Genomic DNA, 57,671 nt, shown 5'->3' on the forward strand with positions numbered 1-57,671 from the left:
AGGGCAGTAATGTCGAAGCCGAGTAGTACTAATAGCCCGAGACTTTCTTTTTCCGGGGAAAGGATTGATATATCAGCAGGTGGTAGGTAGTAATACCTGTCATAAGCTCAAAGAAAATGAGTTACGTTAAAGTAACGTTGTCCAAAGTCAAACATCTTAAAAGGTATTAAGGTGGTTATAGCGTTGGGGATCCACCTCTTCCCATTCCGAACAGAGAAGTTAAGCCCAACCACGTCGATGGTACTGCGTAAAAGTGGGAGAGTAGATAGCCGCCGTTTTAGTAAGCGAGAGCTGAAAGGTAGAAGGAGTTCATTTGAAAGAGTGGACTCCTTTTTTTCATTTATCATGGTTTCACTTTTCTTTTTTGTTTTATATAGTTCTTCCTAATGACTAGCTTTATCCTCTCTACCCTCTCTCCAAAGGGGAAAACTATCCATAAATACATTATTTGTTTTTGATTTATATTAATTTTGTGGACTCAGTAACACTTGTTTGTGGAATAATTCTACAAAAGTATCTTTTAATAAAGAAGTCGTTCTATCTTGTAGTTGGTTTATATGATTAATATTTAGTAGTATAGCGTTTTTTAACAGATTGTATTGAACAATGGTACGATTATTTCATTCTTACAGTAGAGAGATAGAACAATAGAATATTTAAATGTCATTTATAGATATTAGTAATGGTAGGAGAAAGATTAGTAAAAGGAAGTATCGTATTAGTCGCCCTTTTAATGCTGGCAACAGGTTGTCGTAAAAAAGAAGAACTGTTGCGTCCCCTTGTCATTGTAGACAAGCCTCAGAAAGAAGATGTGCAAATATTTGGTGAATACGTAGGTCGTATTCGGGCAGCAAGTTATGTAGAGATACATGCCCGTGTAGAAGGTTATCTGGAAAAGATGCTTTTTGTAGAAGGTAAACAGGTTAAACAAAATGAACCTCTGTTTATTATCAATTCTGCACTTTATAAGGCTCGCGTAGAGAAAGCAAGAGCACAGTTAAAAAAGAATGAAGCTCAGGCGGCAAAAGCCAAAAGAGATGTGGAACGTTTGCAGCCCTTGTATGAACAACATGCAGCGAGCCAGTTGGATCTCGATAATGCATTGGCTTCCCTGGACGATTCGGAAGCCAATATCGCTATGAGTAAGGCTGACCTTGATCAGGCACAACTGGAACTCGGTTATACAACTGTAACTTCCCCAATTGCCGGGTATATCAGTGAGCGTTTTGTCGATGTCGGTGCCTTGGTCGGCCCCGGTGTCAATTCAAAGTTGGCTGCTGTTGTGAAAAGCGATACGGTATTGGTGGATTTTAAAATGACAGCACTGGATTATCTGCGTGCTGAACGTCGTAATATCAAGTTCGGTGAGCAGGACACGACCCGCTCCTGGCAACCGACCGTTACTGTAACCCTTGCTGATAATTCTGAATATCCGGTAAAAGGAATTGTGGATTTTGCAGATCCGATTGTAGACCCTCAAACAGGTACTTTCGGTGTCCGTGCAGAATTGGCTAATCCGAACCAAAAATTGCTTCCCGGACAGTTTACACGTGTAAAACTATTATTAGATGTGCGTGAGCGCGCAATCGTTGTTCCCCGGAAAGCCATTTCTATTGAACAGGGCGGTGTCTTTATTTATATTATCCGTCGTGATAACGTAGCGGAAAAACGTTTTGTTCAGACAGGACCGGAAATAGGGAACAGTATTGTTATTGAACGTGGTCTAGGTGAAAATGAATCGGTCGTTGTTGAAGGCTATCATAAGTTAGTTCCCGGAATGTTGGTTCGTCCGGTCCAGGCAGGTGATGATAAAGCTGTCGCAGCATATAGAGAGGAGGCAGGAGAATGAAACCGGGATTCTTTATAGATCGTCCCGTATTCTCGACTGTACTTTCTTTGTTAATTGTTATTGTCGGGATTATTGGATTAATGTTGTTGCCGGTGGATCAGTATCCGCAGATCACGCCACCGGTTGTGAAGATTAGTGCCTCTTATCCGGGAGCCAGTGCCTTGACGGTGTCGCAAGCTGTTGCTACACCGATCGAGCAGGAGTTGAATGGTACTCCGGGTATGATCTATATGCAGAGTAGCAGCAGTAACTCCGGAGGTTTGACTATTACGGTTACTTTCGATGTGTCGGCGGATGCTGACCTGGCTGCTGTCGAAATACAGAATCGTGTGAAGCTGGCAGAGTCGCGTCTTCCCTCCGATGTCGTGCAGAACGGTATTACGGTAGAGAAACAATCCGCCAGTCAGTTGATGACATTAAGTTTGAGTTCGGATGATCCGCGTTTCGATGAAATCTACCTGAGTAACTTTGCAACGATCAATGTGCTTGATGTCCTTCGTCGTATCCCTGGAGTAGGACGTGTTTCGAATATCGGTAGCCGTTATTATGGTATGCAGATATGGGTATATCCCGATCGTCTTGCCAATATGGGATTGACGGTAAAGGATATCCAGAATGCATTGAAAGAGCAAAACAGTGAATCTGCCGCCGGTGAGTTAGGTAAACAACCGGTCATAGATGTGGATGTCACCATACCTATTACAGCTCGTGGCCGCCTATCGACAGTGAAGGAATTTGAAGATATTGTCGTCCGTGCAAATCAGGACGGTTCTATCGTCCGTTTGCGGGATGTTGCCCGTATTTCATTGGAAGCCTCTTCCTATTCTACTGAAAGTGGGATAAACGGTGAGAATGCTGCAATCCTCGGTATTTATATGCTACCAGGAGCTAACGCTCTGGAAGTGGCAACCAACGTGAAGGAAGCGATGAAAGAGATCAGCCAGAACTTCCCTGAAGGGCTGGAATATAAATTCCCGTTCGATATGACAGAATATATTTCACAGTCCATCCATGAAGTGTACAAGACCTTGTTTGAAGCTTTATTCCTGGTTGTGTTGGTTGTGTTCCTGTCTTTGCAGAATTGGCGTGCCGCTTTGATCCCGACTATTGCCGTGCCTATTTCTCTGATCGGTACATTCGGATTCATGTTAATTATGGGATTCTCATTGAATATGCTGACCTTGTTGGGATTGATTCTGGCAATTGGTATTGTGGTGGATGATGCGATTGTTGTTGTGGAAAATGTGGAGCGTGTAATGCATGAGGAAAAACTGACGCCTCGTGAAGCTACCCATAAAGCAATGCATGAATTGTCGGGAGCATTGATCGCGACTTCGATGGTATTGGCTGCAGTATTCGTTCCTGTAAGTTTCCTGAGCGGGATTACCGGTGCGTTATATCGTCAGTTCTCGATAACTATTGTCGTTTCAGTATTGCTTTCAACAGTAGTCGCATTGACATTGAGTCCTGCTATGTGTGCCTTGATCTTGCGTCCGACAACCGGAAAGAAGAACTTTGTCTTCCGTAAAATCAATATCTGGTTACATAAAGGAAATAATAAATATATCCATTTGTTATCGAAGGCCATCGGAAATCCAAAACGGATTCTGGCAGGTTTCGGTATGGTACTTGTTTTCATCTTTGTACTGAATCGCTTTATACCGACCAGCTTTATTCCGGAGGAAGACCAGGGCTTTTTCACCGTGGAATTAGTGATGCCTGAAGGAGCAACCCTGGAACGTACCCGTAAAGTAACCGACCGTGCTATCGAGTTTTTGCAGAAACAACCGGCTGTGGCCTATGTGCAAAATGTGACTGGTAGCAGTACTCGTGTGGGAACATCACAAAGCCGTTCAACCCTTACCGTTATTCTGAAACCCTGGGAAGAACGTAAGTCTTCCGGCATGGGAGTGGAGGATGTAATGGAAGTTGCCCGCAAAGAGTTCGAGTACTATCCGGAAATATTGGCCTACCTGAACCGTCCGCCTGTTATTCCCGGACTGGGAGAAAGCGGGGGGCTGGAAATGCAACTGGAAGCTCGTGGAGAAGCCAGTTGGGAAAATCTGGTAAGTGCCACCGACACTTTCATGCTGTACGCATCGAAAGCTCCGGAGTTGACCGGTGTCTCTTCTGCTTTGCAACCCCAGATCCCTCAATTATATTTTGATGTAGATCGTGACCGGGCAAAATTTCTGGGTATTCCTCTGACCGACATCTTCTCGACGATGAAGGCTTATTTGGGTTCGGTTTATGTGAATGACTTCAATATGTTCAACCGTATATATAAGGTATATATCCAGGCGGAAGCACCGTATCGTGCCACACAGGAGAATCTGGGATTATTCTTTGTCCGTGCTCAGAACGGTTCGATGGTTCCGTTGACCGCTTTGGGTACGACAAGTTATACAACCGGACCAGGTACGATCAAGAAGTTCAATATGTTCTCTACAGCTGCGATCAGTGCAGTGGCTGCTCCCGGATACAGTTCCGGTGAAGCGATGGCGGCTATGCAACGGATCGCTCGTGAACATCTACCGGATAACATCGGTGTGGAATGGAGTGGATTGTCTTATCAGGAAAAGAAAGCCGGAGGTCAGACCGGCATGGTGCTTGCACTCGTTTTCCTGTTTGTTTTCCTGTTTCTGGCTGCACAGTATGAAAGTTGGATTGTGCCGATCGCTGTACTGCTGTCGTTGCCGGTTGCAGCTTTGGGAGCTTATTTGGGTATTTGGGCTACCGGATTACATAACGATATCTATTTCCAAATCGGACTTGTTACCCTGATCGGTCTGGCTGCAAAGAATGCGATCCTGATCGTAGAGTTTGCTAAAGTACAGGTAGATGCAGGTGTCGATGTTATACAAGCCGCTATTCATGCCGCCCGGATGCGTTTCCGTCCCATTCTGATGACTTCCCTGGCTTTTGTATTGGGTATGCTTCCGATGGTATTGGCTAGCGGGCCGGGTTCAGCTTCCCGTCATAGTCTTGGGACCGGAGTGTTCTTCGGTATGTTGGTTGTTATCACTGTAGGAATTGTGTTGGTACCATTCTTCTTTGTATTTATCTATAAAATGAAGAAAGTCTTAAAATTGGAACGCGTCAGCCAGATCATTCCGAAGGAAAAAATCCTTCGAAAAAGAAAGTTATTCTTTTTTATTGCAGTGGTCGCCGTTGCTTTGGTTTCGCTTTCTTCCTGTAAGTTGGGAGAGAAGTATGCCCGTCCGGATTTGAATCTTCCGGCTCAGTTTGAAGGAGAATCGGATACTCTTTCCGTAGAGAACATTCCCTGGGAAAGCCTGTATGCTGATACAACTTTGCAGCGGTTGATAACAACTGCTCTGGAAAACAACAAAGATATGAAGATCGCAGCTGCCAAGATTAAAGAGATGATGGCTGCTAAACGTATCACTTTTGCCGAACAGTTCCCGGAGATCGGGGCACGTATTTACGGACAGAAGGAGCGTTTGAATTATGGTGGCGATAATCCGAAACCCGATCCTGAATATGGAGCCAAACTGACGCTTTCGTGGGAACTCGATCTATGGGGAAATTTGCGTTGGGCAAATGAGGCGGGTGTAGCAGCTTATCTGCAATCGGTAGAGGCACGTCGTGCTCTTCAATTGACTTTAGTAGCTGAAGTTGCAGCTGCTTATTATGAATTGTGTGCTCTCGACCGGCAGTTAAATATTGTACGGCAGACCTTAGAGGCCCGTCGTGAAGGTGTCCGTTTGGCTAAACTTCGTTTTGAAGGAGGCTTGACATCTGAAACGTCCTACAACCAGGCATTGGTTGAGTTGGCCCGTACGGAAACACTTGTCCCGTCCTTGGAACGTCAGGTCAGGATAAAAGAAAATGATATCTCCCTTCTTTTGGGAGAATATCCGGGATATATTCCCCGGGGATTGCCGCTTGGTGAACAGCGTTTGCCCGATGCTTTGCCGATTGGATTGCCTTCTGCTTTGCTCGAACGTCGTCCCGATATGCGACAGGCAGAGTTGAAACTCCGTGAAGCAAATGCCAAGGTAGGAGTGGCCTATACAGACCTGTTTCCGAAGATCAGCCTGACAGGTAACTTTGGTATTGAAAGTGAAGAATTGGGCGACCTGTTGAAGAGTCCGGCCTGGTTTCTGGCAGGAGATTTGCTTCAACCGCTTTTTGCGATGGGAAAGAATAAAGCGAAGCTGAAAGCATCGAAAGCTCGTTACGAACAAGAGGTTTATACTTATCAAAAGAGTGTGATCAGTGCTTTTAAGGAAGTGAATGATGCTATTATCACGATCCGTAAAGCGAAAGAGATCCGTTTCTCGCAGGAAAGGCTGGAAGCTGCATCTGCTAAATATCTTAAATTGGCTGAACTGCAATATATAAATGGAGTAACTAATTATATAGATGTACTGGATGCCCAGCGTGGTTATCTGGATGCGCAGATCAGTTTGAATAATGCGGTACAGAATGAATTACTGGCAGTGGTTTATCTGTATAAGGCATTAGGTGGCGGATATACCTTAACTTCAGAGAAATAGTCCTTTTTTGCAAGAAGATACAAAATATTAAGTACCTATAGGAAATCTGCTAAAGACAGCCTATAAGTACTTTTTTTATTGGGAAAAACGTTAACTGCTAACTTATTCCTATCTTTGTATTCCTAAAAACAATAAAGAGAGGAATTGCTATGCCATTAAATTTACAAAAGAATTTACCCGCTATTGAACTCCTTAAAAAGGAACACATCTTTGTGATGGATTCCCTTAGGGCTTCGGAACAGGATATTCGTCCGCTTCGTGTGGTGGTACTGAATCTGATGCCCTTGAAAATTACGACGGAGACCGATCTGATCCGTTTGTTAAGTAATACCCCTTTACAGGTAGAGTTGGACTTTATGAAGATAAAAGGACATACTCCGAAGAATACACCGATCGAACATATGCAGGAGTTTTATAAAGACTTCGACGAAATAGAGAAAGATTATTACGACGGAATGATTGTTACCGGTGCACCGGTAGAGCAGATGCCGTTTGAAGAGGTGAGTTACTGGGAGGAAGTGACTACGATTTTCGACTGGGCACGTACGCATGTGACCTCTACATTATATATATGTTGGGCGGCACAAGCAGGATTGTATCATTTCTATGGTGTTCCTAAATATGATTTGCCAGCGAAGATGTTCGGGGTTTTCCGTCATACGTTGCGGGAGCCTTCTTTGCCTATTTTCCGTGGGTTCGATGATGAGTTTTATGTGCCTCACAGCCGTCATACGGAGATACGCCGTGAAGATATCCGGAAGGTACCGGGACTGACGTTGCTCTCAGAAAGTGAAGAGTCGGGTGTTTATATGGCAATGTCGCGCGGAGGACGTGAGTTTTATATCACCGGACATTCGGAATATTCGCCTTATACATTGAGCGATGAATATATCCGTGACTTGAATAAAGGACTTCCTATTTCGGTTCCTCATAACTATTACCGTAATAACGATCCGGCACAAGGTCCGGTTGTTCGTTGGCGAGGTCATGCAAACCTGCTGTTTACCAACTGGCTGAACTATTACGTTTATCAGGAAACCCCGTTCAATATCGAAGATATTAAGAACCTGGGAAGTTTGTAATTTAGAAATAATTGAACTATCCGAGCAAGCGATCAGTCATACATAAAACATGCTTAGTTACAGGTTCATTTGCCGTTGGTTTTAACCAACGGATCAGTAAATGCTCTCTCTCTTTGGACTTTAGTCCCATTTAAGCAGTCTCTCTATTGAAGATAAATGTGGCTGAAGCCAATAAAGAGAAGCAACATGTAAACCGTCAGTTAAAACTGACGGCAAATAAACCTGTAATGGCTAAGTCACTTTGATAAAGGGATAGCTCATTATTGATAATATCTGAAATAAAATATGCCAATCAAACCTCGTTGTATCGAACTCCTGGCTCCGGCAAAGGATTTAACCTGTGGTATCGAAGCGATCAATCATGGTGCCGATGCCGTTTATATCGGTGCGCCAAAATTCGGTGCGCGTGCAGCAGCCGGAAATTCGTTGGAGGATATCCGTACCCTTTGCGATTATGCCCATCTATATAATGCCCGTATCTATGTGGCGTTAAACACGATCCTGCGTGAAGACGAATTGCCGGAAGCGGAGCAGTTGATCTGGCAACTTTATCAGGCCGGTACGGATGCTTTGATCGTGCAGGATATGGGAATTACCCGCCTGAATCTGCCGCCTATCCCTTTGCATGCCAGCACACAGACCGATAACCGGACACCAGAAAAGGTAAAGTTCCTGGAATCTGCCGGATTCACACAGGTGGTTTTGGCACGTGAACTGTCTTTGAACGAGATCAGATGTATCTCGGAGCAGACGACTGTGCCCCTGGAGGTGTTTGTGCACGGCGCTTTATGTGTCAGTTATAGCGGTCAATGTTATTTGAGTGCAGCCCTGAGCGGGCGAAGTGCCAATCGGGGCGAATGTGCACAATACTGTCGCCTGCCCTATTCGATGGTGGATGCAAACGGGACGGAGATCGTACATAACAAGCATTTGTTGTCGCTTAAGGACATGAACCGCTCCGATCAACTGGAAGCGTTGCTCGATGCAGGTGTTTCGTCATTGAAGATAGAAGGACGGTTAAAGGACGTCACCTATGTAAAGAATATAACAGCTTATTACCGGAAAAAGCTGGATGCAATCCTGGCACATCGTCCGGAATATTGCAGGGCTTCGGCAGGAACAAGTACCTATACGTTTGAACCGGTGGCAGAGAAGAGCTTCAACAGGGGATTTACTCCTTTCTTCCTGCATGAACGGTCGAAAGATATTACTGCTTTCGATACACCGAAGTCGTTAGGGGAACCGGTAGGGACCGTGAAGGAATTGAAGGGTACCTCGTTTACAGTGGCTGGTTTGAAACAATTGAATAATGGTGATGGCCTGGTGTTCTTCAATAATCGGGGTGAGTTGGAAGGATTCCGTGTGAATAGGGTGGAGGCGAATCGCGTTTTCCCATTGGATATGCCGGACATAAAGCCTAAAACACCTCTCTATCGTAATTTCGATCAGATGTTTGAGAAGCTGTTGGCGAAGCCTTCGGCCGAACGAAAACTCTCCGTAAAGATAGAGTTTCTCGATAATGCTTTCGGATTTACCTTGGCAATGGAGGATGAAACCGGTGCGCGGGTAATGTTGGCGGAACCGTTTGCCAAAGAACCGGCACGACGTGAGCAAACAGACAATATTCGTACCCAACTGTCAAAATTAGGAAATACACCGTTTGAAGCCTCGGAGGTCATTGTACAGATGGGCGGGAATTGGTTTGTCCCTTCTTCTTTGCTGGCGGATATGCGTCGCAAGGCTGTCGGGAAGTTACAGGCTGACCGGACCATTCGTTATCAACGGGAATTGGCGCGTAAGGTGGAACCGGCGAAAGAGATACCGTTCCCTGAACGTCAATTGACTTATTTGGGGAATGTATCGAACAGCCGGGCAAAAGCTTTCTATAAGATGCATGAGGTGGAGACGGTAGCCGATGCCTTCGAATTGAAGCCGGAGAAGGATGTTCCGTTGATGTTCACAAAACATTGCCTGCGCTATAGTATGGGATGGTGTCCGACATACCAGAAACAGAAATCACCGTATAAAGAACCGTATTACCTTTTATATAAAGACACCCGGCTCCGTCTGCAGTTTGATTGCAAGCAGTGCCAGATGTTGGTATATGAAGCGGAAGAATAGAGAATATTTGAACTATAATACACAATAAACTTATTATGAAACAGCACCTATTAACCTTTTTACTCGTCTTGTTTACCTTCGCTTCCTGTGCGGATAAACCGCTTGACCCCTCTAAGCCGGTTTATGTAACAGTGAAAACAACGATGGGCGACGTTACTGTCCTTCTTTATGATGATACGCCATTGCACCGGGATAACTTTATAAAACTTTGCCAGTCCGGTGAATATGAGGGAATGTTGTTCCATCGCATTATCAAAGACTTCGTTGTACAAGGAGGCGATCCTACCAGTAAAGCCCATGAACCGGGTGTCTTATATGGTGATGGCGACGGCGGCTATACTGTTCCTGCCGAGATACTCCCTAACCATTTCAATAAACGAGGTGCCTTGATCGATGCCAAAGAAAGCGATGACGTAAACCCTGAACGAGCATCAGCCGGAACCCAGTTTTGTTTTGTACAGGGAAAAGTTCTTTCCGATACCGAACTGGACGAAAAAGAAGCACGGATCAACCAGATACGTCGTAACTGGTTGTATTATAAATATCTTGATCAGTTAAAGAAAGAAGATCCTGCGCTGGCAGCCGATTCGATGGAAACTGAATTGACGAACCGTGCTCTGATTATGGTAGAAGATACCCTGGCGGAACTTGGCCCGTATGTTATTCCGGCAGAGCATCGCGAAGTGTATAAGACTGTAGGTGGTGTTCCCCATCTGGACAATTCTGTTACCGTCTTTGGCGAAGTAGTCGACGGGTTTGATATTGTGGAGAAGATGTCGTTGGTAAAGACCGATAAAAATGACCGTCCTGTACATGATGTCATGATCAAATCGACTAAAGTATTTCAGAAATAGAGAGGCTTCCCTAAACAAGATACCTACCTGATGTTGTTCTATAAACAAGTAATCAAATGGATATAGTCATGAAGAAAATTGTTATTATAGGCGCAACCGGTTATGTAGGTTCTGCGATTTTGAAAGAAGCGTTAGGTAGAGGGCATCAGGTAAAGGTCATTGTCAGAAATCCATCCAAGTTGATATTAACCCATCCGAACCTGAAGGTGGTAGGAGGTGATGTGACAGATACCGATTTTTTGTCGCGTGAGTTGGCAAAGTCGGATGCGGTGATCAGTGCTTTCAATCCGGGATGGTCGAATCCAAATATATATGATGAAACATTAGAAGGCTACGGCTCTATTATTTGTGCCGTGCGTAATGCCGGTGTGCATCGTTTTCTGATGGTTGGCGGAGCCGGAAGCCTGCAGGTGGCTCCGGGGCGTCTGCTGATGGACGAACCCGATGTTCCTGAAAAACTGTTACCCGGTATCCGGAGTCTGGCAAAGGTATATACCGATATGCTGTTACCCGAAAAGTCGTTCGACTGGGTGTTCCTGAGTCCGGCAGCCAATATGTTTCCCGGGCAGCGTACAGGTAAATTCCGTCTGGGAAAAGACGAGCTGGTAGCCGATGAAAAGGGGGATAGTAATATTTCCGTAGAGGATTTTGCCGTTGCCATGATCGACGAACTGGAACAGGAAAAGCATCATCAGGAACGTTTTACCCTGGGATATTAAGATTATTCCTATCTTTGTTCGTGTAAAGAGAACATCATATAAAAGAAGAGTGTTATGACAAAGATTAAAAACATTGTATTTGATTTGGGAGGTGTTTTGATAGAACTGGACCATGATTGTGCCGTGCGTCGCTTTGAGGAGATTGGAGTGGATGATGCAAGGCAATTGCTCGATCCCTATGAACAGAAAGGATTCTTTCTGGAAGTCGAGAACGGAACAATCAGCTCCGATGAATTTTGTCAGAAGTTGCGTGAATACGCCGGGAAAGATCTTTCATACGATGCTATAAGACATGCCTGGCTGGGTTTTATCGTCGATACTCCTCAATATAAGCTGGACTACCTGTTGAAACTTCGCAAAGAATATAATGTATATCTTTTGAGCAATACCAATCCGATCATTCAGGAAGGTTGGGCAAGGACCAGCGAGTTCACGCCTGCGGGTCGTCCTATCGGCGCTTATTTCGATAAGATGTACACCTCTTATGAAGTGGGTGTTACCAAACCCGACCCGAAGATTTTCGAATATATGATCCGTGACAGCGGTTTGAATCCCTCGGAAACACTTTTTGTGGATGATGGAAAGAGTAATATCGAGATCGCACGCCAACTTGGTTTCGAAACATACCAGCCGGAAAACGGGGAAGATTGGCGCGAGGCGATTAATCGATATTTATCCAAATGATAAATTTTTAGCTAAACCATTTTGCGATAATCTTGTAAAGACTGATTATCTCTATCGGTTTTGCAATATGTTCGTTCATACCAGCTTTGAGGCTTAACTGTACATCTTCGGCAAAAGCATTGGCAGACATGGCTACGATCGGTAGTTTTTTGATGTCTTGCCTGTCGAGCCGGCGGATGTTCTTTGTTGCCTCCAGGCCATTCATTACGGGCATCTGGATATCCATAATTATAAGATTGTAATAGCCTTCGGGGGAGGCGGAAACTTTGTCTACCGCTTCTTTCCCATCACAGGCTGTTTCTATTTCTGCACCGGTCTCCTTCAGTAGTTCGTAGGCGATCTCACGATTCAGATCGTTGTCTTCCACTACCAGTATCCGTTTATCTGCAAAAGAAGTAATAACAGCCGGACCGACGGCCTGTTCTTCTTCTTTCCTGTCTGTCGCAAATCTTTTCATCAGAAGGAATAACTTCGATTTCATAACAGGCTTACTGATGAAACCATTGGCTCCCGCTTTCAGGGCTTCACTCTCATATCCGGAATAGTCGTAAGCAGAAATGATAATGATAGGGATATTCGGGCCTACTTGTTCCCGTATTTTTTGAGTTGTCTCGATGCCGTTCATACCAGGCATCATCAGGTCTATGATAATGGCGAAATAGTTGTTTCCGTCGGTAACCTTTTGCACGGCTTCCCGGCCGGATAGTACCCATTCCGGTTTCATCCCGAGTTCCTCCAGATTTTCACAGGCTATTTCACACGAGATATCGTCGTCATCTACGACCAGTACCGGTAAGTCTACCAATATACTGCTGTCGTATTCGTCCAGGTTACCCTGTTTGACGTGGAATATCATAGTAAATGTGGAACCTTTCCCGTATTCGCTTTTTACCAGGATATCACCGTTCATCATCTGGGCAATGTTCCGGCTGATGGCCATGCCGAGGCCTGTACCCTGGATGTTACGTACAGCGGTATCGTCCGACCGTTCGAAAGGCTCGAAAACTTTGCTTATAAATTCAGGCTTCATCCCGATGCCGTTGTCTGAAACGGCTATTTCAAACTGGCTGTAACCATTATAAACAGACGGTTTTTCTTCGATTGTGACTTCGATCTGCCCTCCATCCGGAGTATATTTGATCGCATTTGTCAGCATATTCAATAAGGCTTGCTGTATGCGCTGTACATCACCGATCAGGCATTCGTGTTTTACACGGATGACGCGTATATGTAATTGCTGTTTCTTTGCTTCAAAGGCGGATTGTACCATTATGAACAAGCTTTCCAACAGTTCGTCGAGGTTGAAAACTTCATCCGTCAGCATGATACGCCCACTTTCCAGTTTCGACATATCCAGAACTTCGTTGATCAGATTCAGCAGAAGTTTGGATGAAATAGTTATCTTTTTCAGACAATCAGCGATACGTGCCTGGTCATTCATATGTAATCCGGCTATTGCCGTCATGCCGATGATCGCATTGATAGGGGTGCGTACATCATGACTCATTCGCGACAGAAAATCAGATTTAGCCCGGTTGGCTGCTGTTGCGCTTTGTAAAGCATCCCGCAACAGTTGTTTCTGTCTTCTTTCTTCTTTGATTTCTGTTATATCGGTTCGGGTCAATAGCCAGATGTTCTTTTCCTTGTCGAAATAGCTGAATCGTATTTTCTTATCCCGATTCATGCCATTTTCTATCATAGAGTTGTATAGAATATACTCTCCGTGTTGCTTCAATATGGGACTGACATGTGCAATCTTCATGTTCATGGTCATTTCTTCACACAATTCCGGCGACATATATTGCCGGTTGTATTCCGCAACCACAGCCTCATAATCGCTGCTGGCGACAGGAGGGGGGCTGTCGCTTTCCGAACCAGAAGTGTACATGACATAGCTATTTTTTGAAGCTTCGATATAAATCACATAGTCATATTCCGATTGTACGGCTTTTTCTATGATTTGTGATTTTCTGAAATCGTTGACATTGTGGCTGGATAGAATGATCCTGTCCGGCATTCCATCCTCGTTGATTACTATGTCGATAAAGGCTTCATGCCATTCAAAACCGAAGTGTTTATTGCTGAAACGCATATCGAATTTCCTGTGTAAATATCCTTCCTCTATCATTTTATGAAAAGTTTCGAGTGAGATCGTTTCATCCCATAAATTATGATCCGGTGGATAGATATCTCTTTTACGGATATTACTAAGAATTTTGTAGTCGTGTTTTGTATTTTCCAGTTCTGGATTTATACCGTCCTTGATGACTTCGATACTTTCGTTTTCGGGATAAATAACCCAAACGACGTCCATAAGATACAGGTAGTTAGCTAACAATTCTTTTGATTTAAGATACTTTTCCATGTGACTTCGTTTATCTGCATTTATATCAGGCACTATGTTCGGCGATCAATTCACAGATGTGTTTATATTCTATCTTCAAATGGTTGAATAAATCCTGTATACTTTCCGTTTCTCCGTTTCTGAGTTGTTCCGTCATCGGGATCAATATGTTTGAAAGAGTGGTCAGGTCAAGTGTACCGGCTAATCCTTTTAACGTATGAGCATGCTGGAAAGCCTGGCTGATGTTATTCTCTGCAAGACTTTTCTCCATTAGAATAAAGTTTTCATCCATTGGAAATTTAGAAAGTATCCTTTCATATAACTGTTCATTATTCATGAATCGGTTTAATGCACTGTTTAGGTTAACTCCGTGTGCTTGTAACTTTTCTTTGTATTCGCTTGTCATGTTCTTTGTTGCCGGTTTTATGTCACGAACCAATCCTCTGTGACTGAAAAATATTGTACAAAAGTAAATAAAATAATATACAAAAGACAGAAAAAGCTTTATAAATCAATAGAACTGTTCGTTTTTTGCTATTAGGCAAACCCGGCCTTTCTGATGTGGCTGTTTCACTGTTGGATGTCGATCTGGCAGTTTGATTAGATAATGACTGTTTTGAGAACAAAAAAATACCGGAAGAAGTCAATGAAGATTCTTCCGGTGTTTATTAAAAAGATTTATCTTTTATTGGATACCGCGTTCACGCAGTCTTTCCTGCCATTTCCAGGCAGAAGCCAATGTGTCGGCCAATGTTTCTTTTGCAGTCCAGCCCAATACTTTGTTTGCACGTTCCGGATTAGCCCAAACCTTTTCGATATCGCCTTCGCGACGACCAACGATCTTATGAGGTACTTTTACTCCGGTAGCTTTTTCAAATGTATTGATCAGCTCCAGTACGGTTACACCGTTTCCTGTTCCCAGGTTGAAATATTCAACGTTAGCTTCAGTTTTACCACCCAGCATACGATCCATAGCGATTACGTGTGCTTTCGCCAGGTCGACAACATTGATATAATCGCGGATACAAGAACCGTCAGGTGTATCGTAATCGTCACCGAATACACTAAGTTCCTTACGGATACCCATAGCTGTCTGAGTCAGATACGGGATCAAGTTCTGGGGAACACCGTTGGGCAATTCGCCGATTTCTGCACTCGGATGAGCACCGATCGGGTTGAAGTAACGCAGGATGATACTCTTGAACGGAGCGTTTGCGTGAATTGTATCGCGAATGATCTCTTCGTTGATCTGTTTTGTATTACCGTAAGGAGAAGTGGCCGGTTTGATGGGTGCATCTTCTGTTACAGGCAGGTTTTCAGGATCGGGCTGTCCGTAAACGGTACAGGAAGAAGAGAATACGATTCCCTCGATATTAAATTCAGGCATCAACTCCAGCAGATTGACCAATGTAACTACGTTGTTACGGTAGTACATCAGCGGCTTTTGAACTGATTCACCGACAGCTTTGCTGGCAGCGAACAGGATGATACCGTTGATACCCGGATGAGCCTTCAGTGCTTCGCGGGTTCCTTCTTTATCTTTTAAATCCAGCTTGATGAATTCAGGACGGATACCAGTGATCTTTTCGATACCATCCAATACCTCGATATTGGAGTTCGACAGGTCGTCGATGATTACCACATCATAACCTGCATTCTGCAACTCAACTGTAGTGTGAGAGCCAATGTATCCGGTTCCACCTGCTACTAAGATTTTCTTTTTCATGCTAGTCTCTATTTAGATTAAATTATACGATTCCGGAGAATCCCATAAACGCCATAGCCAGTAAGCCGGCAGTTATCAGCGCAATAGGGGTACCTTTCATACCTTCGGGAACACGTGTCAAAGCCAACTGTTCTCTAATCCCTGCAAAGATAACTAAAGCTAGCGCAAATCCAATAGCTGTTGATATTGCATATACAACAGATTCCAATAAATTATACTCTTTTTGTATTACGAGGATGGCGACACCCAAGATACAGCAATTGGTGGTAATCAACGGAAGGAATACCCCAAGTGCCTGGTAAAGAGCCGGAGATACTTTTTTCAGGATGATCTCTACCATCTGAACCAATGCGGCGATAATCAGGATAAAACTGATCGTCTGCATAAAACCTAATCCGAATTTATCCAGGACATATTTTTGTACCAGAAAGGTGACGATGGTTGCAATGGTAAGTACGAATGTTACGGCTGCCCCCATACCGGCTGCAGTTTCCACTTTCTTCGATACACCGAGGAACGGGCATATACCCAGGAACTGTGCCAACACAACGTTGTTGACGAATACGGCTGCGATAAATATTAGTATATATTCCATATTTTTCGTTTTTTAATGTCAGGCTTTACGCAATTTGTTTACAATAGCAATCAGGTAACCCAATGCAATGAAGGCGCCCGGAGCCAATACAAAGATCAGTGAGCCAAATTGTTCAGGCATAAGAGTCAGACCGAATAGTTTGCCTGTACCCAATAATTCACGTATGGCACCCAGTAATGTAAGTGCCAGGGTGAAACCGAGTCCAATACCGAGTCCGTCGAATGCAGAAGAAACGACGCCATTTTTCGCGGCAAAAGCTTCAGCACGACCTAATACGATACAGTTTACAACAATCAACGGAATGAATAATCCCAGACTGGCATATAATGCGGGAACGAAAGCTTCCATACACATTTGTACTACCGTCACGAATGTTGCGATAATAACGATATATCCGGGGATACGTACCATATCCGGAATAAGATTTTTCATTGCTGAGATCGCAATATTTGAACAGATCAATACAAACATGGTTGCCAATCCCATGCTCATACCGTTTAGTGCTGAAGAAGTTGTACCAAGAGTTGGACACATACCCAGCAGTAAAACAAATGTCGGGTTCTCTTTGATGATACCGTTCATCAATATTTTTAGATTACTCATTGTTGTTTCCTCCCTCTTTAGTGTTAGCGGTTGCACCGGTTACTCCGTCAGTACCAGAGAATGCGCTGTAAGCGCGGTTCACTGCGTCCAGGAATGCACGGCTGGTGATGGTTGCTGCTGTGATAGCATCTACGTCGCCACCGTCTTTAGTTACTTTTAGCGGTCCGCTTGTCAAGTCGCGTCCCAGCACACTTTGTTTGTTCTTATCCGCGCTGAACCATTCCTGCATCTTAGCTCCGAGACCCGGAGTTTCCGCATGCTGTAATACGGAATAATTTAGCAGTTTACCTGTTTTGTCGAATCCGACGATCACTCTGATCTCGCCGCTGAATCCTTTCTTTGTATTGCTTTCAACGGCAGCACCTACGAATTCACCGCCTTTGGTGGCCGGATAAATCTTCAGAGAATCACCTTCGGCAGTAACGGCCATATAGGCATCTTCCGACGGTTTGTTGTCGAATTCAGGGGTAACAGCTTTGATAGCTGCTTCCAGTGCAGCCGCTTTGGAGGCGGCAATCGGACCGGTGGTGTACATGTTTACTCCGGCTAATATTGCCCCGGCCGCCACACAAATGATGGTAAGCGACAAGAGCATATTGGGTAATGTTGATTTTAATTTTGCCATGCTTATTTCCCTCCAAAATGTTTAGGTTTGATATAACTGTTGATCAGCGGGGTAAATGCATTCATAATAAGAATAGCAAACGACATACCTTCCGGATAAGAGCCAAACAGACGGATCACTGTGGTCAGGATACCGATACCGACACCGTACACCAACATTCCGTTCTTGCTCATCGGGGAAGTCACATAGTCAGTCGCCATAAAGATAGCTCCCAACATCAGACCTCCGGATAGCAGGTGAACGAACGGACTCGCATATTGAACCGGGTTGACCAGGTGCATGATACCTGTAAATACAAATACCGTCACCAGGATGGATACCGGAATCTGCCAGGTAATAATTTTCTTCCATAACATATAGCCCAGTCCCAGGAGCAATGCCAGCGCACTTACTTCACCGAGGCTACCGCCCATCTTACCGCATAACATATCGACCAATGTCGGCAATTTGTCGAGTGCCCCTTCGTTCATCAGTGAAAGAACGGTTGCACCCGTTGTCGCGTCGGTATAAGCGGTCAGCTGTCCTACTTCCGGCCAGGTTGTCATCTGTGCCGGGAAAGAGATCAACAGGAATACACGTCCGACAAGCGCCGGGTTGAAAATGTTGTTACCCAGTCCGCCGAACGACATTTTTCCGATGCCGATAGCTGCCAGCGCACCGATCAGGATGATCCATACAGGCAGGTTCGACGGCAGGTTGAATGCCAGCAGGACACCGGTCAGGATGGCTGAACCGTCGCATACGGTCGGTTCCTTTTTCATCAGGAACTTTTGGATCAGATATTCAAAGAGGACACAAGCTGCGACCGATGTTGCAGTAACGATCAGTGCACCCAGTCCGAAAAAGTAGAGGGATACCAGGAAAGCCGGAACAAGGGCAATCAGTACACCATACATATTCTTGCTTATGCTGTCACCACCGTGGATATGGGGCGACGGAGATACTATTAAATTATTTTCCATATTGCTCTGTTTTTATGACTTTCGTGCCCGCATGATTCCCATTACTTTTCCTTTACCTGAACGGATATAATCCAGCAACGGACGGTTGGCCGGGCAAGTATAACTACAAGAACCGCATTCGATGCAGTCGGTGATATGATTCTTTTCTGCCAGATCCCATTCTGTAAACTCTGTAGCATTCATCAGCAGGGTAGGGTTGAGGCCCATCGGACAAACATTGACGCATTTGGCACAACGGATACAGTCGCGTACCGGTTTACGTTCAGATTCTTTTTTTGTCATCAACAATACGCCGGAACTACCTTTGGTAACCGGCACTTCCGGACTGATCAGGGCTTTACCCATCATCGGACCTCCGCCGATTATTTTACCGGTATCTTCTGGAATACCGCCTGCAGCTTCGATCAATGCACTGATCGGCGTACCCATGCGAACCAGGAAGTTAGACGGATTGGCAACTGCTTTACCTGTTACGGTAACGACACGTTCGAACAACGGTTTGTTTTTCATCACCGCTTCATATACAGCATAAGCCGTACCTACGTTCTGTACAACGGCTCCGGCAGAGATAGGCAGTGCACCGCTCTTTACCTGGCGACGGATCACAGCGTCGATCAGCTGTTTTTCACCTCCTTGAGGATATTGTACCTTCAGCGGCATGATTTCAATGCCTTTATATCCTGCTGCCAGTTTCTGCATAAGGGCAATGGCATCCGGTTTGTTGTTTTCAATGCCGATCACCGCTTTTGTTACGTTGACGGCTTTCATCAGCAACGTAACGCCGACCAGGATCTGTTCTGTCTTTTCCATCATCAGCGAATGGTCGGAAGTCAGATACGGCTCACATTCTACGGCATTAATAATAATGATCTCCGCTTTGCTTCCGGGAGGAGGCATCAGTTTTACCTGGGTAGGGAAAGTTGCGCCGCCCAGACCTACGATACCGGCAGCCGCGATCTTGTCTACGATTTCCTTGGAAGGAAGCGGGCATTCTTTTACGAGTGTCTCGCTGCGGTCGATGGATTCTTCCCATTCGTCGCCTTCCACATCAATATAGATAGCGGGGCGTTTGTATCCGCTTGCGTCGAGGGCGTTATCTATCTTGTTTACTTTACCGGATACCGACGAATGGATATTCGCCGATACAAAACCTCCGGCTTTGGCGAGAAGTGTACCGACTTTAACCGGATCGCCCTTCTTGACCACAGCCTGGGCCGGAGCCCCGATATGCTGGCTTAGCGGTATAATGACCTGCTTGGGTATAGCCAGTCCGGTGATTTTCTTCCCGGCAGACAATTTATTTTCGGGTGGATGTATACCTCCGATTCGAAATGTCCTTAGCATACTATTAGATTTTTATTTTTGAATTGTTTCTTCTGTTGTTTTTGTTTCAGGCGCTGTGGCTGCTTTTGCAGTCGGTTCAGCTTTAGTTGTAGCTTCTGCTTTCGGAGTTGTTTCGGCAGTTTTCGGAGCCGGTGTTGCTTTCGGGGCAACAGGCTTTACTTTGTCGGCGTCCACGGCAGGGGCAGCTTCTTTACGGGGCGGGAAATTTAGTTCATGGATCGCTCCGGTCGGACATACGGCTACACATTTGCGGCACAAGCGGCATTTGCGGTAGTCGATATAAGCCACATTGTTCTCAAGCGTAATGGCTTCGAACGGACATTCCTTCACACATTTACCGCAACCGATACAAGCATTGGAACAAGCCTTGCGGGCTGCTGCTCCCTTGTCTTTATTCACACAGCTAACGAAGATACGGCGTGATTTCGGTCCCTTCTTACGTAGTTCGATAATGTTTTTCGGACAGGCTTTCACGCAGGCACCGCATGATGTACATTTGTCATCGTTTACCTCGGGTAGTCCTGTTTCCGGATTGATGTGGATGGCATCGAAAGTACAGGCGTTTACGCAATCGCCATAACCGAGACAACCGAATGTACAGTTCGTTTCTCCTCCATATAAAGAGGAAGCGATGGCACAGCTCTGTACACCATCGTAACGGTTTGTACGCGGACGGGCCTGGCAAGTTCCGTTGCAACGCACTACTGCTACCATCGGCTCTGCGCTGGCAGCTTCCATACCGAGGATTGAAGCAACTTTACCCATCGTTTCGGCTCCGCCTACAGGACAAAGCAGTCCTTCCAGTGAATCGGCTTTTACGCAGGCTGCAGCAAAACCACCGCATCCGGGGTATCCGCAACCTCCGCAATTGGCTCCGGGCAATGCTTCCTGAACCTCTGCGATGCGGGGATCTTCGTATACTTCAAACTTCTTGGATGCGGCGTAGAGAAATACTGCACCGATGGCTCCAATGGCTCCTAATGAAATAACGGCAATTAAAATCATGATATTTGATCAATTAAGTTTTTTCAAGGTAAATATGAATTTTCTTTTTAGTTTTTCGCGTAAAAAATATAGTATGCAGTAGTAGGGAACTAATAGTAATAGACCGGTTAACCCGCTGGTTGTTTCGTCCCATTGCAAATAATTTCCTGCTACAATGGCCGCGACTACAATGATTAACGGAAGAACAAAGGCCAGTAACACTGCCTGTAGTCCGAGCGAGCTCTGGCCGCATAGTGTAACCTCCTCGTTTATGTGGAATCTGTCGGAGTTGGGATCGTTCACTTCAATGACCTTCTCTTTCTGGTCGGATGCGCTGCACATACCTTTTGCGTGGCAACCGGAACAGGCCGATTGTTGAATGATCCTGACAAAGATCGTATCGCCTTCGATCTTTTCGATTCTACCGTTGTGATTGATACTTTCGCTCATGTTTGTAATCTCGACATTGCAAAACCAGGGCAAAAGTAAGGATTATTTGGATAATATGTCACGATTAACAAAGTTTATTACAGAAATAATCGTCTTCAACTTACCATTTGTAATTGAAGCCGAAACTCAACACCTCGTTGATCTGCAGATAGCTGTCGAAGTCTTCATTCTTACTTACTGCATCATCATAACGCAAGTTAAGCGATATAGTAGTTGAGAAAAAGCGACTTATAGCCATAGTCAGACGATTTTCAAATTCTCCTAACATACGATCGTAACTGGTGAAATAGTAAAAACGTGAATACCAGCTTACGTTTCGGTTAAACTGAAATGTCATGGTTGCATTAATCGTAGAACCGAACTGACTTAACTTGCGTTCGAATTCACCTGTAGCTTCATCTTTTTTGAAACCGTGACGGCCTAAATCTATGTCTTTGTCCGTACTATACATAAATGTATAAGATAACGGAGCCAAGTTGGCTGACAACGATAATTTTTTATGACGTTTATTAGCAAAAGTTTTATTTAAGTCATATTTCATACCGAGACCGATATTGACATTGAGCGGAGCGAGAAATCCAGCTAGTTTATTATCTGTATTTTCTGCATAGTTGCTAAACATCTGCGTTTGGAATGTCGCATCTAATGTATAGAACCATTTATTGAAAGCCTTATAACCTATGTTGCTGTGAAGACGTAGGACATCATCACCTATTTTATAGTCACGCAAGGTGTCTTTTGGTGCTGTGTAGACATTCGTTTTCCATTCCAGTTCATTTGTGAACTGAACTTTATCTTTATTGTAATTATAAACGAAATATTGACGGTTAGTCAGATTCAGTGCACTGACACCACCTTTGTGCCAGTTCGGGGATATATAATTCTGCGCGAACTGGATCGCGCTTTCAAAGTGTGACGTCCAGAAACGTCTTTCCGGTATGAATTTTACCGGAGCATCCACATCGCTGAAGTCTGCTTCACTTTCCACTTTGATCATTTCCGGCTGGTAAGTCGGTTTTGTGATGACCTTGGCTATCACTTTATCCTGGGGCAGATCTCTCATTGAATACCGGAAATAGTTCGGGTAGTTTGCCTCTACATATTTATATGCTTTATTTTGAATCTGCCGTCTTAGCATTTCTTCCTTGAATATAGTGTCCGGAGTAAAAGGAAGCGGAATATCGACTCTGGTCTTCCAGGCATCTTTATCATAATAAGAAAGATCATCCGGTAGAAGCTTCCCCTTAAATATGATAGGAAGGAACAGCGGGTTTACTAGGATCGTATCCTGAAAAGTTACACTGCTGTCGAATATGGTGGAAGCGTCACGTACCAAGTGTGCCCAATACATCGCTTCATCAGACAGTTCGACCTCGTCTTTCTTTAGAAAACGAAGCAGATTCTCATTGGGAGTAACCGGAGCGGAATACGACCGGTTTTGTTTCTCGAATTGTGCCCGCAGGCTTATAATATTATCCAGGTCCGGATCTTCTATTTCAATCAGTGGGATAGTATCTGTCACATCACTTTGTTCTGCATTGGTAACATCAGTCCCGCTAATGATAGTTCCTTCCTGCGCATTTGCCACGCCTGCCAGTAATGAAAGTATAGAAAACAGAATGAAGTATCTCTTGATAACCATAATACCTTTTAATTTACAATCTTTAGTATCTACGATGCGAAATTAGATAAAAAGTATGAGATGTGCTAATCTTTTACATGATATAACAATCTTAACTTATCTGTTTTTATAACGGGCAGTTAAACAAAATGTTATATAAGTCAGAACTTTATACAGCAGATGCCATTCCACTAAGTTTTTCATGCCGGCCGGTTAACCGGCGTATTACCGGAAACTATTGTCTCTTATATATACAACTAAGCATAAGGTGTACTACTTATCGGGCGTAACCTGTACTACATATATATAATAAGGTGTACATGTTATCATAGATATGTCCTACTACTTATAAATAGTTAGCTGTAATCCTGCTGTTAGTTTTACGGGATGTGAAAAATAGTTTCCGGGCATGCCGTATGTACCGGATGCCTATGCGGTTGTTTGTATTAAATTAAGGTTGAAAAAACTTCCATACCCTTGTCGTCTGAATGAAAATAACTAACTTTGCAGTTTTGAAATGCGAGTGAGCAATTAAAAGACAATTAAAATATTACTATCGTGGCAGATACAAAGTACATCTTCGTTACGGGCGGCGTAGTCTCTTCTTTAGGTAAGGGAATTATTGCTGCATCATTGGGTAAACTCCTTCAGGCGAGAGGCTACAAGGTTACTATCCAAAAGTTTGACCCCTACATTAATATCGATCCGGGAACATTGAACCCTTATGAGCACGGTGAATGTTATGTAACCGTAGACGGACATGAAGCGGACCTGGACCTGGGACACTACGAACGTTTCCTGAATGTTCCGACCACACGGTCGAACAATATTACGACAGGCCGTATTTATCAGAGTGTAATAAATAAAGAACGTAAAGGCGATTACCTGGGTAAAACTGTGCAGGTAGTTCCTCATATTACCGATGAGATCAAACGGAATGTGAAACTGTTGGGTTCGAAATATAAGTTTGACTTTGTGATCACAGAGATCGGTGGAACCGTAGGTGATATCGAATCGTTGCCGTTCATCGAAAGTGTGCGTCAGTTGAAATGGGAGCTGGGTAAGAACTGTATGTGCGTACATCTTACTTATGTACCTTACATTGCGGCTGCCAAAGAATTTAAAACAAAGCCGACACAACATTCGGTTAAGCAATTGCAGGAACTGGGTATCCAGCCGGATGTATTGGTTTTGAGAACCGAACATCTGTTGAGCAACGATATTACACGCAAGGTCGCTTTGTTCTGTAATGTTGATGCGGATGCTGTTGTGCAGTCGGTCGATGTTCCGACTATTTACGAAGTTCCGCTGGTATTGCAGCGTCAGAATATGGATGTTACTATCTTGAAAAAGATGGGACTGGAAGTAGGACCGACTCCGGAAATGAAACCCTGGAAAGAGTTCCTGAAGAAAAAGACGGATGCTACTGAAACAGTAAAGATCGGATTGGTCGGTAAATACGTGGAATTGCAGGATGCTTATAAGTCGATCGACGAATCATTGTTGCAGGCCGCTATCTATAACGATCGCAAACTGGACCTGCATTTATTCCATTCAGAGAAACTGACGGAAGCCAATGCCGCTGAACAGTTGAAAGACATGGATGGTATCCTGATTGCTCCGGGATTCGGACAGCGGGGTATCGAAGGTAAGTTTGCCGCTCTGAAATATGCCCGTGAAAACGATGTGCCTTGCATGGGTATCTGTTTGGGTATGCAGTGCATGGTGATCGAATATGCCCGCGATGTTTTGGGACTGACAGAAGCTAATTCGACCGAAATGGAACCAAATACGCCTTACAAGGTGATCGACCTGATGGAAGAACAGAAGAATGTTACCAATATGGGAGGTTCTATGCGTCTGGGAGCTTATGATTGTATTTTGGAAAAAGGTTCAAAAGCCTATGAAGCTTATGGAAAAGAACATATTCAGGAACGCCATCGTCACCGTTTTGAATTCAACAATCAGTATCGCGAGCAGTTTGAAGAAGCCGGAATGAAATGTACGGGAGAAAATCCTGAGACCGGTCTGGTGGAAGTGGTCGAGATCCCTGCTTTGAAATGGTTTGTAGGAGTTCAGTTCCATCCGGAATATAACAGTACGGTAGTTAATCCGAACCCACTTTTCGTGAGCTTTGTGAAAGCCGCTATTGATAATAAATAACAACGTTATAGATGGATAAAAACACATTAATTGGTTTTCTGCTTATTGGTATTGTTTTATTTGCATTCAGCTGGTTAAACAAACCGACGCCTGAGCAGTTGGAAGCTCAGCGCCAGTATCAGGATTCGATCGCGAAGATCGAACTGGCCAGACAGGCTGAAATGCAGCGCGAAGAAAGTAAAAGCACTGCCGATAATTCTTTTGATAATCTGCCGGACTCTGCAAGAACAGCCCGGTTGGAAAGCAGTTTCGGGGTATTTGCCGCAGCTATGACAGGAGCAGACGATGTAACTGTTCTGGAGAATGACCTGATCGAATTGCATATCAGTAATAAAGGGGGACGTATTTCGTATGCCCGCCTGAAAGATTATACCACGTATGATAATAAACCGGTTGTCCTGTTTGAAGGGAAAGAGGCATCTCTCGATTTTACCCTGGTGACAGCAACGAACCGTGTGTTGAATACGGCCGAACTGTTTTTTACTCCGGTAAAAACACAGGACCCGAACCAGTTGGTTATGCGGGTGAATGCCGGCGAAGGTAGTTCGCTGGACTTTATCTATACGATCAAGCCGGACGACTACATGGTACAGTTCGATATCAAAGGTACGGGTCTGAACGGTGTCCTGGCTCCGAGTACGACTGCTCTGGACATGGTTTGGAGACAGAAGATCCGCCAGCAGGAACAAGGTATCAAATATGAGAACAGATATACAGCCTTGTATTATAAATTCCTGGCTGACGGCGTAGAACAATTGAGCGAAAGCAAGAGCGAAGATAAGAAAGTGTCGGGCCGTCTGAAATGGATCGCTTATAAAGATAAGTTCTTCTCGACAGTGATGATCGCTGACGAAGGTTTTGAAAGCGCTACTTTCGATTCTAAGATGGTTGAAGCCGACGGTATCGTTAAAGAGTTCAAGACAACAACGGCGGTGCCTTTCGACCTGAGAGGTAATGAGGCGACGACTTTCCGTTATTTCTTCGGACCGAACAGTTATCCGTTGTTGAAATCGTACGACAAGGGGATCGCTTCCGACCAGCAGCTGGATCTGGAACGCCTGGTTCCGCTCGGGGCTAGTGTATTCCGCTGGGTGAACCAGTATTTCGTTATCCCGATGTTCGACTTCCTGGGCAAATATATCAAGAGTTATGGCCTGATCATCTTATTGATGACGATCATTGTTAAGTTGATTCTGTTCCCATTGACCTATAAGTCTTATATGTCATCTGCGAAAATGCGTGTACTTCGCCCGCAGGTGGAAGAGTTGAACGCAAAATATCCGGGGCAGGATAAGGCCGTGGAGCGTCAGCGCGCTACGATGGAGTTGTATAGTCGTGCCGGGGCCAGTCCGATGGCGGGTTGTATACCGATGTTGTTACAGATGCCGGTATTGATTGCGCTGTTCATGTTCTTCCCGTCGGCTATCGAGTTGCGTCACCAGAGTTTCCTTTGGGCACATGACTTGTCGACTTATGATGCGATTTTCAGCTGGAATAAATACATTCCTATTATTACTCCGTACTTCGGTAACCATATCAGTTTATTCTGTTTGTTGATGACGATTACCAACGTTATCTATACCAAGTATAATATGGAAATGACCAATACCGGACAACAGCAGATGCCGGGTATGAAGGCCATGATGTATATGATGCCGCTGATGTTCCTGGTATTCTTCAACCAGTATGCGTCAGGTTTGACTTATTACTACTTCATCTCTACATTGATCACGATCATTCAGACGTTAGTATTCCGCTATACGATCAATGAGGATAAGTTGCTCGCCAAGCTGGAAGCAAACAAAAAGAAACCGCAGAAGAAATCAGGTTTCATGAAACGTTTGGAAGAAGCACAACGTATGCAGCAGGAGCAGTTAAAGAAACAGCAGGATCAGAAAAAGAAAAGATAATAAGGTTCCCTTTAGGGAAAGATAAAAAGAAAGGCATGCCGGTCGAAAGACGCGGGCATGCCTTTTTTTATGACCGATTATTTAAATAAGTTGTATATTTTAATCAATCGCTTGAATTTGAAGTAATCTGGTGTACGTTGTATTGAAATATTCATATATTTGCATTATTGGAATATGTCAACCTATGTGGATTATGATTATGTTGACGACTTATTTTGTCGGATTAGCAAGTTCCGGTTTGAAGGGTTTGGTATTGGTCTAAAACGGTTTACTGATGAATAAGAAAGAAAGGCTTTTGCAAGAGAGCGTAGCTGGACTCTTTGCATTGTTATGTATTCTCTTTTTCCAGTTTTTTGATCCTGATCGTTTGTTTCTGAAAGAACAGATGGTAAGTATTACGAGTTTACCGGAAGTGTTGTCCGGATATTGGGGTAAACCGGCATGGCTTGCTTGTTCTTTAGCAAGGACTCTTACCTCCCTGCTTGTTCCCGTCGGTGGAGGTGCTGTTCTGATAGCATTGGTATTGTTGGCGGAATGGTGGGCTTCTCTTTTTATATTAAAGAAATTTCATGTAGGGGGAATGGCTCCTTTGTATGCCTTGTTTCCGGTGATATTGGAATGGGGAACTTATTGTAGTCATTATTACCATTTGAATTCTATACTGTCCCTGGTTCTGACACTCTATATATTCTGTGGCTATACGTTGATAAAGACGAAATGGCTTTCCTGGGTAGCGGGATTTGCTTTATTGTTCGTAGTCTATTCGCTGGTGGGTAGCCGGTTGTTTATTTTTGTCATTCTGGTGTTGCTGTATGAAGCGGAAATAGGAGAAAAACATTGGGTATACTGGGCTTTACTGCTGATAACAGGTATTTTACTGCCTGAATTTCTGAAAGAGTTGTATTCGCTTTCGGAGGAAGATGCATATCAGTACCCGCATGCATGGCTTCCGGCATTTTTCCCGGCTATCGTGCTGGCATGTGTATTGGTAGCTACACAGTTTGAAAAAGTCCGGCATATGAAAATCAGTATATTGTCTGTCTCCATTACAACCGGACTTTTACTGGTATTGCTGTTGGTTGCTATATCCGGTTATGCTATCGGTTGAGAAAAGCGAGTGCCTTCTCCATGTCTTCCGGGGTGTCGATGCCTATCGTTTCCTGCTGGGTAATGCCGACTTTTATCTTGTAGCCGTTTTCGAGCCATCTGAGTTGTTCCAGGCTCTCGGCAAGTTCCAGCGGTGATTGCGGCAGGTTGGTGATTTCTTTCAGTGTATCGGCCCGGTAGGCATATAAACCGATGTGTTTATAATAAGTATGGTTGGGTAACCATTCCTGATAATTTTTCCCACGCATATAGGGAATGATGGAACGGCTGAAGTACATGGCTTCGCTGTTCTTGTTGAGAACGACTTTCGGTGAGTTCGCATTGAACAGTGTTGTTTCGAAATCATCGTCCGGCCGGAAAGGTTTTACCAGCGTGGCGATCTGTGTATCGGTATCGGTAAAGCATCCTTTTAATGTTTCGATCTGTTCCGGATGGATGAAAGGTTCGTCTCCCTGGATATTGACAACGACATCATAACCATCTCCTACTTTGGTGTAGGCTTCGTAAACGCGGTCTGTACCGCTCCGGTGCTGGTCGGAAGTCATGACGACATTTCCGCCGAAAGCTTTTACGGCTGTTTCGATCCGGGTATCGTCGGTGGCGACACATACGGCATCCAGTACATCTTTTACCTGTTCATACACGCGTTGTATCATGGGTTTACCAGCCATGTCGGCCAACGGTTTCCCCGGAAAGCGGGTGGAGGCATATCTTGCCGGTATTATTCCTATAAATTTCATATCCGGTTGTTTTATTCGTTAGTTGATTATCTTACTGTTTTTCCTTCGCTGAGACGTAACACTTTTTCATGCTCGCCGACGATCCATACAATATCTCCCTGTTCGAAAACCGTAGTGGGAGGCGGATTCTTGATAGAGTGGGAGTCGCGTTCGATCCCGATGACCAGGCAGCCGGAATTGTCGCGAATACCCGATTCCAGAATGGTCCGGCCGATCAGTCCTGAACCTTCGCTGATAAAGAATTGCTCCATGTTCACCTCTTTTGTTTCCTGCAGGTTATTCATCGATTCTTTATAGCGTTCTTCTATATATTTACGGAAATGGCTCAGATCGTCGTCGGCACCGACAACGACCAGCTTGTCGAACGGATAAAGCCGTTCGTTTCCTCCCGGTATGTTGATACGTTTGCTTCCGCGGATGATCGTAACGATATTTACATTACATTTCTGTCGGAAGTTAAGCTCTTTAAGTGTTTTGCCCATACTGGGAGAATTCTGTTTTACTTCGAAGTCGGCCAGGTGAAGATCACGCTCCAGCAAATGGCTGGCAAATCGTTGGTTGATGGGGGCATTCCGTTCGTTTTCCATCTCCCGCGCAGTCAGGTTCGTGAAGAAGTGGCGTTCCATCAGGATCGACTGTTTTTTTAACCGTTTGGAGAAAATGACCAGGGCAATGACTGTGGCGGCGATTGCAATCCCTATTCCGAGGGCTGTATTCAGCAATCGTGCGATCGGAAGCATAACGAGTCCTATACATAATATAATACGCAGCACGATCAGGGAGACGAGCGGACCACGGTTATATTTGTTGTCATGCCATAATTGCTCATATTCCACCGAATGATTTTTCTTCATCATGATGGCGCGCAGCATCGGAGAGATCAGAAGAAGGATCAGGACCAGTGAAATGCTTTGTCCTTGTATGCCGGGAAGTTGTTTGATGATGAACGGAGCCACGAACTGCAGCCAGATAAAGATCAGTACCAGGGTGACGGCGGTATAAGTACCTACAATACGTACCAACGCTTTTAGCAACTTGTCCCAGGCACTTTTCTGCCGGATCGTGTTAGAGCCGGAAGAATAACGTTCGAGAAAATTCATCCAGCTGGCAGGAATGAGCCGTTCGGCTATTTTATAGGCAGGTTCCGCCATACGTATCATATAAGGGGTGAAAAAGGTCGTTATGACGGAAACAGCGACGACGATCGGGTAGAGGAAATTATCAGTCACCTTGAGTGTTAACCCCAGGGAAGCGATGATAAAAGCAAATTCGCCGATCTGTGCCAGGGAGAAACCCGATTGGATGGCGACTTTGACTGTCTGTCCTGACAGCAAGACTCCGAAACTGGCAAAAAGTATTTGTCCGATCATGACAACGAGGGTCAGTATCAGGATCGGGATCTTATATTCCCAAAGCAATACCGGATCGATCAACATGCCGACGGAAACGAAGAAGATGGCACCGAACAGGTCTTTTACCGGTTTTACGATGTGTTCGATATGTTCGGCATCGATCGTTTCAGCCAGGATCGAACCCATAACGAAAGCACCCAGTGCAGATGAAAAACCGGCTTTGGTCGCGATCATGACCATCCCCAGGCATAGACCGAGACTGACGATCAGCAGCGTTTCGTCGTTGAGGAATGTCCGCGCTTTCTTCAGGAAAGAAGGGATGAGGTAAATACCGACGACAAAGCAGAAAAGGAGAAAGACACCTAGCTTAATCACGCTGTCCAGTAATTCCATGCCTTCGACATGTTTGCTTACGGCAAGTGTGGAGAGCAAGACCATCAGCAAGACGGCAAACAGGTCTTCTACGACCAGTATACCGAATACGACTCCGGCAAACCGCTGGTTGCGTAGTCCCATATCGTCAAAAGCTTTGAATATGATCGTGGTGGACGACATTGAGAGCATTCCGCCCAGAAAAAGACTGTTCATATGTCCCCAGCCGAGCGATAATCCGGTGATATAACCGAACGTCATCATCCCGATAACGACTGTGACTGCCCCGATCACCGCTGTTCCACCGACTTTCATCAGCTTCTTGAAACTGAAATCGAGCCCCAGGGCGAAAAGCAGGAAGACAACGCCTATGTCTGCCCAGATACGGATACTTTCTACGTCTGAAACTGTGGGAATTTCTTTTATAGCCGGGCCTGCCAGAATTCCGGCAACAATATAGCCCAGTACGACCGGTTGCTTTAATCTCTTGAAAAGCAAAGTAACAAGCCCCGCAGAAATCAGTATTACTGCCAGGTCTGAAATTAATGAAGGGATCTGTGACATGCTTTCACTCTTTTTCGGTTGGCAAAGTTAGACATTTATTTTAATTTTGCCGGTCAAATAATGAGCCAAAATGAAGAAGAAACATCCGATAGAAGCATTGATTGAACAGGGCGAGCATCAACAGCTCGATTTCAAGTTCGAGGTAAGCGATAGTAAAAAGATTGCCCGTACCTTGTCTGCTTTTGCCAATACCGATGGCGGTCGGTTGCTGATAGGGGTGAAAGATAACGGGAATATCTCCGGTGTCCGTAGTGAAGAAGAGTATTATATGATCGAGGCTGCATCAAAAATGTATACTCAGCCGGAAGTTCCGTTTGAAGCCACCCGCTGGGAGATAAACGGAAAAACCGTATTGGAAGTTTATATTGCGCCCAGTACGGATAAGCCCCACCTGGCACCTGATAAGGAAGATAAATATAAGGCCTATATACGTGTTGCCGATGAAAATATCCTGGCCAATGAGATCCTGATGCTTTCGTGGGAGAAAAAGCGTAGGAAAGACGGGACACTGGTGAAGATCAGCAAACCGGTGGAACGCCTGTTTGCCTATCTGGACGAACATCCATCTATCAATGCCGGACAGCTTTGCCGTATCGGCCATGTAAATTATTACACGGCCAGGAATATTTTAAGCGACCTGCTGGCGATCGATGCCTTGCGATATGTGGTCGTCGATAAACGTATCCTTTATGAGCGTGTGCCCGGTAATGATAAACTGGTACTATAGGGTGAATGTCTCCACATAGACTTGTGCATTCTCGAAACGGACGACTTTCACTTTCGTCCCTTTTTCGATAAAACCTGAATCGGATACGCCGTCATAGAGTTCGTTGTCGATCATCACTTTGCCCGAAGGGCGCAGAACGGTGAAGGCTGTTCCTTCTTTTCCGATCAGTGGGGCGAGGGAAGGCGAGGAATGGGCATCTTCCAGATCTTTATGGAGTGCTACTTTCCGCAACATGCCTTTTGTCCCTATTTTGTTGGACAGCCAGATCATCAGAACGAAACCCAGTCCCAGTCCGATCAGAACGGTAAGGACTGCCTCGCCGATTTCCTTGGTGGAGACTTCTTCGAAATTGAAATCCGTATTATTCAGTAAACTAAGGGTTAATCCGGCTACCAGGAAAATGATCCCGCTGATACCGGCTATCCCGAATCCGGGTATGATAAATATCTCCGCCGCAATCAATAACAAGCCGATTATAAATACCAGGATTTCCCAGTTTTGTGCCAGGCCGTCGATATATAAGGGAGCGAAGTAAAGTATAGCTGCGGCAACGGCTGCTGCTGATGGAAAGCCGAGACCGGGTGTTTGCATCTCGAAGTAAATTCCCCCGATAATAATAATGATCAGTAACGATTGCAGCATAGGATTCATCAGGAAACCTTTCAGGTCGTCATACCAGGACGGTTTATATGTTTTCAATTCGTAATCGTTATATCCCAGATACTTTGTAATTACTTCACCGGGTGTTTCTGCAATGCCGTCGCAATATCTCCATTCCAAAGCCTCGTCGGCTGTGAAAGTAAGGACTTTTCCCGAGTCGATCAGTTGGGGAACGACAACGCGCTCATCTACCATGGCTTCGGCGATCAGCGGATCTCTTTTCCATCTGAAAGTCGTATCCTTTCCTTGTATGATCGTATCTTTTCCGTGTGCTTCGGCAGTCGATCGGATCATGGAGCGCATATATGACTGGTATTTGTCGGGTAAAGCGGCCCCAGTCTGATTGACGACGGTTGCTGCCCCGATATTGGCGCCTTTTCTCATAAATATTTTTTCACACGCAATGGATATAAGTGCTCCTGCCGAAGCGGCATTGTTGTCGATAAAAACGTAGACGGGTATCGGATTGTATAAAATTGCCGTACGCATTGAATCCGCAGCTTCGAGCAGTCCTCCATAAGTGTTCATGTGGAGAAGGATAGCATCCGCTCCCAACGATTTGGCTTCTTCCAATCCGTTACGGAGATAGATACGGGTGGTGTTATCTATCTCTTTCTTTATATCTATCTGGTAGACGATCTTTTGCTCTTCTCCCTTTGATTTAAAGGTTGTTACCAAAAGAAATAACAGCAAAAACAAGAGTCCTGAATTTTTCATCATTTTGTCTAATTATCTATACTTTTTGTACTTTCTTGAAAATTGTAACATATAACTTGTAAATTTTGTATTTGTACAAGTTTACAACTTGCAAAAGCTGTTCATTTTCAGCAGTGTTTGTTATAAATATATTAAGTTACGATTTTTAATATTAATATTTCTCAAAGCGACATTCGATATCAATAATATTTCCTATATTTGTATTGTCTCTCAATAGTGAGGGGCTATACTTAACCGGTATTAACCTTTTATAAATAGTAAGTAATATGAATGCGTTGCAATTTCAGAAAAAATTATTGAGCATGCAAGAAAACATGATGAATTTTGCATTGATGCTCACCGCAAATCGGGATGACGCCCAAGATTTGATGCAGGACACAACGCTGAAGGTTTTGGACAATCAGGAAAAGTTTGTTGATAATATTAATTTTAAAGGATGGGTCTTGACCGTCATGCGTAATATCTTCATAAACAACTATCATAAGATAGTTCGTACGCAGACAGTTGTTGATCAAGGTGTTGATTTGTATAATCTGGACGTCGTTAATGATTCAGGGTTTGATTCTCCGGACGGAGCATATCAGATTCAGGAAATCACAAAGGCCATTAATGGATTGAATGATGAATTGAAAGTTCCTTTCTCCATGTTTTTAAGTGGTTATAAATATAATGAGATAGCAGATAAACTGAATGTACCGCTGGGAACCGTAAAGAGTCGTATCTTCTTTGCCCGCCAGGAGTTGCAAAAAGTTTTGAAGGATTTCCGCCTGGGATAGTGGTTAATATTCTAATAAACAAGTTAATAAAAAGAAGGAGTTTCCGTTTGGAAGCTCCTTCTTTTTTTAATATATGGATGATAAAAATGACATATTAATGAATAAATACGTACTTTTACTGCAAAATTCTAAAACACAATGAGAAGTTTTGCAAGCGATAACAATTCTGGTGTCCATCCCTTGGTGATGGAGGCTGTGATAAAAGCAAATGAGGATCATGCGATCGGATATGGCGACGATCCCTGGACAGCTGCCGCAGTGGTAAAGATCAAGAGTATATTCGGTGGAGAGGCATCTCCATTCTTTGTTTTTAACGGGACTGGCGCTAATTCGGTAGCGTTGCAGGCCGTAACACGTCCTTTCAATAGTATTTTATGTGCGGAAACGGCACATATTAATGTCGATGAATGCGGTGCTCCGGCACGTATGACCGGTTGTGCGGTTGTTACGATCCCGACCACCGACGGCAAACTTACTCCGGAGCTGATCAAGCCGCGTTTACATAACTTTGGCGTTTGCCATCATTCGCAACCGAAAGCCGTTTATATTTCTCAGGTTTCAGAACTGGGTACAGTCTATACGATTGAAGAGGTGAAAGCGATTGCAGACTTACTGCATGCTCATAATATGTATTTGCATATGGACGGTGCACGTCTGGCGAATGCCTGTGCCTATCTGAATTGTTCCATGAAGCAAGTGACGGTAGACGCCGGTGTCGACATTTTAAGTTTCGGCGGTACAAAAAACGGTATGATGATGGGAGAGGCTGTCGTTTCTTTCCGTCCGGAAATTACGGAAAACCTGCAGTATTACAGAAAACAGTCGGCTCAACTGGCTTCCAAACTACGTTACCTTTCAGCTCAGTTTATCCCTTATCTGGAAAATAACCTGTGGCTTGAAAATGCTATGAAGGCAAATATCAGTGCAGCGAAACTGGCTGCTGCGCTCAAACAATATCCGCAGATACAATTTACGCAGAAAGTAGAAACGAATCAGATATTCTTCACGATCCCATCCGAACCGTTGAAAAAACTCCAGGAGCGTTATTTCTTCTATATGTGGAATGAAGAAAACAATGAGGCCCGCCTGGTTACTTCCTGGGATACGACCGGCGAAGATATAGCTGAATTCGAACAGGATTTGAAAGAAGTAATGGGAGAATGTTAATCACTAAACTATAAACATATGAAACACGGGAGTGGGTTAATGGCGGTACTTTTTATGTTATTGCCGTTATGCAACCTTTATTCACAGGAGAAGGGAGCGAGGGAAGATAATACCTTGCGTATAATGAGTTATAATATCCGTAACGGGAGAGGAATGGATGATGTTTCCAACTTTCAACGTACGGCCGACGTGATCAATAAAGTGCATCCGAATGTTGTTGCCGTACAGGAAGTGGACAGTGTGACGGGCAGGAGCGGTCAGACCGATGTGTTGCGTGTGCTGGCTGACAAAACATTGATGTATCCGGTATATGCTCCTGCTATCGATTATGACGGAGGAAAATACGGTATCGGCATGTTGAGCAAAGAGAAACCGCTCGGTTATCGGTATCTGGCACTCCCGGGAAGAGAAGAAGAACGTGCCCTGCTTATCGTAGAATTTGAAAAGTATATTTATTGTTGTACCCACCTTTCCCTGACAGGGGAAGACCGCCTGGCTTCGTTGGAGATTATCAGCAGAGAAGCTGCAAAGGCGAATAAGCCTCTCTTTATTGCCGGCGATTTTAATGCTCATCCGGATTCGGAAGTCATTAAAGGTATACAGAACGATTTTGTAATCCTGACAAATACCAAGCAACCGACTTTCCCGGCAGATGAACCGACTGAAACAATCGATTATATTGCGGCTTATGCAGAGGATACTACTGCCTTTACACGTCTTTCCGCCTGGGTAGTCGATGAACCGGCAGCTTCCGATCATCGTCCGATCGTAACGGATATCGTTTTCAAACAACCCGCTGACAAGATCTTCCGTACGGAACCTTATTTGCAGAATCCGGTAGGGAACGGAGTTACGGTTATGTGGCAGACTACTGTTCCTGCTTATAGTTGGGTTGAATATGGCACGGATAAGAATCAGTTAAAGAAAGCGCGTACCATCGTGGATGGTCAGGTGATCTGTAACGATTTGCAGAATAAGATCAGGCTGAATGACCTGGAACCGGGTAAGACTTATTATTATCGCGTTTGCTCTCAGGAAATCATGCTTTACCAGGCTTATAAGAAAATATTCGGGGAAACGGCTGTTTCCGATTTCCATACATTCACGTTGCCGGAATCTTCTACATCCGATTTTACAGCCATTATCTTTAATGACCTTCATAAGCATTCGGAAACGTTGCAGGCACTATATAATCAGGTAAAAGGTGTAGATTATGATTTCGTTATCTTTAACGGCGATTGTATCGACGATCCCGCCAATCATGATGAAGCAACTCATTTTCTTTCTGAACTGAATGAAACGGTCGGGGCAGCGGATGTTCCCGTATTCTATCTGCGTGGTAACCATGAGATCAGGAATGCTTATTCGATCGGTTTGCGTAAACTGTTCGATTATGTCGGCGATAAGACATACGGTGCGTTTAACTGGGGCGATACTCGTATCGTCATGTTGGATTGCGGTGAAGATAAACCCGATGACCATTGGGTTTATTATGGCCTGAATGATTTCTCCGCCCTGCGTGAGGCACAAGTAGGCTTCCTGAAAGAAGAACTGGCTTCCAAGCCGTTTAAACAAGCAACGAAACGCGTGTTGATCCATCATGTGCCTATTTATGGAAAAGATGTGGACCGTTATAATCCTTGTCTGGAATTATGGGGTGGCTTATTGGCGAAAGCTCCGTTTAATGTATGTATCAATGCACATACTCACCGTCATGCTTATTATCCGAAAGGGGTTGCCAATGGTAACAATTTCCCGGTTATCGTAGGAGGCGGTTACCGGATGGACGGTGCGACGGTCATGGTACTTCAGAAAAAAGGAAAGGATATGACTTTGCGTGTATTGAATGCCAAAGGAGAGACCCTTCAAGATCTGAAACTGTAATTAAATATTTATCATCAAATAACAAATATGGATATAAATACTGAAGAGTTAGAAGAGACTATTATTCCGGTAAAAGAAACAGATCTGATTTACGGTATAGATGACCGTCCGCCTTTGAAAGAGGCTTTGTTTGCAGCTTTGCAGCATTTGCTGGCTATCTTTGTCGCGATCATTACTCCGCCGCTGATTATTGCGGGTGCTTTGAAACTCGATCTTGAAACAACCGGCTTCCTGGTGTCGATGGCTCTTTTCGCTTCCGGTATATCCACATTTGTACAATGTAAACGGATCGGTCCGGTAGGAGCCGGACTGCTCTGTATACAGGGAACGAGTTTCTCGTTTATCGGACCGATCATTTCAGCCGGACTAACCGGTGGCCTGCCGCTTATTTTCGGTGTTTGTATGGCTGCTGCTCCGATCGAAATGATCATTAGCCGGACATTCAAATATATGCGTTCGATCATTACTCCGCTGGTTTCCGGGATTGTCGTACTGTTGATCGGATTGAGTCTGATCAAGGTCGGTGTAGTCTCCTGCGGAGGTGGGTTTGCTGCGATGGATAACGGAACGTTCGGTAGTTTGAGGAATATCGGTGTGGCGGCAACGGTATTGCTGAGTGTACTGTTCTTCAATCGTTGTAAAAACAAATACCTGCGTATGAGTTCGATCGTACTTGGGCTGTGCATCGGTTACGGACTGTCTTTTGCCTTAGGCATGGTCGATATGAGTGTGGCTTCTTCCCAGAACCTGATGGGATTCAATATCCCGGTACCTTTTAAATACGGACTCGACTTTAATATCTCTTCTTTCATTGCTATTGGCCTGGTTTATCTGATCACGGCTATCGAAGCGACAGGAGACGTGACAGCCAACTCCATGATTTCCGGTAAATCGATTGAAGGAGAGGGGTATCTGAAGCGTGTTTCGGGTGGTGTGCTGGCAGACGGTGTAAATTCTTTTGTTGCCGGTGTCTTTAATTCGTTTCCAAACTCTATCTTTGCACAAAATAACGGGATTATCCAGTTGACGGGCGTTGCCAGCCGTTATGTCGGCTATTATATTGCCGGCATGTTGATTTTACTGGGATTATTCCCGATCGTGGGAGTGGTGTTCTCTTTGATGCCCGATCCGGTTCTCGGAGGGGCGACATTACTGATGTTCGGGACGGTAGCAGCTGCCGGTATCCGTATCATCGCTTCACAGGAGATCAACCGGAAAGCGACACTGGTATTGGCTGTCAGTCTTTCCCTGGGATTAGGGGTAGAACTGATGCCTGATATTTTGAAAACAGCTCCGGAAGCTATAAAGGGAATATTTTCATCCGGTATCACTACCGGCGGTTTGACGGCGATCATAGCCAATGTCCTGATCCACGTAAAAGAAGACAAAGTAGATAAAACAGAATAAAAACACATGGAATTACTTAAACAGCGTATTTTGCAAGATGGCAGATGTTATCCGGGAGGCATCCTGAAAGTGGATAGTTTTATTAATCACCAGATGGACCCGATGCTTCTGTATAAGGTTGCTGAAGAATTTATCAGACGTTTTGAAGGAGAACATATCAATAAGATCGTGACGATCGAGGCCAGTGGTATTGCTCCGGCTATCATGGTCGGATATATCTTGCAATTGCCGGTGGTATTTGTGAAGAAGAAACAACCGAAGACAATGGAGAATATGCTGAGTACGGTAGTCCATTCTTTTACGAAAGATCGTGATTATACGGTTTGTATAAGTAATAACTTTTTGACAGCCGACGACCATATTCTTTTTATCGATGACTTCCTGGCTTTCGGTAATGCGGCTATGGGAATGCTGGATCTGGCAAAACAGGCAGGTGCTACTATCTCCGGCATGGGCTTTATCATAGAGAAAGCCTTTCAGGACGGTGGAAAAGCTTTGCGTGAATCGGGTATCCATGTGGAAAGCCTGGCAATCATAGATAATCTGGATGATTGTAAGATCACGATCCGCTAGAAGGAAACCAACTAATTGAGTAAAAATAATGAATACAGAAGTAAAAGAAAGATTGCTTGACAGGGTAAAAACGAACCCATATGTAAATCATCTGGGCGTTCAATTCACGACGGTAGAGGATGGAATAGTCGAGGCACGCATGCCTTTACATGATGAACAACGCCAGTACAGCGGGGTTATTCACGGAGGTGTGCTGGCGGCTTTGGCGGATACGATCGCCGGTTTTGCCGCTTATACGATGACACCGCTGGACAAAGATGTCCTGACGGCAGAATTGAAAGTCTCTTTTTTAAGAGCCGCCTGGGGCAAGGAACTGATCGCTAAAGGTACGGTGATCAAACCCGGACGTCACGTTCATTTCAGCGAGTGTGAGATTTATTGCGACGATAAACTGGTCAGTAAAGCATCCGGTACATTCAGTGTCGTGCAGCCCCAGGTATAAACAATAACAAAGAATCATTCAGATTGAAAAGCGCAGACAAGCTGTGTTTTTCATGATCGGCAGCTTCAGGATATCCTCTTGCTGCCTTTTTTCTATCCGTACGATAATGGCACGGTTGAAACCTCCGTGTCCGATCGCCAGGATACGTTTTCCGGGGAAGTTCGTTTGCAGGAATTGCAGAAACTCTCCGGCTCTTTTATATAAAGCCTCCAGGCTCTCTACGCTTTCCGGGAGTTTTTTGAAATCCAGTTCATTGGCAACCTTTCCGGTGTAAACACCCCAGTCCATTTCCCGGAGTAGCGGCGTTTGGACCGGCTCCAGTCCTTTTCGGCGGGCAACGGCCATGGCGGTATCGTAACTTCGTGCCAGGTCGCTGCTAACGATGATATCGATCTCTTCCTTTTCTAACAGGTCGGCAAGTTGTTCCGCCTGTTGTTTGCCCAGTTCGGAGAGATGTCCGGGCATCTGTCCCTGCATGATGCGTAGTTTATTTTCTTCCGTCTCCCCGTGACGGCTTAGTATAAGCGATATATTCTGTTCCATATTATTTATATTTGATCCATTTGATCATCTCTTTGATGCTCGGTTTCTTTCCGTACATCAGGATACCGACCCGGTATATCTTGGCGGATATCCAGACAATTCCGATAGCGGAAGCATATAATAACGCTACAGACAATAACTTTTCCCATAACGGTATTTCAAACGGGATGCGTACCATCATGACGATCGGAGAGGTGAACGGAATCATCGAACACCAGAATGCCAACGGTCCGTCCGGGTTCTCCATACTATATATACCGGCATACAAAGCAAAGATCATAAAGATCGTAACCGGAGCCATAAACTGCTGGGTATCCTCCTGGCTGTCGACAGCCGAACCGATAGCAGCAAATATGGAGGCATATAACATATAACCGCCAATAAAATAGATGATGAAAGAGATTCCTATTTCCGCAATATTGATCGAATTGATAATTCCCATAATCTCATTGCCCGAAGAGGAAGCCAGTGCGCCTGCATCCATCATACCCATGGACGGGGTTGCCTGTAAGGCTGTCACATCCGCACCACCGGAGAACATGAATCCTCCGACAGCCACGAGGATCGTTGTGATAACTCCCCACAGGAATACCTGTGTCAGCCCGACAAAGCCGATACCGATGATTTTCCCCATCATCAGATCGAACGGGCGAACCGATGAGATCATCACTTCAATGATACGGTTGGTCTTTTCTTCCATAACACCTTGCATCACCATCGCTCCATACATCATGATAAACATATAAATGATAAAGGTAAATACCATCCCGATCACGGAAGCCACGGTAGCCGATGAGGCACTTTCCTTGCCATCTTCACTCCATTTGATCGTTTGTACATTAAAGTTTATCTTACTTTCCCGGATGATCTCTTTCAGGTTAGGGATATTGAAGGATGCCAGTTTCTCGCTTTCCAGCTGTTTGCTGAGTGTCTGGTTGACCATCCGGCTCAGTTCTACCGGTACTTGTTTTTCAGAATACAAGGTCGCTGCTTTGGGATTGTCCAGCAGATCGTCCGTGATACTCAGGAAGGCAAATATTTCTTTGTCCTCGTTTTGCCGGTATTCATCCAGCGTCTTATTGCTATGGATGAAATGATAGCTTTCGTTATTCTCGAACAACGGGGCATACTTTCCGGTCGTATCGATGATGGCAACGTTACGTACTTCGTCTCCCTTGATGGTCGATAACCATAACGGCACGAATACCAGTGCGGCAAACAGAAATGGTGTAAGGAACGTTAGCAGGATAAACGACTTTTTGCTTACCCGGCGCAGATATTCTCTTTTGATAATAAGTCCTATTTTATTCATGCCAGTGTAGAGTTTGTGCCCGAAACGGTATTAATAAATATATCATTCATGGATGGAAGTTCTTCGGTAAACGATAGAATCTCGACCTCTTCGGATAAAGCGGATAATAAGGCGGAATTGCTGACTCCGTCTGCTTTATGGATTTGTAATTCGCGTATTCCACTTTGGTCTTTTTCAGAAAGCAGCGTGAAAATATCAGAATGATCGTTTGAAAGTTCGCTGTCGGATGAGATACGCAGTGTAAACGTATTGTTACGAAAACGGTTTCTGATCTCCGCTACATTACCCGACAGTACGACTTGCGATTTGTTGATCAGGGCTATATTGTCACATATTTCTTCGACCGAAGCCATATTATGGGTAGAGAAGATGATCGTATGCCCTTTTTCTTTCAGTTCCAGGATTTCCTGTTTCAGCCGTTCTGCATTCACCGGGTCGAAGCCGCTGAACGGTTCATCGAAGATGAGCAATGCCGGTTCGTGTATCACGGTTATGATGAACTGTACTTTCTGTTGCATCCCTTTTGATAACTCCTCCAGTTTCTTATTCCACCAGGGCATGATGTCGAACTTTTCAAACCAGCGGGTCAGGCGAGTCCGGGCTTCCTGATAGGACAATCCTTTCAGTTGGGCGAGATAAATGGCCTGTTCGCCGACCTTCATCTTTTTGTATAATCCCCGTTCTTCGGGCAGGTAACCGATCTGATAAATATCTTCCGGCTTCGATTCGCGGCCGTTGAAACGGACAATTCCGCTGTCAGGAGCCGTGATACGGTTGATAATACGGATCAGCGTGGTTTTTCCGGCACCGTTCGGTCCGAGTAACCCGAATATTTTCCCTTCGGGAACTTGTATGCTGACTTTATTCAGGGCAAGATGATTGGCATATTGTTTGACCACATCTTCTGTTTCCAGAAAGTTCATAGGCTTTAAGATTGTTACATTTTTAATACGATACGTTCTCCTAATTCTTTACTCAATACATTTTTTATTTCGTTCAGGTGGGTGAGTTGTTTCATCAACTCGAACACCTTATCTTCATTTCCCTGGGCATGTGCCTCTTTAATACCCAGTTGTGCCTCCTTTATCTGCCGGAGGATATAGGCATCTTTCATGGCATATAGTTCACGGATGACCAGTTGGTCCAGTTTATCCTGCTCCTGTTCCAACTCGCGGTATTTACTGTGATATTTGCTTAGTTGATACTTTTCGCTGATCAGGTTGGCGGCGAGCCTGCTGACATTCGGATCCGGATGGGCCAGAAAATAACGGCTGGCTTTAAATCCCTCGGTCTTGCATTTCTCTGAGGCTTCGTCGAGCATGCTTTTAAAGATAGGGGTATAAAAAGTCAGATCGTCACGCTCCAGGTCGTAACGGATATATTCTGCAACTCGCATTATGACCTGTTCGTTTGTCTCCTCATCCACATAATCGAACAAGACCTGTTCACCGTACCGCACGATATATTTCAACAACGTAAGCTCATATACCTCATATGGAGAGCGTTTCGGTTGGACGGGATGGACCGGTTGTGTAGGTTGTACCGGCGGAAAATCGGGCGGTGGAACCTCCATAGGCCCTGTCTCTTCCATCGGATATTCTTCCATTGGCGGTGGAGGAGGAGGCATATTATCGTCCGGTAATGGCATCGCATCGTCCGGCGGTGGCAAAAAGCTATCCTCAACGATTGGCTGGTAACCGGGAATATCAGGATATTCCGGTATTATACTCATCGTATTGGATACCGGAGGAGTACCCTGTGTATTTTGTCTTTCTTCTTTGCTTAAACGAATTTTATTGACTTCGTTCAACAACACCTGTTCGTCTATCTCCATCATTGCACTGCATTCGCGGATATAGATTGAACGGGCAATATTGTCGGGAATGATGGCTACCGTACGGATAATATCCGTGATCAGCGACGATCGTTTGATCGGATCGTTTCCTGCATCATCCAATAATAAACGGGTTTTGAAGCGGATAAAGTCTGTTTCGCTCTGCTTGATAAATTCAGCAAACTGACTGGCATTGTGTTTACGGGCGAACGAGTCGGGGTCTTCACCGTTGGGGAGCAGGACCACCTTGACATTCATGCCATCTTCCAGCAACAGGTCGATACCGCGCAGAGCGGCTTTGATACCGGCGGCATCACCGTCATATAATACGGTTATGTTACTGGTGAAACGGTGTATAAGCCGTATCTGTCCTTGTGTAAGAGCCGTACCGGAAGAAGCAACGACATTCTCGATTCCCGCCTGGTGCATGGAGATCACATCGGTATAGCCTTCCACCAGGAAACAGCGGTCTTCCTTTACGATGGCCTGTTTGGCGAAATAGATACCGTACAACTCATTACTCTTGTGATAAATCTCACTTTCCGGTGAGTTGACGTATTTGGCTGTCTTCTCGTCTTTTTTGAGTACGCGTCCACCGAAAGCTACGACTTTTCCGCTTAGGGTATGTACAGGAAAGATCACACGGCCACGGAAACGGTCATTGACTCCTCCGTTGTCATAGACGATGACGAGTCCTGTCTTTTCGAGAAATTCTTTTTTATAACCGTTCTTGGTTGCTGCCTTATATAAAGCATCCCGCTGGTCAAGACTGTAACCTAACTGAAATTTACGGATGGTGTCTTCCCGAAATCCACGTTCGGCAAAATAACGCAATCCGACGGTTTTCCCTTCTACGTGTTCGTACAGTTGGGTGCTGAAATACTGTTGTGCCCAACTGTTGACGATCAACATACTTTCCCGGTCGCTGCGTCTTTGCTTTTCCTTATCGGTCAGTTCCCGTTCCTGTATCTCGATGTTGTATTTCTTGGCAAGATAACGTAAGGCATCGAAATAGTTCAGCTGTTCATGCTTCATAATAAAATGAACAGCCGTGCCTCCTTCGCCGCAGGCAAAACATTTACATATATTTTTAGCCGGAGAGACGTAGAAAGAGGGTGTTTTGTCAGTATGAAACGGACATAATCCTACATAGTTGATCCCTCGCTTACGCAAGGTAACGAATTCAGAAACAACATCCACAATGTTTGCAGCGTCAAGTATCCGGTCTATGGTAGGTTGATCGATCATTTAATTATTTCCTTCCTTATAATAACGGAAGGCAAATGTAGTGATTTTATTTGAAATATGTTTACAGGACTGCTACCTGTTGTTCAAACTCTTCTTTATTCAGTGCCTTGCTTCTGACCTTGCTTCGGTAGGAATAAACCGTAGCCAGCGAATATCCCAGGAAATGGGCGATATTGCTACTGTCGTTTATTCCGAGCCGGATGAGGGCGAAGATGCGGAGTTCGGTCGATAATATCTCACCGGATTTAGGATATAATTTTCCTTCTTCCGTCATTAAGCCGTTAAAAGATTCGATGAAACGGGGGAAGAGCCGGAGGAATGATTTATCGAACTCGTTGTAGAAGTTTTTCCGCTCGTCGCGTATGAATTGTTCGGACTTGATCGTCTTGAACAAATCATCCAGCTTGGAGGCCATTGCCAGTTTGGCGAGTGAACGGCGATATGTATCCAGTTTATCCAGATAGATAACGCATTGGTTCAGGTAGAGTGCGATGTATTCTTCTTTTATTTTGCTGGCCTGGCTCAGTTCCTGGTTGATCTCCTGTAACTGTTCGTTGGCGGCACTGACTTTCTTACGCATAAACGACAGCTTTTTCATCTGGCGGTAGAGGTAAACGATGGTGATCAGTAAAAGGACTGCCATCAGGCTGATGCTGATAAGCAGGGTGCGGGTAATCTGTTTCTCTTTCTGTATCTTTAGTTTATAAACTTTATCCACGATCGGGAAAAACTCGGTCACTTCGACTGAACGGAGACGGGCATTGCAGGCAACGGCATCTTCCATCGAACAGCTCAGGTATTTGTATGCCCGTTCGATATCTCCCTTTTCAAACATGAGTAACGCCAGTTTTTGCAGGGATATATATTCACGTTTGGCTGCTTTCAGATCGCTGATCGCTGTTTGGGACAGGTTATAGATCTGCTTTTCCGTATCGCCTTTTTGAGCGTATGCCTGGGATAGGTTATATAATATGTATATAGCGGATTCTGTGCCCTGAGCTTTTGTCAGTTCGTCGTTCATCAGGCGAATGGCTTCATCCGGATTACCGTTTACGATCAACTGGTCTGCCAGTACGATATTATGGTCGATGCCGTTTGGCGTAACAGCCAGGATCGAATCGCGGTAAGCGTTTGTCTGGGCGATGTATTTATGACGGTCGTTCGTGCGGGTGTAATCGGCTATCCATCCATAGAAAGTACGGCTGGTATAATAATAATAAAGTAATGAGCCTTCACTAAGACTCTCTCTCTGTATTTGTTCCAGCTGTTCGGGAACTTCGTTATAAAGCCCCATGATACCGAGAACCTCTGCCCGGGCTATCCGCAGGTCATTCTTATAGGATGGGTTACGGAGTGAGTCGGTCAAAGCCTCTCTTCTTTCCAGGTAATGCAAGGCTGAATCTGCCTGGAAATGCAGGTAGATACCGAATAAAGTTCCGTATAGTTCATATTTGCTTTCCAGCGAAGAGGTCGCTTTCAACAGACTTTTAATGCTATCGGCTTCCTGTTCCCGTTGCTGCTGGAAGAAAGGTTTCTGCGCAATCGTGCGATCCAGTTCTTTTAGCAGGGATAGATTCGTCTTGTCTTTTTCAGAAGCATAAGGCAACTGAATGCAGAACAGAAACAGGAGAATGGCTGATATCGTTTTAGTCATAGGAGTGTTTTTCTCAATGTTCTGTATTCATTTGGCGAATATCCGACGATACGCTTAAATGCCCTACTAAAATATTGTGGATATTGATACCCTAGAGCATAAGCGACATCACTGATTGATTTGGCCGGGTCGGCGAGTAACTCTTTTGCTGTATCCATTATTTTCGACAAGATATATTCCTGTGCAGAAGAACCGGTTACTTTTTTTATCAGATCTCCGAAGTAATTCGCCGATAAGTGTAGTTTTTCTGCACAATAAGCTACGGTCGGTGTTCCAAATAACTGGGGTTTATCCGACGTAAAATAATCGTTCAGTAACGCTTCGAAGGTGCTGAGCGTATCTTTATTCTCTTTTTTGCGGGTAATGAACTGACGATCATAAAACCGGGTACAATAATTGAGTAATAACTCGATAGCCGAGGCAATAATCAGGTTACTGTGCTTGTCCGTCGCTCCTTTGATTTCTTCATCGATCTTTATCATACAGTCGATAACGGTTTGTCGCTCCTGTTTCGAAAGGTGTAGTGCCTCATTGACTGCATAGGAAAAAAATGTATAGTCTTGCATATGACGTCCCAGGGGGGTGCCGTGTAACAACTCGGGTTGAAATGTCAGCCACCACCCTTTGGGCTGAAATACTTCACCTGTATCGTCGTTACCGATAATCTGTCCCGGTGCGGCAAACACCAGTGTCTCCTCCTGAAAATCGTATAATTTTCGACCGTATTTAATCTGGTCGGCACATTTAATGTCTTTTAGATAAATGACATAGAATCCAATATTTTTACGGGTATGATGCAACGGTTTGATTTTCGACGCATCGATCACGCTGACCAATGGATGGGGAGTCTCTATACCCAAAAAATCATTGTAATCTTTGATCGTATTCAGTTTTATAATCTTCTCCATAACAGCATGTATCATTGTTTCTATACAAAAATAAGAAATATCTTCGGGTTGTCAGTCCTGATCTGTAATAATTATACACAGAACCGTAATTTATGACCGGTCAAAGCAGAAATATCAGACTAATTTTGCATCAGATAAAACAGATAAATAAATATTCAGAACAATGAAAATAGAATCAAAATTAGTGATGACCCTGTTCTGTATCTTGTTTTGGTACGGAAATGCGGTTGCACAAACTCCAAAAGTGGAACAAGAGATGGACAACAAACGACAACACATTGTAGAGGTCGCGACCCTTGTGGGTAAGGGAGACCTTCATCATTTGAAACCAGTCCTCGTTACGGGACTGAACGACGGAATGACCGTCAATGAACTCAAAGAGGTAATGGTACATACCTATGCTTATTGTGGATTTCCTCGGGCATTGCGCGGACTGCAAACTCTTGTCGAGGTACTTGCCGAACGCAAAAAAGGAGGTATCGAGGATAATTGGGGGCGGGAAGCATCGCCGATAACCGATACCCGTAGCAAGTACGAACGAGGACGGGATATATTGGCCGAGATATCAGGTGTACCAGCCGATGCGTCGAAAGCCGGCTATGCCGTGCTGGCTCCCGAAATCGAAGTGTTCCTCAAAGAACATCTTTTTGCTGACCTCTTCGAACGGGACGTATTGACCTACCAGGAACGTGAACTGGCTACTGTTGCTGTAATCGCCTCACTTGGTAAAGGGGTGGAACCGATGCTGCGTAGCCACATGAATATTGCAATGAACATAGGTGTCACTTCCGACGAACTGCGCAATCTGTTTGCCGTAGTTCAGAGAAATATCGGTCGCAGCGAAGCCGATGCCGGACGACTGGTACTGAACGACCTACTGCACAGTAAAGGGTTGGCTGTATACTCCGATGCCCCGTCTCAGATATTGGATGATGGAGTGAAAGTGCAGAAAGTGGCTTTCCACAATCGTTTTCTGATAGATATTGCAGGTGATCTTTATCTGCCCAAAGATTACGATGAAACAAAGAAGTATGCTGCAATCATCGTCGGTCATCCCTTTGGCGGCGTAAAAGAGCAGACTTCGGGACTTCATGCCCGCAGGCTGGCGGAGCTCGGTTATGTAACGTTGGCTTTCGATGCTTCCTACTATGGCGAGAGTGGTGGCTATCCACGTCGTATAGAATCACCCGAAGTGCGTGTGGAAGATTTCAGTGCTGCGGTCGACTTCCTGTCGAATCACTCGGCTGTCGATGCCGATAAAATAGGTGTCATCGGTATCTGTGGGGGTGGCTGTTACTCTGTCAGTGCCACACAGATCGACCACCGTATCAAGGCACTTGCCACAATCAGCATGTACGACATGGGGCGTGCCAGGCGTCAGGGTGTTGGAGATTCGCAAACGTATGAGCAACGTATGGCAATTCTCGATGCCATCGGCGTTCAACGTACTGCAGAATACAGTGGTACTGCGCGCAAAGATATCCGCGCACTGCCTGAAAAAGTAGATGCCTCGACACCGAAGTTTGCGATCGACTTCCTCGATTATTACGATAATCCGGAACGTGGGCAGCATCCTAATTCCACGGGCTATTACTCCTACACGAGTCTTGCTCCGATGATGAACTTCTTTCCTTTTGCACAGATAGAAACCATCTCTCCGCGCCCGGTGCTTTTTATTGTGGGTGAGAACGCCGTATCTGCCTATTTTTCAGAAGATGCCTATGCGAAAGCAGCCGAACCAAAAGAGTTGTTTGTCGTACCCGGAGCAACGCATGTGGATTTATACGACCAACCGGAGTATCTGCAGATCACGCTTCCCAAATTGGATGCTTTCTTCAAACAATATCTGAAATAATATTTTGATATGAAAAAGATAACTTGCTTATTATTATTGGCTGTGGTACTTGGAGCCTGCATCCGGAAGCCGGTGAATAAGGTTGAAACAGCCCAGCCTGCCGTTTCTACTTCTATCTTTCCTAGAGGAAGTGCTATCGAAGGTGCTAACTTTAACGGTACGGCTTATCTTCAAAGGTTGATGACCGACAGTGAAACATTCGATGTTGTGGTGTCAGATGTGATATTCGAGCCGAAAGCCCGCAACAGTTGGCATTCGCATCCGGGTGGTCAGATCTTGATCGCCACTGCTGGTAAAGGCTACTATCAGGAGAAAGGAAAACCTATACAAGTATTGCATCCCGGTGATGTGGTTGCCATTCCTGCCGATGTAGTGCATTGGCATGGAGCGGCTCCCGACAGCAGTTTCACTCATATTGCTGTTAATACAAAAGTGCATTTGGGAGTAACCCAATGGTATGAACCTGTAACAGACGAAGAGTATAACAATAAATAACTATCTAAAAATATTAAATATGATAAGGTTTGGTTTAATATCGCTTTTATTTCTTTCGCTGACGACGATAGCAGCTTGTGTCAGATTGGAATAATCGAATGATAATCGGAGTATTTTTTATGAGTGCCTACCCGCTTACCAACCGATGCCTACCCATTTGCAAAAATACTTATGTTTTTTCAGAGAAATACTTACGTTTTTTCTTTATAGGGTGTTTGCCTTTTTCCTATAAGGTACGAGTGATTACTTTATGGGGAGTGAACTTGCTCCCTATATAGTGCTATGGTATCTCGCACTATAGTGTAATACCCAGTAATACTATAATGCTATCCCGTGTATCACTATAGTGCCAGGCTATAATTCTTTCTAATTAGTTTTGATTTTTACCCTGTTTGGTTGGGGTTATATTGTTGTAAATCAGATATAAGATGCTTTTATGAGTTTTGATTTTTTTTCTAATGGAAGTTTCCGGTTGACCAACCTGCTACATTTGCTTCCGTTAACAAACAAATCATTCCATGAAACAAATTATTATTACGATTGTACTATGTCTGACCTTCAATCTGCCCTGGGTATCGGCTTTGAATGTGCAGAAAACAGAACCGGCATTCTGGTGGTCCGGTATGCAGAATACCGAATTACAGATTTTATTATACGGTAACGATATTTCTACAGATAATGTCTCTCTGTCGGCATCGGATATCCGTATCAAGGAAATTGTCCGGCTGGAAAATCCCAATTACTTGTTATTATATCTGGATTTGACAGAGACGGCTCCGCAACAATTCGATATCATTCTGAAGAAGAACGGTGAGCAGGCCGTTATTCCTTATCAGATCAAAGACCGCAAAGACAGTCCTGCCGGAGCGCAAGGTTTTGATGCTTCTGATGTATTATATCTGATCATGCCTGACCGCTTCGCGAATGGCAATCCCGACAACGACCGCGTTTCGGGGATGTTGGAGAATAAGGTAGACCGTTCCGATCCTTTTGCCCGCCATGGAGGTGATATTCAAGGAATAGAAAATCACCTGGATTACTTTACCGATCTGGGCGTGACAGCTATCTGGTTGAATCCCATTCTTGAAAACAATATGCGGGAAGGTTCTTACCATGGCTATGCAATCACCGATTATTATGCCGTCGACCCGCGTTTGGGTAGCAACCAGGAATTCTGTCGGATGGTAGAAGCTGCTCATAATAAGGGCCTGAAGATCGTAATGGATATGATCTTCAACCATTGTGGCAGCGAACATTTCTTCTTTAAAGATAAACCATCTGACAACTGGTTCAACTTCCAGGATAATTTTACACAGACCTCTTACCAGACCATGCCGCAAATGGATATACACCGTTCGGATTACGATAAGACGAAAAGTGTGGACGGCTGGTTCACCGAATCCATGCCCGACCTGAATCAACGAAATCGTCATGTCGCTACCTACCTGATACAGAATAGTATCTGGTGGATCGAATATGCCGGAATAGACGGTATCCGTCAGGATACACACCCGTATGCCGACTTTGAGATGATGGCGCGCTGGTGCCGGGCGGTCAAAGCGGAATATCCTGATTTCAATATTGTCGGTGAAACCTGGCTCGGTAGCAATGTCGGTGTTTCTTTCTGGCAGGAAGACAGCAAGGTGGCTTATCCCCGTAATTCTTATTTGCCTACTGTGATGGATTTTCCGCTGACGAACCTGATGTCGTATGTTTTCGATGAGGAAACGAACGAATGGGACAGGGGGCTGGCGAAGATTTACGATTATCTGTCACAGGATATTGTGTATGCTAATCCGATGAACCTTTTGGTATTCCTGGATAATCACGATACCTCGCGTTTCTATAAAACGACACCGTCTTCCGGTCTGAACCGTTACAAGCAGGCGTTGGCTTTCCTGTTGACTGTCCGTGGAATCCCACAGATCTATTACGGAACGGAAATAGTGATGGCCGGCGATAAGGCAAACGGCGACGGTGCTTTGCGTAACGACTTTCCCGGAGGCTGGAAAGGAGATAAAGTAAATGCATTCACTCCGGCAGGACGTGATTCGTTGCAGACAGAAGCATTCACCTATATACAGAAACTCCTTCGGTGGCGTGCCGGAAATGAAGTGGTCGCCAAAGGTTCCTATACACATTTCATTCCGCGCAACGGCGTTTATGTCTACGAAAGACGATTGGGTAACCGTTCTGTTGTCGTTCTCCTGAACGGTACGGATGAAAAGAAAATGCTTGACCTTGCTCCCTACCGGGAAGTGCTTCCTGCCTCTTCGGCAAATGAACTGCTGAGTGGTAAGAATATCCGGTTGGATTCCTCCCTGTCTCTTTCTGCAAGAGATGTTATGATCCTTGAATTTTAATGTTAATATAAATCATATAACACCATGAAACGTAGTATTTTGTTTTTGGCCACACTGTTTGGCTGCTGTGCGGTGTCGTATGCCCAGCAATTACTCTCACCGGATGGAAATCTGAAAATGACTTTCAAGCTGGATGAAAAGGGCGCACCGGTTTATGACCTGAATTATAAACAGAAAGAAGTGATCAACCCCAGTAAACTAGGGCTGGAGTTGAAGAAGGAAGATGCGGATGCCGCTGTCGACTTCGAGTTCAAACAACGCAAAGATGTTGCAGCGTTGGATAAAAAGACGAACCTGTATGACGGATTTAAAATAACGGATACCCGTACGGCTGCTTTCGATGAAACCTGGCAACCGGTATGGGGAGAAGAAAAAGAAATTCGTAATCAGTATAACGAGCTGGCCGTTACGTTGGATCAACCGGCAAACGACCGTTCTATCGTTATCCGTTTCCGCCTGTTCAACGATGGGTTAGGGTTCCGTTATGAATTTCCGCAGCAGAAAGAGCTGAATTATTTCGTGATCAAAGAGGAAAAGTCACAGTTTGCCATGGCAGGCGACCATAAGGCGTTCTGGCTCCCGGGCGATTATGACACACAAGAATACAGTACGGTTACTTCCCGCCTGAGCGAAATCCGCGGGTTGATGAAGGAAGCCGTTACGCCTAACTCTTCACAAACACCTTTCTCCCAGACTGGTGTTCAGACACCGTTGATGATGAAATCGGAGGATGGTCTGTATATCAACCTGCATGAGGCAGCTTTGGTTGACTATTCTTGTATGCACCTTAATCTGGATGATAAGAATATGGTCTTCGAATCCTGGCTTACTCCGGATGCCAAAGGGGATAAAGGATATTTACAAACTCCTTGTCAGTCTCCGTGGAGAACGGTTATCGTAAGTGACGATGCGCGTGATATTCTGGCTTCACGTATCACTCTGAACTTGAACGAACCTTGTAAACTGGAAGATGTTTCCTGGATCAAACCGGTTAAATATATCGGTATCTGGTGGGATATGATCACCAATAAAGGAACATGGGCTTATACGGATGAATTAAGCAGTGTCAAGTTGGGCGAAACGGATTACACAAAGGTGAAACCGAACGGCCGCCACTCTGCTAATACAGCTAATGTGAAGCGTTATATCGACTTTGCCGCGGCCAATGGTTTCGACGCCGTCCTGGTGGAAGGATGGAATGAAGGTTGGGAAGACTGGTTCGGAAAGAGCAAAGATTATGTATTCGACTTCGTAACTCCTTATCCTGATTTCGATGTACAGGAAATCCATCGTTATGCGGCAAGTAAAGGCATCAAGATGATGATGCACCATGAAACTTCGGCTTCCGTACGTAACTATGAACGTCATATGGACAAAGCGTATCAGTTCATGGTAGACAACGGATACAACAGTGTGAAAAGCGGTTATGTCGGTGATATCATCCCTCGCGGCGAACATCATTACGGACAGTGGATGTGTAACCATTATCTGTATGCCGTAAAGAAAGCAGCCGGTTATAAGATTATGGTAAACGCCCATGAAGCTACCCGTCCGACAGGTTTGTGTCGCACGTATCCGAACCTGATCGGAAACGAATCGGCTCGCGGAACTGAGTATGAATCGTTCGGAGGTAATAATGTCGACCATACCACGATCCTCCCGTTCACCCGTCTGATCGGTGGACCGATGGATTATACACCAGGCATTTTCGAAACGCATTGCAGTGTGATGAATCCGTCGAACACTTCACAGGTCCGTTCTACGTTGGCACGCCAATTGGCTCTTTACGTAACGATGTACAGCCCGCTTCAGATGGCTGCAGATATTCCCGAACATTACGAACAATATGCCGATGCTTTCCAGTTCATCAAAGATGTTGCCCTCGATTGGGACAAATCTCTTTATCTGGAAGCTGAGCCGGGTGATTATATCACGATTGCACGCAAGGCAAAGGGGACAGGTGATTGGTTTGTCGGTTGTACGGCAGACGAGAACGGACATGACTCCCGCCTTTCTTTCGACTTCCTCGAGCCGGGTAAGAAATACATCGCAACTGTATATGCAGATGCGAAAGATGCCGACTGGAAAAATAATCCACAGTCCTATACGATTAAGAAAGGGCTGTTGACAAACAAGAGTAAATTGAATTTGAAGGCTGCCAGCGGTGGTGGCTATGCCATCAGTATCTTTGAGGTAAAAGACCAGAAAGATATAAAAGGGTTAAAAAATCTATAAGGTAAAAGGATTGTTAAGGTTATTAAGTAAACTTGTAAAGAACTTAAATTTAAGCACATGAAACATTTAAGGTTTAAAGCTTTGTTGATGCTCATCGCAGGCTTGTGTATGTCCATCTCTGTGTTTGCACAGCAAATGACGGTGAATGGAGTTGTGAAAGATCCTACAGGAGAACCGGTTATCGGGGCAAATGTCATTATAAAAGGGACAACGAACGGTACAGTCACGGATGTAGACGGTAAGTTTATGTTGGCCGCTTCCAAAGGAGATATTATCTCTGTTTCATTTATCGGATATAAAATGCAGGAACTGCCTGCCGCATCCAATATGAACATTCTTTTGGCGGAAGATTCCCAGATGCTGGAAAACGTAGTCGTTATCGGTTACGGTACGGTAAAGAAGAATGATGCGACCGGGGCGGTGACGGCAATCAAGCCGGACGAGAAAAACAGAGGTGTACAGGTCAGTCCGCAGGATATGTTGATGGGGAAAGTGGCCGGTGTGTCGGTCGCTTCTTCAACAGGGCAACCGGGCTCCTCTTCGTCGATCCGTATTCGTGGCGGTTCTTCCTTGTCTGCCAAGAACGACCCGTTGGTGGTTATCGACGGGGTGATTATGAATAACAGTGCTCCTGACGGCTTAAGCAATCCGTTGAGTACGGTCAATCCGGCGGATATCGAATCGTTCACCGTATTGAAAGATGCTTCGGCTGCCGCTATTTACGGTTCACGTGCATCGAATGGCGTGATTATCATTACAACCAAAAAAGGGAAAAGCGGTAGCGTAAAGATCAATTATTCGGGAAATGTGTCGATCAGTACGAAACGTAATAAGGTCGATGTCATGAGCGGAGATGAATACCGGGACTATATAACTAATTCACCGAATGTTACGGAGGGTATGCTGACAGCATTGGACCTGCATCCGGGTGTAAGTACGGACTGGCAGGATGAAGTTTTACGTACGGCTGTTTCTACTGACCATAATCTCAGTGCGTATGGTTCGGTTAAAGAGTTTATGCCGTACCGTGTATCTTTCGGTTATACCGATCAGAACGGTATTCTGAAAACTTCTAACTTCCAGCGGTATACCGGAAGCCTTTCTTTGACTCCTTCTTTGTTTAACGATCATCTGAATGTGAATCTGAACGCAAAAGGCGTTTATATCAAGAACCGTTTTGCCGATACGGGGGCTTTGGGTAGCGCAGTAGCTTTCGATCCTACCAAACCTGTATATAACAATAGTAAATATGGTGGTTTCTTTACCTGGACGGGCGATTATACGCCTGACGGAACCCGTTCGACTTCTGCCGGTGTGAATCCTGTGTCTATGCTGGAAATGGTAGACGATCGTTCGACTGCCAAATCGTTTATCGGAAATGCCCAGTTCGATTATAAGTTTCATTTCCTGCCCGAACTTCGTGTCAACATGAATATGGGGATCGACTATACTTCCGTGGAAGGTAAGAAGTATGTAGACCCGAATGCTCCCGGTTCTTATCAGCCGGACGATGATGCGACCGGAAGCCGTAATATCTATAATAATTCGCACAACAATAAGATATTTGATCTGTATGGCCAATATTCAAAGGACTTTGAATCCATATCCAGCCATTTCGATGTAATGGCTGGATATTCTTACCAGAGTTATCGTACGAAAACGGATAAAGTGACTTATTATCTGTCACGCCGTCCGGAAGCATTCGGCCAGAATACAACGGTAAGCAATGAATATAAGGAAACAGATACGAAATATGTATTGGCCTCTTTCTACGGTCGTATGAATTACTCGTTGATGGACAAGTATCTGTTGACTTTTACCTTACGCGACGACGCTTCGTCTCGTTTTGCAAAAAATAAGCGTTGGGGACTTTTCCCTTCATTGGCGTTAGGCTGGAAGCTGAATGAAGAATCTTTCCTGAAAGATTTCAACAGTCTGGATGAACTGAAGTTACGTCTGGGTTGGGGTGTTACCGGACAACAGGATATCAACCAGGGCGATTATCCGTATCTTTCTTTTTATCGGGAAGGGAAAGGCGGTGCCATGTATCCTATCTATGATGCAGCCGGGAATGTGACTTGGGTGAATGTGATAGCTCCGACAGCGGCTAATCCGAACCTGAAATGGGAAACAACGACAACGTATAATATGGGCGTCGATTATAGTTTTCTGAACAACCGGATCAGCGGTTCTGTAGATGGGTATATCCGCAAGACCAAAGACCTGATCAATGCGGAAGTAAATGTTCCTGCCGGTACCGACTTCGCCGAATATGTCGTTTCGAATATCGGTTCGTTGGAGAATAAAGGTTTTGAGTTTTCTATCAACACTCGCCCGGTGGTAGGAAAAGATTTCAACTGGGATCTGGGATTCAATATCGCTTATAACAAAACAAAGATCACTGAACTGACTTACAACGACAATTCGGATTCTCCGGGTAAACGTTTTGAATCGACCGGTGGTGACGGTGGTCTGCGTCTGAAAATCCACAGTGTGGGATATGCTCCCGGTTCCTTCTATGTATTTCAGCAGGTGTACGACAAAGACGGTAACCCGATAGAAGGGGAATATGTAGACCGTAACGGCGACGGTGTAGTGAACGACAATGATTTGTATCGTTACAAAAATCCGGTAGCCGATGTAATGATGGGTTTCAATTCCAAATTCAGTTATAAAAACTGGGATCTCGGGTTTAACGGACGTATCAGCCTGGGGAATTATAACTTTAATGCGACAGCTGCCAATGCTGCTCTCGGTGTAAATGAAGTGTTTGGTAATAATGCATTGAGCAATAAGCCTACATCGGCGTTGAAGACCGGTTTTCAGACTCGCCAGCGTTTATCTGATTACTATATCCAGAATGCTTCGTATCTGAAGATCGACAATATCACATTAGGGTATAATGTAAATAAGTTCCTTGCCACAGGCTGTAATGCCCGTTTTTATGCTACGGTTCAGAACCCGATCGTCATCACTAAATATGACGGACTGGACCCGGAAGTAAATGACGGTATGGATAACAATGTGTATCCGCGTCCGATCACTGTTTTATTCGGAGTTAACATTAATTTCTAAATTGTATAGATCATGAAACTGAAAAAATATATATCGTTATTCATCGCTTCTTGTAGTTGTGTCTGGGCAACCTCTTGCCTGGGTGATCTGGATCAGGAACCGATATTGGATAAATCGAGCGCATCCATTCATAATGAAGCGGATTGTCAGGCATTCCTTGCCAAAATCTATTCCGGTTTCGGCCTGTCGGGAAATTCTTCCGACCCGAATGTGGAACCGGACCTGCAGGGTGGGGACCAGGGTTCGCTGGTTTTCCTTCGCGGACTGCTTTCCATGCAGCTTTTCCCTACGGATGAGGCCATCTGGAACTGGACAGACGAAGGTATCGTGGAACTTTGCGAGATCGACTGGGACTATACCTTGCCCTATGCATATACCTTTTATCAGCGTGCCATGTTGAACGTCCGCTATTGTAAAGAGTTTCTGGATGTTTATCATACCGATAGCGATATTAAAGATATTCAGAAATACCGGGATCAGGTACGTGGCTTGCGGGCAATGA

Annotated in this window: 43 protein-coding genes and 1 rRNA gene (1 of these 44 running past the window's edge); 24 read left to right on the forward strand and 20 right to left on the reverse strand. The window is 44.8% G+C overall.

Features of this window, described 5'->3' with window-relative positions; all coding sequences use genetic code 11:
• The first annotated feature begins 167 nt into the window (after nt 1–167).
• The 8 genes from rrf to IEY67_RS22105 all read left to right on the forward strand — a co-directional run bounded on the left by rrf (nt 168) and on the right by IEY67_RS22105 (nt 11,832).
• Nucleotides 168–278: ribosomal RNA gene (gene rrf, locus IEY67_RS22070) — 5S ribosomal RNA — on the forward strand.
• Between the two features lie 404 nt (nt 279–682).
• The gene (locus IEY67_RS22075) at nt 683–1,849 is read left to right on the forward strand and encodes an efflux RND transporter periplasmic adaptor subunit (protein ID WP_183672395.1); all 1,167 of its coding nucleotides are present in this window, start codon (nt 683–685) and stop codon (nt 1,847–1,849) included.
• Nucleotides 1,846–6,372 (forward strand): multidrug efflux RND transporter permease subunit, encoded by a 4,527-nt coding sequence (locus IEY67_RS22080; protein ID WP_183672396.1) that lies wholly within the window; start codon nt 1,846–1,848, stop codon nt 6,370–6,372. The genes IEY67_RS22075 and IEY67_RS22080 overlap by 4 nt, the downstream gene beginning before the upstream one ends.
• Before the next feature lie 149 nt (nt 6,373–6,521).
• Nucleotides 6,522–7,454, forward strand: coding sequence for a homoserine O-acetyltransferase MetA (gene metA / locus IEY67_RS22085; RefSeq protein ID WP_122352021.1), 933 nt, complete (start codon nt 6,522–6,524; stop codon nt 7,452–7,454).
• Between the two features lie 285 nt (nt 7,455–7,739).
• Nucleotides 7,740–9,575, forward strand: a complete 1,836-nt coding sequence (locus IEY67_RS22090; protein ID WP_183672397.1) for a peptidase U32 family protein — start codon at nt 7,740–7,742, stop codon at nt 9,573–9,575.
• A gap of 35 nt (nt 9,576–9,610) precedes the next feature.
• Complete coding sequence (locus IEY67_RS22095; protein ID WP_183672398.1) at nt 9,611–10,429, forward strand: peptidylprolyl isomerase; 819 nt, start codon at nt 9,611–9,613, stop codon at nt 10,427–10,429.
• Between the two features lie 68 nt (nt 10,430–10,497).
• Nucleotides 10,498–11,148: an NAD(P)-dependent oxidoreductase gene (locus tag IEY67_RS22100; RefSeq protein WP_122375359.1), complete on the forward strand. Its 651-nt coding sequence runs from the start codon at nt 10,498–10,500 to the stop codon at nt 11,146–11,148.
• Nucleotides 11,149–11,202: 54 nt separating this feature from the next.
• The gene (locus tag IEY67_RS22105) at nt 11,203–11,832 is read left to right on the forward strand and encodes an HAD family hydrolase (protein ID WP_122375251.1); all 630 of its coding nucleotides are present in this window, start codon (nt 11,203–11,205) and stop codon (nt 11,830–11,832) included.
• Nucleotides 11,833–11,839: 7 nt separating this feature from the next.
• On the opposite strand, the gene IEY67_RS22110 is transcribed toward IEY67_RS22105, so the two are convergent.
• From IEY67_RS22110 to IEY67_RS22160, 11 genes are all read right to left on the reverse strand, one after another.
• Nucleotides 11,840–14,197, reverse strand: a complete 2,358-nt coding sequence (locus tag IEY67_RS22110) for a hybrid sensor histidine kinase/response regulator (protein ID WP_183672399.1) — start codon at nt 14,195–14,197, stop codon at nt 11,840–11,842.
• A gap of 25 nt (nt 14,198–14,222) precedes the next feature.
• On the reverse strand, nt 14,223–14,447 hold the full coding sequence (locus tag IEY67_RS25265; protein WP_229801170.1) for an Hpt domain-containing protein: 225 nt from the start codon (nt 14,445–14,447) through the stop codon (nt 14,223–14,225).
• A gap of 414 nt (nt 14,448–14,861) precedes the next feature.
• Nucleotides 14,862–15,902, reverse strand: a complete 1,041-nt coding sequence (galE, locus tag IEY67_RS22120) for a UDP-glucose 4-epimerase GalE (protein ID WP_122375253.1) — start codon at nt 15,900–15,902, stop codon at nt 14,862–14,864.
• Nucleotides 15,903–15,924: 22 nt separating this feature from the next.
• Entirely contained in the window at nt 15,925–16,497 is a 573-nt protein-coding gene (gene rsxA, locus IEY67_RS22125; RefSeq protein ID WP_122363562.1) for an electron transport complex subunit RsxA, read from the reverse strand.
• 18 nt (nt 16,498–16,515) lie between these two features.
• Nucleotides 16,516–17,100: an RnfABCDGE type electron transport complex subunit E gene (locus IEY67_RS22130; RefSeq protein ID WP_122375254.1), complete on the reverse strand. Its 585-nt coding sequence runs from the start codon at nt 17,098–17,100 to the stop codon at nt 16,516–16,518.
• Nucleotides 17,093–17,725: an RnfABCDGE type electron transport complex subunit G gene (locus IEY67_RS22135; RefSeq protein ID WP_122375255.1), complete on the reverse strand. Its 633-nt coding sequence runs from the start codon at nt 17,723–17,725 to the stop codon at nt 17,093–17,095. The genes IEY67_RS22130 and IEY67_RS22135 overlap by 8 nt, the downstream gene beginning before the upstream one ends.
• 2 nt (nt 17,726–17,727) lie before the next feature.
• Nucleotides 17,728–18,687, reverse strand: a complete 960-nt coding sequence (locus IEY67_RS22140; RefSeq protein WP_122352031.1) for an RnfABCDGE type electron transport complex subunit D — start codon at nt 18,685–18,687, stop codon at nt 17,728–17,730.
• A 12-nt stretch (nt 18,688–18,699) separates the two neighbouring features.
• Nucleotides 18,700–20,031: an electron transport complex subunit RsxC gene (rsxC, locus tag IEY67_RS22145; RefSeq protein WP_183672400.1), complete on the reverse strand. Its 1,332-nt coding sequence runs from the start codon at nt 20,029–20,031 to the stop codon at nt 18,700–18,702.
• Nucleotides 20,032–20,043: 12 nt separating this feature from the next.
• Nucleotides 20,044–21,036, reverse strand: coding sequence for a Fe-S cluster domain-containing protein (locus IEY67_RS22150; RefSeq protein ID WP_183672401.1), 993 nt, complete (start codon nt 21,034–21,036; stop codon nt 20,044–20,046).
• A 9-nt stretch (nt 21,037–21,045) separates the two neighbouring features.
• The gene (locus IEY67_RS22155; protein WP_122352034.1) at nt 21,046–21,465 is read right to left on the reverse strand and encodes a SoxR reducing system RseC family protein; all 420 of its coding nucleotides are present in this window, start codon (nt 21,463–21,465) and stop codon (nt 21,046–21,048) included.
• 100 nt (nt 21,466–21,565) lie between these two features.
• A complete protein-coding gene (locus IEY67_RS22160; RefSeq protein ID WP_183672402.1) occupies nt 21,566–23,107 on the reverse strand; it encodes a DUF3078 domain-containing protein in 1,542 nt (513 codons plus the stop codon).
• Nucleotides 23,108–23,644: 537 nt separating this feature from the next.
• On the opposite strand from IEY67_RS22160, the gene pyrG reads away from it, so the two are divergent.
• The 3 genes from pyrG (at nt 23,645) to IEY67_RS22175 (ending at nt 28,267) form a co-directional block, all read left to right on the forward strand.
• Complete coding sequence (gene pyrG, locus IEY67_RS22165; protein WP_122352036.1) at nt 23,645–25,249, forward strand: CTP synthase; 1,605 nt, start codon at nt 23,645–23,647, stop codon at nt 25,247–25,249.
• Between the two features lie 11 nt (nt 25,250–25,260).
• A complete protein-coding gene (gene yidC / locus IEY67_RS22170; protein WP_183672403.1) occupies nt 25,261–27,159 on the forward strand; it encodes a membrane protein insertase YidC in 1,899 nt (632 codons plus the stop codon).
• A gap of 274 nt (nt 27,160–27,433) precedes the next feature.
• Nucleotides 27,434–28,267: a DUF6057 family protein gene (locus IEY67_RS22175; RefSeq protein ID WP_183672404.1), complete on the forward strand. Its 834-nt coding sequence runs from the start codon at nt 27,434–27,436 to the stop codon at nt 28,265–28,267.
• On the opposite strand, the gene kdsB is transcribed toward IEY67_RS22175, so the two are convergent.
• Together kdsB and IEY67_RS22185 are read right to left on the reverse strand one after the other, a co-directional pair.
• Complete coding sequence (gene kdsB / locus IEY67_RS22180) at nt 28,257–29,006, reverse strand: 3-deoxy-manno-octulosonate cytidylyltransferase (protein ID WP_183672405.1); 750 nt, start codon at nt 29,004–29,006, stop codon at nt 28,257–28,259. The two genes, IEY67_RS22175 and kdsB, sit on opposite strands and share 11 nt — an antisense overlap.
• 26 nt (nt 29,007–29,032) lie before the next feature.
• Nucleotides 29,033–31,294, reverse strand: a complete 2,262-nt coding sequence (locus tag IEY67_RS22185; protein ID WP_183672406.1) for a monovalent cation:proton antiporter family protein — start codon at nt 31,292–31,294, stop codon at nt 29,033–29,035.
• A 70-nt stretch (nt 31,295–31,364) separates the two neighbouring features.
• Here IEY67_RS22185 and IEY67_RS22190 point away from each other — a divergent pair, with 70 nt between their 5' ends.
• Complete coding sequence (locus IEY67_RS22190; protein WP_183672407.1) at nt 31,365–32,021, forward strand: AlbA family DNA-binding domain-containing protein; 657 nt, start codon at nt 31,365–31,367, stop codon at nt 32,019–32,021.
• On the opposite strand, the gene IEY67_RS22195 is transcribed toward IEY67_RS22190, so the two are convergent.
• Nucleotides 32,016–33,398 (reverse strand): NfeD family protein, encoded by a 1,383-nt coding sequence (locus IEY67_RS22195; protein ID WP_122375360.1) that lies wholly within the window; start codon nt 33,396–33,398, stop codon nt 32,016–32,018. The genes IEY67_RS22190 and IEY67_RS22195 overlap by 6 nt on opposite strands.
• Nucleotides 33,399–33,664: 266 nt before the next feature.
• Here IEY67_RS22195 and IEY67_RS22200 point away from each other — a divergent pair, with 266 nt between their 5' ends.
• From IEY67_RS22200 to IEY67_RS22225, 6 genes are all read left to right on the forward strand, one after another.
• Nucleotides 33,665–34,174: an RNA polymerase sigma factor gene (locus tag IEY67_RS22200; RefSeq protein WP_028728578.1), complete on the forward strand. Its 510-nt coding sequence runs from the start codon at nt 33,665–33,667 to the stop codon at nt 34,172–34,174.
• A 138-nt stretch (nt 34,175–34,312) separates the two neighbouring features.
• Nucleotides 34,313–35,341 (forward strand): threonine aldolase family protein, encoded by a 1,029-nt coding sequence (locus IEY67_RS22205; RefSeq protein WP_183672408.1) that lies wholly within the window; start codon nt 34,313–34,315, stop codon nt 35,339–35,341.
• A 54-nt stretch (nt 35,342–35,395) separates the two neighbouring features.
• Nucleotides 35,396–37,225: an endonuclease/exonuclease/phosphatase family protein gene (locus IEY67_RS22210; RefSeq protein ID WP_183672483.1), complete on the forward strand. Its 1,830-nt coding sequence runs from the start codon at nt 35,396–35,398 to the stop codon at nt 37,223–37,225.
• Between the two features lie 27 nt (nt 37,226–37,252).
• Nucleotides 37,253–38,632 (forward strand): nucleobase:cation symporter-2 family protein, encoded by a 1,380-nt coding sequence (locus tag IEY67_RS22215; RefSeq protein WP_183672409.1) that lies wholly within the window; start codon nt 37,253–37,255, stop codon nt 38,630–38,632.
• A 6-nt stretch (nt 38,633–38,638) separates the two neighbouring features.
• A complete protein-coding gene (gene xpt, locus IEY67_RS22220; protein ID WP_122352045.1) occupies nt 38,639–39,205 on the forward strand; it encodes a xanthine phosphoribosyltransferase in 567 nt (188 codons plus the stop codon).
• A gap of 28 nt (nt 39,206–39,233) precedes the next feature.
• A complete protein-coding gene (locus IEY67_RS22225; RefSeq protein WP_075558412.1) occupies nt 39,234–39,647 on the forward strand; it encodes a PaaI family thioesterase in 414 nt (137 codons plus the stop codon).
• Between the two features lie 18 nt (nt 39,648–39,665).
• On the opposite strand, the gene IEY67_RS22230 is transcribed toward IEY67_RS22225, so the two are convergent.
• The 6 genes from IEY67_RS22230 to IEY67_RS22255 all read right to left on the reverse strand — a co-directional run bounded on the left by IEY67_RS22230 (nt 39,666) and on the right by IEY67_RS22255 (nt 47,146).
• A complete protein-coding gene (locus IEY67_RS22230; RefSeq protein ID WP_122375265.1) occupies nt 39,666–40,190 on the reverse strand; it encodes a histidine phosphatase family protein in 525 nt (174 codons plus the stop codon).
• A 1-nt stretch (nt 40,191) separates the two neighbouring features.
• On the reverse strand, nt 40,192–41,502 hold the full coding sequence (locus IEY67_RS22235) for an ABC transporter permease (protein WP_122375266.1): 1,311 nt from the start codon (nt 41,500–41,502) through the stop codon (nt 40,192–40,194).
• Nucleotides 41,499–42,425, reverse strand: a complete 927-nt coding sequence (locus IEY67_RS22240) for an ABC transporter ATP-binding protein (RefSeq protein ID WP_183672410.1) — start codon at nt 42,423–42,425, stop codon at nt 41,499–41,501. The genes IEY67_RS22235 and IEY67_RS22240 overlap by 4 nt, the downstream gene beginning before the upstream one ends.
• A 14-nt stretch (nt 42,426–42,439) precedes the next feature.
• Nucleotides 42,440–44,584: a DNA primase gene (dnaG, locus tag IEY67_RS22245; protein ID WP_183672411.1), complete on the reverse strand. Its 2,145-nt coding sequence runs from the start codon at nt 44,582–44,584 to the stop codon at nt 42,440–42,442.
• 61 nt (nt 44,585–44,645) lie between these two features.
• Entirely contained in the window at nt 44,646–46,238 is a 1,593-nt protein-coding gene (gene susR / locus IEY67_RS22250) for a SusR family glycan utilization regulator (RefSeq protein WP_183672412.1), read from the reverse strand.
• A complete protein-coding gene (locus IEY67_RS22255) occupies nt 46,235–47,146 on the reverse strand; it encodes a helix-turn-helix domain-containing protein (protein ID WP_122375270.1) in 912 nt (303 codons plus the stop codon). The genes susR and IEY67_RS22255 overlap by 4 nt, the downstream gene beginning before the upstream one ends.
• A gap of 163 nt (nt 47,147–47,309) precedes the next feature.
• Here IEY67_RS22255 and IEY67_RS22260 point away from each other — a divergent pair, with 163 nt between their 5' ends.
• The 6 genes from IEY67_RS22260 to IEY67_RS22285 form a co-directional block, all read left to right on the forward strand.
• Complete coding sequence (locus IEY67_RS22260; RefSeq protein ID WP_183672413.1) at nt 47,310–49,001, forward strand: alpha/beta fold hydrolase; 1,692 nt, start codon at nt 47,310–47,312, stop codon at nt 48,999–49,001.
• A gap of 9 nt (nt 49,002–49,010) precedes the next feature.
• Nucleotides 49,011–49,496 carry a cupin domain-containing protein gene (locus tag IEY67_RS22265; RefSeq protein WP_183672414.1) on the forward strand — a complete coding sequence of 162 codons (486 nt, stop codon included), beginning with the start codon at nt 49,011–49,013 and terminating at the stop codon, nt 49,494–49,496.
• Between the two features lie 518 nt (nt 49,497–50,014).
• On the forward strand, nt 50,015–51,859 hold the full coding sequence (locus IEY67_RS22270; protein WP_183672415.1) for a glycoside hydrolase family 13 protein: 1,845 nt from the start codon (nt 50,015–50,017) through the stop codon (nt 51,857–51,859).
• Nucleotides 51,860–51,883: 24 nt separating this feature from the next.
• Nucleotides 51,884–54,094, forward strand: a complete 2,211-nt coding sequence (locus IEY67_RS22275; protein ID WP_183672416.1) for a glycoside hydrolase family 97 protein — start codon at nt 51,884–51,886, stop codon at nt 54,092–54,094.
• Nucleotides 54,095–54,151: 57 nt separating this feature from the next.
• Nucleotides 54,152–57,169: a SusC/RagA family TonB-linked outer membrane protein gene (locus IEY67_RS22280; RefSeq protein ID WP_183672417.1), complete on the forward strand. Its 3,018-nt coding sequence runs from the start codon at nt 54,152–54,154 to the stop codon at nt 57,167–57,169.
• A 12-nt stretch (nt 57,170–57,181) separates the two neighbouring features.
• A protein-coding gene (locus IEY67_RS22285; protein ID WP_183672418.1) for a RagB/SusD family nutrient uptake outer membrane protein crosses the window boundary here: on the forward strand, nt 57,182–57,671 show its start. It continues 1,142 nt past the right edge of the window; only the first 490 of its 1,632 coding nucleotides appear in the window; its start codon is at nt 57,182–57,184; the stop codon falls past the right edge of the window.

Source organism: Parabacteroides faecis, assembly GCF_014647375.1.
Classification (GTDB): Bacteria; Bacteroidota; Bacteroidia; order Bacteroidales; family Tannerellaceae; genus Parabacteroides; species Parabacteroides faecis.

Bases quoted from the DNA above. Each gene is read 5' to 3' on its own strand.
- IEY67_RS22130 (WP_122375254.1), bottom strand. From the start codon at position 17,100: ATGAGTAATCTAAAAATATTGATGAACGGTATCATCAAAGAGAACCCG.
- IEY67_RS22230 (WP_122375265.1), bottom strand. From the start codon at position 40,190: ATGGAACAGAATATATCGCTTATACTAAGCCGTCACGGGGAGACGGAA.
- IEY67_RS22240 (WP_183672410.1), bottom strand. From the start codon at position 42,425: ATGAACTTTCTGGAAACAGAAGATGTGGTCAAACAATATGCCAATCAT.
- IEY67_RS22105 (WP_122375251.1), top strand. From the start codon at position 11,203: ATGACAAAGATTAAAAACATTGTATTTGATTTGGGAGGTGTTTTGATA.
- IEY67_RS22140 (WP_122352031.1), bottom strand. From the start codon at position 18,687: ATGGAAAATAATTTAATAGTATCTCCGTCGCCCCATATCCACGGTGGT.
- IEY67_RS22175 (WP_183672404.1), top strand. From the start codon at position 27,434: ATGAATAAGAAAGAAAGGCTTTTGCAAGAGAGCGTAGCTGGACTCTTT.
- IEY67_RS22195 (WP_122375360.1), bottom strand. From the start codon at position 33,398: ATGAAAAATTCAGGACTCTTGTTTTTGCTGTTATTTCTTTTGGTAACA.
- IEY67_RS22110 (WP_183672399.1), bottom strand. From the start codon at position 14,197: ATGGAAAAGTATCTTAAATCAAAAGAATTGTTAGCTAACTACCTGTAT.
- kdsB (WP_183672405.1), bottom strand. From the start codon at position 29,006: ATGAAATTTATAGGAATAATACCGGCAAGATATGCCTCCACCCGCTTT.
- IEY67_RS22095 (WP_183672398.1), top strand. From the start codon at position 9,611: ATGAAACAGCACCTATTAACCTTTTTACTCGTCTTGTTTACCTTCGCT.
- IEY67_RS22135 (WP_122375255.1), bottom strand. From the start codon at position 17,725: ATGGCAAAATTAAAATCAACATTACCCAATATGCTCTTGTCGCTTACC.
- IEY67_RS22160 (WP_183672402.1), bottom strand. From the start codon at position 23,107: ATGGTTATCAAGAGATACTTCATTCTGTTTTCTATACTTTCATTACTG.
- IEY67_RS22200 (WP_028728578.1), top strand. From the start codon at position 33,665: ATGAATGCGTTGCAATTTCAGAAAAAATTATTGAGCATGCAAGAAAAC.
- dnaG (WP_183672411.1), bottom strand. From the start codon at position 44,584: ATGATCGATCAACCTACCATAGACCGGATACTTGACGCTGCAAACATT.
- galE (WP_122375253.1), bottom strand. From the start codon at position 15,902: ATGAAAAAGAAAATCTTAGTAGCAGGTGGAACCGGATACATTGGCTCT.
- IEY67_RS22100 (WP_122375359.1), top strand. From the start codon at position 10,498: ATGAAGAAAATTGTTATTATAGGCGCAACCGGTTATGTAGGTTCTGCG.
- IEY67_RS22255 (WP_122375270.1), bottom strand. From the start codon at position 47,146: ATGGAGAAGATTATAAAACTGAATACGATCAAAGATTACAATGATTTT.
- IEY67_RS22260 (WP_183672413.1), top strand. From the start codon at position 47,310: ATGAAAATAGAATCAAAATTAGTGATGACCCTGTTCTGTATCTTGTTT.
- IEY67_RS22155 (WP_122352034.1), bottom strand. From the start codon at position 21,465: ATGAGCGAAAGTATCAATCACAACGGTAGAATCGAAAAGATCGAAGGC.
- IEY67_RS25265 (WP_229801170.1), bottom strand. From the start codon at position 14,447: ATGGAGAAAAGTCTTGCAGAGAATAACATCAGCCAGGCTTTCCAGCAT.
- IEY67_RS22215 (WP_183672409.1), top strand. From the start codon at position 37,253: ATGGATATAAATACTGAAGAGTTAGAAGAGACTATTATTCCGGTAAAA.
- IEY67_RS22210 (WP_183672483.1), top strand. From the start codon at position 35,396: ATGTTATTGCCGTTATGCAACCTTTATTCACAGGAGAAGGGAGCGAGG.
- IEY67_RS22185 (WP_183672406.1), bottom strand. From the start codon at position 31,294: ATGTCACAGATCCCTTCATTAATTTCAGACCTGGCAGTAATACTGATT.
- IEY67_RS22265 (WP_183672414.1), top strand. From the start codon at position 49,011: ATGAAAAAGATAACTTGCTTATTATTATTGGCTGTGGTACTTGGAGCC.
- IEY67_RS22190 (WP_183672407.1), top strand. From the start codon at position 31,365: ATGAAGAAGAAACATCCGATAGAAGCATTGATTGAACAGGGCGAGCAT.
- IEY67_RS22235 (WP_122375266.1), bottom strand. From the start codon at position 41,502: ATGAATAAAATAGGACTTATTATCAAAAGAGAATATCTGCGCCGGGTA.
- rsxA (WP_122363562.1), bottom strand. From the start codon at position 16,497: ATGGAATATATACTAATATTTATCGCAGCCGTATTCGTCAACAACGTT.
- IEY67_RS22280 (WP_183672417.1), top strand. From the start codon at position 54,152: ATGAAACATTTAAGGTTTAAAGCTTTGTTGATGCTCATCGCAGGCTTG.
- metA (WP_122352021.1), top strand. From the start codon at position 6,522: ATGCCATTAAATTTACAAAAGAATTTACCCGCTATTGAACTCCTTAAA.
- susR (WP_183672412.1), bottom strand. From the start codon at position 46,238: ATGACTAAAACGATATCAGCCATTCTCCTGTTTCTGTTCTGCATTCAG.
- IEY67_RS22090 (WP_183672397.1), top strand. From the start codon at position 7,740: ATGCCAATCAAACCTCGTTGTATCGAACTCCTGGCTCCGGCAAAGGAT.
- IEY67_RS22080 (WP_183672396.1), top strand. From the start codon at position 1,846: ATGAAACCGGGATTCTTTATAGATCGTCCCGTATTCTCGACTGTACTT.
- IEY67_RS22225 (WP_075558412.1), top strand. From the start codon at position 39,234: ATGAATACAGAAGTAAAAGAAAGATTGCTTGACAGGGTAAAAACGAAC.
- xpt (WP_122352045.1), top strand. From the start codon at position 38,639: ATGGAATTACTTAAACAGCGTATTTTGCAAGATGGCAGATGTTATCCG.
- IEY67_RS22150 (WP_183672401.1), bottom strand. From the start codon at position 21,036: ATGATTTTAATTGCCGTTATTTCATTAGGAGCCATTGGAGCCATCGGT.
- IEY67_RS22270 (WP_183672415.1), top strand. From the start codon at position 50,015: ATGAAACAAATTATTATTACGATTGTACTATGTCTGACCTTCAATCTG.
- IEY67_RS22275 (WP_183672416.1), top strand. From the start codon at position 51,884: ATGAAACGTAGTATTTTGTTTTTGGCCACACTGTTTGGCTGCTGTGCG.
- IEY67_RS22205 (WP_183672408.1), top strand. From the start codon at position 34,313: ATGAGAAGTTTTGCAAGCGATAACAATTCTGGTGTCCATCCCTTGGTG.
- yidC (WP_183672403.1), top strand. From the start codon at position 25,261: ATGGATAAAAACACATTAATTGGTTTTCTGCTTATTGGTATTGTTTTA.
- IEY67_RS22075 (WP_183672395.1), top strand. From the start codon at position 683: ATGGTAGGAGAAAGATTAGTAAAAGGAAGTATCGTATTAGTCGCCCTT.
- rsxC (WP_183672400.1), bottom strand. From the start codon at position 20,031: ATGCTAAGGACATTTCGAATCGGAGGTATACATCCACCCGAAAATAAA.